47 protein-coding genes are annotated in these 57,671 nt (G+C 43.4%); 30 read left to right on the top strand and 17 right to left on the bottom strand.

Annotated elements, in window-relative coordinates; genetic code table 11:
* The first annotated feature begins 625 nt into the window (after window positions 1-625).
* From ACQKC9_RS12490 to ACQKC9_RS12505, 4 genes are all read left to right on the top strand, one after another.
* On the top strand, window positions 626-1,456 hold the full coding sequence (locus ACQKC9_RS12490; protein ID WP_427622051.1) for a p-hydroxycinnamoyl CoA hydratase/lyase: 831 nt from the start codon (window positions 626-628) through the stop codon (window positions 1,454-1,456).
* A gap of 158 nt (window positions 1,457-1,614) precedes the next feature.
* Window positions 1,615-3,063 carry an aldehyde dehydrogenase gene (locus ACQKC9_RS12495; RefSeq protein ID WP_427622052.1) on the top strand — a complete coding sequence of 483 codons (1,449 nt, stop codon included), beginning with the start codon at window positions 1,615-1,617 and terminating at the stop codon, window positions 3,061-3,063.
* A gap of 58 nt (window positions 3,064-3,121) precedes the next feature.
* Window positions 3,122-5,014 carry a feruloyl-CoA synthase gene (locus ACQKC9_RS12500; RefSeq protein ID WP_427622054.1) on the top strand — a complete coding sequence of 631 codons (1,893 nt, stop codon included), beginning with the start codon at window positions 3,122-3,124 and terminating at the stop codon, window positions 5,012-5,014.
* A 58-nt stretch (window positions 5,015-5,072) separates the two neighbouring features.
* A complete protein-coding gene (locus tag ACQKC9_RS12505; protein ID WP_427622055.1) occupies window positions 5,073-5,519 on the top strand; it encodes a MarR family winged helix-turn-helix transcriptional regulator in 447 nt (148 codons plus the stop codon).
* A gap of 278 nt (window positions 5,520-5,797) precedes the next feature.
* Here the strand turns inward: ACQKC9_RS12505 and ACQKC9_RS12510 are convergent, their stop codons facing one another.
* On the bottom strand, window positions 5,798-6,838 hold the full coding sequence (locus ACQKC9_RS12510; protein ID WP_427622056.1) for a hypothetical protein: 1,041 nt from the start codon (window positions 6,836-6,838) through the stop codon (window positions 5,798-5,800).
* A 493-nt stretch (window positions 6,839-7,331) separates the two neighbouring features.
* Between ACQKC9_RS12510 and ACQKC9_RS12515 the strand changes: the two genes are divergently transcribed.
* Window positions 7,332-8,417, top strand: coding sequence for a TRAP transporter substrate-binding protein (locus ACQKC9_RS12515; protein ID WP_427622057.1), 1,086 nt, complete (start codon window positions 7,332-7,334; stop codon window positions 8,415-8,417).
* A 302-nt stretch (window positions 8,418-8,719) separates the two neighbouring features.
* On the opposite strand, the gene ACQKC9_RS12520 is transcribed toward ACQKC9_RS12515, so the two are convergent.
* The 3 genes from ACQKC9_RS12520 to ACQKC9_RS12530 form a co-directional block, all read right to left on the bottom strand.
* On the bottom strand, window positions 8,720-9,565 hold the full coding sequence (locus ACQKC9_RS12520; protein WP_102090618.1) for an IclR family transcriptional regulator: 846 nt from the start codon (window positions 9,563-9,565) through the stop codon (window positions 8,720-8,722).
* 220 nt (window positions 9,566-9,785) lie between these two features.
* The gene (locus ACQKC9_RS12525) at window positions 9,786-11,018 is read right to left on the bottom strand and encodes an MFS transporter (protein ID WP_220455972.1); all 1,233 of its coding nucleotides are present in this window, start codon (window positions 11,016-11,018) and stop codon (window positions 9,786-9,788) included.
* A 161-nt stretch (window positions 11,019-11,179) separates the two neighbouring features.
* On the bottom strand, window positions 11,180-12,334 hold the full coding sequence (locus tag ACQKC9_RS12530) for an acyl-CoA dehydrogenase family protein (protein WP_427622059.1): 1,155 nt from the start codon (window positions 12,332-12,334) through the stop codon (window positions 11,180-11,182).
* Between the two features lie 329 nt (window positions 12,335-12,663).
* Here ACQKC9_RS12530 and ACQKC9_RS12535 point away from each other — a divergent pair, with 329 nt between their 5' ends.
* The 7 genes from ACQKC9_RS12535 (at window position 12,664) to ACQKC9_RS12565 (ending at window position 21,086) form a co-directional block, all read left to right on the top strand.
* Complete coding sequence (locus tag ACQKC9_RS12535; RefSeq protein WP_427622060.1) at window positions 12,664-13,440, top strand: enoyl-CoA hydratase; 777 nt, start codon at window positions 12,664-12,666, stop codon at window positions 13,438-13,440.
* Between the two features lie 131 nt (window positions 13,441-13,571).
* Window positions 13,572-15,137, top strand: a complete 1,566-nt coding sequence (locus tag ACQKC9_RS12540; protein ID WP_427622061.1) for a 3-hydroxyacyl-CoA dehydrogenase — start codon at window positions 13,572-13,574, stop codon at window positions 15,135-15,137.
* A 72-nt stretch (window positions 15,138-15,209) separates the two neighbouring features.
* Window positions 15,210-16,412, top strand: a complete 1,203-nt coding sequence (locus ACQKC9_RS12545) for a 3-oxoadipyl-CoA thiolase (RefSeq protein ID WP_427622062.1) — start codon at window positions 15,210-15,212, stop codon at window positions 16,410-16,412.
* A gap of 169 nt (window positions 16,413-16,581) precedes the next feature.
* Window positions 16,582-18,270 carry a fatty acid--CoA ligase gene (locus tag ACQKC9_RS12550; protein WP_427622063.1) on the top strand — a complete coding sequence of 563 codons (1,689 nt, stop codon included), beginning with the start codon at window positions 16,582-16,584 and terminating at the stop codon, window positions 18,268-18,270.
* Window positions 18,271-18,437: 167 nt separating this feature from the next.
* On the top strand, window positions 18,438-18,917 hold the full coding sequence (locus tag ACQKC9_RS12555) for an acyl-CoA thioesterase (protein WP_427622065.1): 480 nt from the start codon (window positions 18,438-18,440) through the stop codon (window positions 18,915-18,917).
* A 242-nt stretch (window positions 18,918-19,159) separates the two neighbouring features.
* Window positions 19,160-20,116 carry a hypothetical protein gene (locus ACQKC9_RS12560; RefSeq protein WP_427622066.1) on the top strand — a complete coding sequence of 319 codons (957 nt, stop codon included), beginning with the start codon at window positions 19,160-19,162 and terminating at the stop codon, window positions 20,114-20,116.
* 142 nt (window positions 20,117-20,258) lie between these two features.
* Window positions 20,259-21,086, top strand: a complete 828-nt coding sequence (locus ACQKC9_RS12565; protein ID WP_427622067.1) for a hypothetical protein — start codon at window positions 20,259-20,261, stop codon at window positions 21,084-21,086.
* Window positions 21,087-21,133: 47 nt separating this feature from the next.
* Here the strand turns inward: ACQKC9_RS12565 and ACQKC9_RS12570 are convergent, their stop codons facing one another.
* The 8 genes from ACQKC9_RS12570 to ACQKC9_RS12605 all read right to left on the bottom strand — a co-directional run bounded on the left by ACQKC9_RS12570 (window position 21,134) and on the right by ACQKC9_RS12605 (window position 32,151).
* Entirely contained in the window at window positions 21,134-22,129 is a 996-nt protein-coding gene (locus tag ACQKC9_RS12570; protein WP_427622068.1) for a glycosyltransferase family 2 protein, read from the bottom strand.
* A gap of 61 nt (window positions 22,130-22,190) precedes the next feature.
* Window positions 22,191-23,492: a hypothetical protein gene (locus tag ACQKC9_RS12575; protein WP_427622069.1), complete on the bottom strand. Its 1,302-nt coding sequence runs from the start codon at window positions 23,490-23,492 to the stop codon at window positions 22,191-22,193.
* Window positions 23,492-24,796 carry a glycosyltransferase gene (locus ACQKC9_RS12580; RefSeq protein ID WP_427622071.1) on the bottom strand — a complete coding sequence of 435 codons (1,305 nt, stop codon included), beginning with the start codon at window positions 24,794-24,796 and terminating at the stop codon, window positions 23,492-23,494. The genes ACQKC9_RS12575 and ACQKC9_RS12580 overlap by 1 nt, the downstream gene beginning before the upstream one ends.
* A 205-nt stretch (window positions 24,797-25,001) precedes the next feature.
* Window positions 25,002-26,513: a glycosyltransferase family 2 protein gene (locus ACQKC9_RS12585; protein ID WP_427622072.1), complete on the bottom strand. Its 1,512-nt coding sequence runs from the start codon at window positions 26,511-26,513 to the stop codon at window positions 25,002-25,004.
* A 974-nt stretch (window positions 26,514-27,487) separates the two neighbouring features.
* Window positions 27,488-28,813 (bottom strand): basic amino acid/polyamine antiporter, encoded by a 1,326-nt coding sequence (locus ACQKC9_RS12590; RefSeq protein ID WP_427622074.1) that lies wholly within the window; start codon window positions 28,811-28,813, stop codon window positions 27,488-27,490.
* Window positions 28,814-28,823: 10 nt separating this feature from the next.
* The gene (locus ACQKC9_RS12595) at window positions 28,824-29,780 is read right to left on the bottom strand and encodes a homocysteine S-methyltransferase family protein (RefSeq protein ID WP_427622208.1); all 957 of its coding nucleotides are present in this window, start codon (window positions 29,778-29,780) and stop codon (window positions 28,824-28,826) included.
* A 422-nt stretch (window positions 29,781-30,202) separates the two neighbouring features.
* Window positions 30,203-31,330, bottom strand: coding sequence for a zinc-binding dehydrogenase (locus tag ACQKC9_RS12600; RefSeq protein ID WP_427622075.1), 1,128 nt, complete (start codon window positions 31,328-31,330; stop codon window positions 30,203-30,205).
* Between the two features lie 143 nt (window positions 31,331-31,473).
* Complete coding sequence (locus tag ACQKC9_RS12605; RefSeq protein ID WP_427622077.1) at window positions 31,474-32,151, bottom strand: glutathione S-transferase family protein; 678 nt, start codon at window positions 32,149-32,151, stop codon at window positions 31,474-31,476.
* 431 nt (window positions 32,152-32,582) lie between these two features.
* Here ACQKC9_RS12605 and ACQKC9_RS12610 point away from each other — a divergent pair, with 431 nt between their 5' ends.
* On the top strand, window positions 32,583-33,527 hold the full coding sequence (locus tag ACQKC9_RS12610) for a LysR family transcriptional regulator (RefSeq protein ID WP_427622078.1): 945 nt from the start codon (window positions 32,583-32,585) through the stop codon (window positions 33,525-33,527).
* A gap of 109 nt (window positions 33,528-33,636) precedes the next feature.
* Here the strand turns inward: ACQKC9_RS12610 and ACQKC9_RS12615 are convergent, their stop codons facing one another.
* Window positions 33,637-34,410 (bottom strand): IclR family transcriptional regulator, encoded by a 774-nt coding sequence (locus ACQKC9_RS12615; RefSeq protein WP_427622079.1) that lies wholly within the window; start codon window positions 34,408-34,410, stop codon window positions 33,637-33,639.
* A 223-nt stretch (window positions 34,411-34,633) separates the two neighbouring features.
* Here ACQKC9_RS12615 and ACQKC9_RS12620 point away from each other — a divergent pair, with 223 nt between their 5' ends.
* The 8 genes from ACQKC9_RS12620 (at window position 34,634) to ACQKC9_RS12655 (ending at window position 41,794) form a co-directional block, all read left to right on the top strand.
* On the top strand, window positions 34,634-35,425 hold the full coding sequence (locus ACQKC9_RS12620; RefSeq protein ID WP_427622081.1) for a putative hydro-lyase: 792 nt from the start codon (window positions 34,634-34,636) through the stop codon (window positions 35,423-35,425).
* 181 nt (window positions 35,426-35,606) lie between these two features.
* Window positions 35,607-36,119 (top strand): acetyl-CoA carboxylase biotin carboxyl carrier protein, encoded by a 513-nt coding sequence (gene accB / locus ACQKC9_RS12625; protein ID WP_427622083.1) that lies wholly within the window; start codon window positions 35,607-35,609, stop codon window positions 36,117-36,119.
* Window positions 36,120-36,198: 79 nt separating this feature from the next.
* The gene (gene accC, locus ACQKC9_RS12630) at window positions 36,199-37,545 is read left to right on the top strand and encodes an acetyl-CoA carboxylase biotin carboxylase subunit (protein ID WP_427622084.1); all 1,347 of its coding nucleotides are present in this window, start codon (window positions 36,199-36,201) and stop codon (window positions 37,543-37,545) included.
* A gap of 204 nt (window positions 37,546-37,749) precedes the next feature.
* Window positions 37,750-38,403, top strand: coding sequence for a 5-oxoprolinase subunit PxpB (gene pxpB / locus ACQKC9_RS12635; protein WP_427622086.1), 654 nt, complete (start codon window positions 37,750-37,752; stop codon window positions 38,401-38,403).
* A 52-nt stretch (window positions 38,404-38,455) separates the two neighbouring features.
* On the top strand, window positions 38,456-39,379 hold the full coding sequence (locus ACQKC9_RS12640; protein ID WP_427622088.1) for a biotin-dependent carboxyltransferase family protein: 924 nt from the start codon (window positions 38,456-38,458) through the stop codon (window positions 39,377-39,379).
* The gene (pxpA, locus tag ACQKC9_RS12645; protein ID WP_427622090.1) at window positions 39,369-40,106 is read left to right on the top strand and encodes a 5-oxoprolinase subunit PxpA; all 738 of its coding nucleotides are present in this window, start codon (window positions 39,369-39,371) and stop codon (window positions 40,104-40,106) included. Before ACQKC9_RS12640 ends, pxpA begins: the two co-directional genes overlap by 11 nt.
* 54 nt (window positions 40,107-40,160) lie before the next feature.
* Entirely contained in the window at window positions 40,161-41,348 is a 1,188-nt protein-coding gene (locus ACQKC9_RS12650; protein ID WP_201572342.1) for an NRAMP family divalent metal transporter, read from the top strand.
* Between the two features lie 23 nt (window positions 41,349-41,371).
* Window positions 41,372-41,794, top strand: coding sequence for an acetyl-CoA carboxylase biotin carboxyl carrier protein (locus ACQKC9_RS12655; RefSeq protein ID WP_427622093.1), 423 nt, complete (start codon window positions 41,372-41,374; stop codon window positions 41,792-41,794).
* A gap of 113 nt (window positions 41,795-41,907) precedes the next feature.
* On the opposite strand, the gene cueR is transcribed toward ACQKC9_RS12655, so the two are convergent.
* Together cueR and ACQKC9_RS12665 are read right to left on the bottom strand one after the other, a co-directional pair.
* Window positions 41,908-42,300, bottom strand: a complete 393-nt coding sequence (cueR, locus tag ACQKC9_RS12660; protein WP_197101096.1) for a Cu(I)-responsive transcriptional regulator — start codon at window positions 42,298-42,300, stop codon at window positions 41,908-41,910.
* A gap of 51 nt (window positions 42,301-42,351) precedes the next feature.
* Window positions 42,352-44,871: a heavy metal translocating P-type ATPase gene (locus ACQKC9_RS12665; RefSeq protein ID WP_427622096.1), complete on the bottom strand. Its 2,520-nt coding sequence runs from the start codon at window positions 44,869-44,871 to the stop codon at window positions 42,352-42,354.
* Between the two features lie 422 nt (window positions 44,872-45,293).
* Between ACQKC9_RS12665 and ACQKC9_RS12670 the strand changes: the two genes are divergently transcribed.
* Complete coding sequence (locus ACQKC9_RS12670; protein WP_427622098.1) at window positions 45,294-46,007, top strand: DarT1-associated NADAR antitoxin family protein; 714 nt, start codon at window positions 45,294-45,296, stop codon at window positions 46,005-46,007.
* A 155-nt stretch (window positions 46,008-46,162) separates the two neighbouring features.
* Here the strand turns inward: ACQKC9_RS12670 and ACQKC9_RS12675 are convergent, their stop codons facing one another.
* The gene (locus tag ACQKC9_RS12675) at window positions 46,163-47,053 is read right to left on the bottom strand and encodes a LysR family transcriptional regulator (protein ID WP_427622100.1); all 891 of its coding nucleotides are present in this window, start codon (window positions 47,051-47,053) and stop codon (window positions 46,163-46,165) included.
* A gap of 192 nt (window positions 47,054-47,245) precedes the next feature.
* Between ACQKC9_RS12675 and ACQKC9_RS12680 the strand changes: the two genes are divergently transcribed.
* From ACQKC9_RS12680 to ACQKC9_RS12705, 6 genes are all read left to right on the top strand, one after another.
* Complete coding sequence (locus ACQKC9_RS12680) at window positions 47,246-47,632, top strand: RidA family protein (protein WP_427622102.1); 387 nt, start codon at window positions 47,246-47,248, stop codon at window positions 47,630-47,632.
* Between the two features lie 48 nt (window positions 47,633-47,680).
* Window positions 47,681-49,156 carry an aldehyde dehydrogenase family protein gene (locus ACQKC9_RS12685; RefSeq protein WP_427622104.1) on the top strand — a complete coding sequence of 492 codons (1,476 nt, stop codon included), beginning with the start codon at window positions 47,681-47,683 and terminating at the stop codon, window positions 49,154-49,156.
* Window positions 49,157-49,262: 106 nt separating this feature from the next.
* On the top strand, window positions 49,263-50,252 hold the full coding sequence (locus ACQKC9_RS12690; protein WP_427622106.1) for a membrane dipeptidase: 990 nt from the start codon (window positions 49,263-49,265) through the stop codon (window positions 50,250-50,252).
* Window positions 50,253-50,448: 196 nt separating this feature from the next.
* Window positions 50,449-52,143: a BCCT family transporter gene (locus ACQKC9_RS12695; RefSeq protein ID WP_427622108.1), complete on the top strand. Its 1,695-nt coding sequence runs from the start codon at window positions 50,449-50,451 to the stop codon at window positions 52,141-52,143.
* Between the two features lie 332 nt (window positions 52,144-52,475).
* Window positions 52,476-54,224, top strand: a complete 1,749-nt coding sequence (locus tag ACQKC9_RS12700) for a hypothetical protein (RefSeq protein ID WP_427622110.1) — start codon at window positions 52,476-52,478, stop codon at window positions 54,222-54,224.
* Window positions 54,208-54,933: a DUF3726 domain-containing protein gene (locus tag ACQKC9_RS12705; protein ID WP_427611228.1), complete on the top strand. Its 726-nt coding sequence runs from the start codon at window positions 54,208-54,210 to the stop codon at window positions 54,931-54,933. The genes ACQKC9_RS12700 and ACQKC9_RS12705 overlap by 17 nt, the downstream gene beginning before the upstream one ends.
* Before the next feature lie 50 nt (window positions 54,934-54,983).
* On the opposite strand, the gene ACQKC9_RS12710 is transcribed toward ACQKC9_RS12705, so the two are convergent.
* Complete coding sequence (locus tag ACQKC9_RS12710; protein WP_427622112.1) at window positions 54,984-55,910, bottom strand: LysR substrate-binding domain-containing protein; 927 nt, start codon at window positions 55,908-55,910, stop codon at window positions 54,984-54,986.
* Window positions 55,911-56,071: 161 nt separating this feature from the next.
* Between ACQKC9_RS12710 and ACQKC9_RS12715 the strand changes: the two genes are divergently transcribed.
* Together ACQKC9_RS12715 and ACQKC9_RS12720 are read left to right on the top strand one after the other, a co-directional pair.
* On the top strand, window positions 56,072-56,518 hold the full coding sequence (locus ACQKC9_RS12715) for a DoxX family protein (protein WP_427622114.1): 447 nt from the start codon (window positions 56,072-56,074) through the stop codon (window positions 56,516-56,518).
* 75 nt (window positions 56,519-56,593) lie between these two features.
* Window positions 56,594-57,421: a DODA-type extradiol aromatic ring-opening family dioxygenase gene (locus ACQKC9_RS12720; protein WP_427622116.1), complete on the top strand. Its 828-nt coding sequence runs from the start codon at window positions 56,594-56,596 to the stop codon at window positions 57,419-57,421.
* The last annotated feature ends 250 nt before the right edge of the window (window positions 57,422-57,671 follow it).

Genomic DNA, 57,671 nt, shown 5'->3' on the forward strand with positions numbered 1-57,671 from the left:
ATCTTGGTGATGTTCCCTGCCATCTCGCTTGTGCTATTGGGGTAGGCTGAACCTAAACCTTCATGTATAACGTTATTGTATGAAGCCATATTGCTAATAAAGCAGTGTGGCTTTTTTATAGAGAGAAGCATTTAAAGAAAAAGCACTTTTTGTAGAAAAGCGCCAGCATCATATGCGCTGAATGTATACCAGTATGTTCGTACTCGATTGAGTATGTTCTGATCAGAGAAGTTGTGTGATTCATACAATATATTGTCAACTAGATTTATAATATATATCTTTTTTTATATTGTGAGGTATGAGGTGTATAGTTTTATTTAGAATCCATATTTAATATAAAGTGTACATAAAGCCAGTTTTATCAATGTTTATAGCTGATTTATAAACATATACGCAAATTTTTGCTCGTGTATTTATGACGAATTTTCTAAAAACGTCTTTACATATTATAAAGTTTATTGATAATATAATCTAAGAATTGATATCAAGGTATTGATAAATAATTTCATAAATTATCAAGTTACTTATTTTTTAATTTACCTATCTTCCAATAGATATCATTACTTTAGATCACACTTACTTATACCGCCTAAGGAAAGTACAACAACAAACAATGGAGCACGTTATGTCAGATTACGAAAACCGCTGGACAACTGTCAAAGTAGAAGTAACAGATAGTATCGCTTGGGTGACTTTCAATCGTCCAGAACAACGCAATTGCATGAGTCCAACACTTAATCGAGAAATGATAGAAGTGTTAGAGACATTAGAACAAGATGCAAATGCAGGGGTCGTTGTCCTTACTGGTGAGGGAAGTGCATGGACAGCAGGAATGGATCTAAAAGAGTATTTCCGTGAGACGGATGGTCAACCTGAAATTGCCCAAGAAAAGACCCGCCGCGATGCTTGTAGATGGCAATGGCAGCTCCTGCGTATGTACAATAAACCAACTATTGCGATGGTCAACGGCTGGTGTTTCGGTGGCGGGTTTTCACCACTAGTGGCTTGTGATCTTGCCTATTGTGCTGATGAAGCGACTTTTGGATTATCAGAAATTAATTGGGGTATACCGCCTGGCAATCTGGTAAGTAAAGCCATGGCTGATACTGTCGGGCATCGTGAGTCTTTGTATTACATTATGACTGGTGAGCCATTCAAAGGTAAAAAAGCGGAACAGATGGGCTTGGTCAATAAGAGCGTGCCACTTGATGAGTTAAAAGCTGAGGTAGAAAAGGTCGCAAAAGTACTCTTGGAGAAAAACCCAGTGGTACTACGCTATGCAAAAAATGGTTTCAAACGTTGCCGAGAGTTGACTTGGGATCAAAATGAAGATTACCTCTATGCCAAACTTGATCAGTGTCTCATGAGAGATCCAGAAAATGGACGTGCCGAAGGTATGCGTCAATTTCTTGATGAGAAGAGCATCAAACCAGGCTTGCAAACCTATAAGCGGTAAACGATCTACAGCGATAGCTTTATAAAACAAACTATAAAAACGATGATAATGCTCTGTTGTAAAGCCCTTCTAGGAAAGGGCTTTCAATATTTTACTAAATCAAAAACGCATGAAAATTTTAAACAGCCTCTACTCTTATCTGGAAAAGGAACTCCAATATGCATCAAGTCCAAATGATTATTAACGGCAAATCGTGCCCCGCAACCAATAACAGTACTTTTGACCATATTGGTCCAACCACTGGTGAAGTAGTCACCAAAGCCGCTGCTGGAACGGCGGATGATGCAAATAAAGCGATTGAAGCTGCTGCCGCTGCTTTTCCAATTTGGTCAGCACTGCCACCGAGTGAAAAAAGGATACGTCTATTAAAAGCTGCCGACTTACTTGCCTCAAGAGCAGACAAGTTTATCGAGATTGGTATGACTGAAATGGGCTCAAGTGGTGCATGGTATGGCTTTAATGTACAGGTAGCGGCTAACATGCTACGCGACGCGGCAGGGATGGTCACTCAGATTCAAGGTGATATTATTCCAAGCGATGCAGAAGGTCGTATGGCGATGGCTTGGCGCGTGCCTTGCGGCGTAGTGGTAGGCATGGCACCGTGGAATGCTCCTATCATATTGGCGACGCGAGCGCTTGCCATGCCGTTGGCTTGTGGCAACACAGTGGTACTCAAAGCCTCTGAAAATTGTCCTGCCACTCATGAGCTGTTGATCCAAACCCTGAACGATGCAGGATTGGGCGAAGGTATCGTTAATCTGGTGACGCATAGTAGCGAAGATGCACCCGGTGTAGTAACGGCGCTAATCGCACATCCAGCTGTCAAACGTGTCAACTTCACAGGCTCTACGCATGTCGGAAAAATCATTGCCAAACAATGTGCCGAATACTTGAAACCTGTCATTCTAGAGTTGGGAGGAAAGGCACCCGTTATTGTCTGTGAAGACGCGGATCTCGAAGAAGCGGCCAGTGCAATCGCTTTTGGTGCTTTTTTCAATCAAGGTCAAATCTGTATGAGTACTGAGCGAGTTCTGGTCAATGAGAGAGTTGCGGACAAACTGATTGAGTATCTTAAATCAAAGATTGATGGTTTTGTCACTGGTTTGCCAACGGATCAAGTACATATCGCTCACGTGATAAGTCAGCAAGCCGCTGATCGTATAAGAGCTTTGGTGGAAGACGCAGAAAACAAAGGAGCTAAGGCCATTGCTGATTATGCTTTTAATGGTACAGCTGTTAGTCCAATTCTGTTAGAACATATCTCTCCTGAGATGCGGATTTATACAGAAGAGTCGTTTGGTCCTGTCTGTACTTTAGAGCGAGTAGCAGACGATGATGAAGCGATTCTAAAAGCCAATGCCTCAGAGTTTGGACTGTCTGCTGCTATCTTTAGCCAAGATATTGGACGAGCAATGAATCTTGCCAAACGTATCGAAAGCGGCATATGCCACATCAATTCTGCCACTGTAGACGATGAGGCACCTATGCCATTTGGCGGTGTCAAATCTAGTGGTTATGGTCGTTTTGGTAGCAAAGCCTCTATCAGCGAGTTCACTGAACTTCGCTGGGTCACTATGCGTAGTACTCCAAAACACTATCCAATCTGATGTAAGGAACATCGAGGAAGAAAAAGGAAGGAAGCAATTAGAAATAAAGGAATATTTTATGACCCAATTTACCTACCATAATTACCCAGAACGAGCGGTTGCTATTGGTGGACACGATGTCTTAGTCCGTCACAGCAATGACCAAAAAAATGACACCATTTATATCACTGCAGTTGAAAAAATACAGGATTATCCAGAGCGCTTGTTCGATAAGTTATATGAGTATGCAGAAAAATATCCAAACAGGCTGCTTATTGCACAACGCGAGTTAGATGAAATAACGGGTAAGCGTGGTGATTGGATAAAATTGACCTATAGTGAGGTGTTGCAAAAGGTTCGCAATATTGCTCAAGCATTATTGAAGTATGATCTGTCGGCCGATCGCCCCTTGATGATATTGTCTGAAAACTCACTGGAAGTGTTTCTACTGATGTTCGGTGCCATGCTTGCAAATGCACCGTTTACATTAGTAGCACCTGCTTACTCATTGGTTGCAAACACGCCTGATAAGCTAAAATATGTCATTGAAAAGCTCACACCAGCGCTCTTTTACGCAGGCGATGGCAACGGGTTTTTGCGTCAGCTTGAGGCGTGCGGTCAGTTGGACAAACCTATCATCACCTCGACAGGAAATATCGATGGTCAGTCATGTCTGCATTTTGATGACTTTCTTATGACGGCGGCTACTGACGAGGTCGAGCAAGGACATTATAAAATCACTGCCGATAGTATCGTGAAGTTTCTGTTTACTTCAGGATCCACAGGCGATCCTAAAGTGGTGCCTACGACTCATCGTATGCTCTGTAGTAATCAGCAAATGCTCAAGCAAACGCTATGCTTAGATGAAAATAATCCGCCTGTATTAGTCGACTGGCTCAGTTGGCATCATACTTTTGGCGGCAGTCATAATCTAGGCGTAGCTCTATATAACGGCGGTGCTTTTTATATTGATGATGGGCGTCCCGTGGCAGGTAAGTTTGACGAAACCATCCGAAACCTGAAAGAGATCTCTCCCAGTCAATATTTTAACGTGCCGATAGGGTGGGCGATGCTGGCAACTGCTTTGAAAAAAGACGACGTATTACGTGATAATTTCTTTAAACATACCAACTTGTTTTTTTTCGGTGGAGCAAGTTTATCGCAAGAGCTATGGCAAGAGCTTGGTGATATCAGCTACCAACACTGCGGTGAAAAAATTCGCATTATGGCAGGATTGGGCATGACTGAAACCTCACCGTCTTGCACCTTTACCACAGGGCCATCGAATGCAACGGCCAACTTTGTCGGTTTTCCTGCGCCTGGCGTAGAGGTCAAACTGGTTCGTCTACAGGACAAATTGGAGCTACGTATTAGAGGGCCACATGTTATGTCGGGTTATTGGCGACATAATGATATCGACTCACAAGTTTCTGACAGTTTTGATGAAGAAGGTTTTTACTGTACAGGAGATGGCGTTAAACCATACGAGCCTAATAGCTACGATAAAGGCTTAGTATATGATGGACGCATCTCCGAAGATTTTAAACTGATGACAGGTACTTTTGTCAATGTCGGCGAGCTGCGTAACCGTATCGTATTACAAGGTGAGCTGATTGATGACGTGGTTTTGACCGGTGAAGGCAAAAGTGAAATAGGGGCTTTGATTTTCGTCAAAGAAAAAATAGCGCGTGAGATTACAGGTCTGAGTGATACTGAACTGACCTGGGTGTTAGAACATGATGCTATACAAACCTATTTTGACGACTTTATAAACAAAATTAACGATGGCTATGACGCGAGCTCAAAACGTATCGCTCGTATCTATTTGATGGAAAATCCAGCGAGTATCATTGAAGGTGAAAAAACGGATAAAGGAACACTCAATCAACGCAAACTGCGTAATAATCGAGTTCAAGAAGCTACAGCACTATACGGTCATGAAGCAGACAAATTGAGGTTTGTAGCGAAATAGATTAAGATAATATCTTATAGCCCTACAATTATTAGTGCTGTCGAGTAAGGAAAACGCATTGAAAGACCTCCAATTAAATAAGCTCATCGACAATGCCACAACGGTCAGTTATAGCATAGGAAAGATAGATAAGCTTATCAGTCAACAGCTCAGCGAAGCACTGCTGGAGGTAGGCGTTAGCCTACCTCAGTTCACCATGCTATCAAACCTACATTTACATGGAGAAATGGCGAACGCCAAGCTTGCTTCAAGATCTTTTATTAGTCCTCAAGCATCCAATCAAATTGTCAAAACCATGGAAGAACGAGGGTGGATAAGTAAATCTGACGATCCCAATCATGGGCGTATCCTTCTGATTGCATTGACACCAGAAGGGCAAGAGGTTTACGAAAAATGCAAGATAAAATCCATGGGCTTTGAGAGCAGAATGTTAGCAGGGCTACCTGCCGAAAATGTTCTTATGCTAAAGGCTACCGTTCAACGGATGATATCGAATTTGAAGTAAATTCCGAGAGAGGTGGGGCATTATCCATTTGAACGAAGGACTGCTAATTTTATAAAGCCGTTACTGCCATGCCAAGTAATGAAGCAAAAACACTAAGTAGTAAGGAAAGTAGCAAAGAAAAAATACGTCGTTATCTATATATTGACTGTGTGTCTTGTTGAGTTTGATGATTGTTATAGCGAATGAGTGATTTGATATGTGAGCAGAAAGGTCGCTTATTGGCGTTACTCATTCGCTATTATTTAGTCATTTAGTCGTTGTCTCGTGTAGTCATTAACTTAGAATCTATATTGGGCCATGACCTCGACTTCTTGTCCTTGTACTCTCCATGGAAGGGTTGTTTCACTTCTATCGCGCCATTCGATACCGACATCGAGATCTGGTAGATACTTATAAATGAGGTTAGCGCTTTTTATATCGATAGAAGTATCTGCATCGTTATTGACCGTGACTTCACCATAGCGCATGTTACCGCGTAGCTTCGGCGTAAAGTTATGTCGATACCCCACACTAAAGCCAGTCTGCGAAACAAGCTCGCCGTCCTCGGCATCACAATTGACACTGAACCCTGTTAGCGCGCCTGTCGTACATACGCCTGAATAGACACCCATACCTTCACCAGTATAAACGCTTCCATGCAAGGATCCATTGCCTAGGGTCAACTTGCCAGCCAACGAAGCACCTATGCCTATGTCTGAGTCCGAACTGTTTTCTATGCCAGTGCCAGCTTCACGGCCAGTCACCGCAAATGTGTAACCCAAATTAGCAATATCATCACTATAGCTTACAACCATATCGGGTACATTGGCGTCATCATATACTGGGTCTTGAGCAGTGACCCGTAGCCCTTTATTGGCATAATGTACGGTTAAATCTGGACGAACATATAGTCCACTACCAGCAATTGTGCCAAAACCTGTACCCCAAAAATCAAGCTGCTCAGTCAAACGCGGAGCCACAGCAAAAAACTGGCCGTTCCAAGTCTTACCAACCGTAAATTTGTCATATTGCAAAAAAGCATGACGCAATCTTAGGTTGGATCCACCAGTGGCATAGTCGCCATAGAAATCCCCTTCAATAAACCCAGTTAATTTCTTGTCATCTATGGTTTTGGTGGTCTTAACGTTGATGCGAGTTTCACGCATGTTTCCTTCAAATTCAGAATCTCCATTGTCTGGAGAAATGAATCTACCTTCTGCTTTGACATAACCACCAATACTTAAAGTAGTGTCTCCCTCTGTGATCAGATCTATTGCTTGTACATTCGTACATACGACTAAAGTGGCTACAGCAAAAGACACTTTTTGTAGATTATGCATACCTTGTATACTCCGTGTTTTTTGAGACTAAAAACAACAGTGCTACCTCTAGGGCGCTGCTATGAATTTAGCCTATATAAAATAGTGCAGATAATCCTATCTAGCACTAACCAACTCCCTTTGGTGTTTAAAAGCACAACCTTCCTAAATAAAAAACTCAACATAGAATGATAATGAGTCACTCTGATGATAGTTATTTGGAAGAAAATACAAGATAGCAATGTGAACGAATTATTGTCAAGCTTATTGATTAAATTATTTGACATAAGCGCAGTTAAGATTCTATTATATGCCTAGTTAATAGGTTTTTTATGACGTTTTTATATATATCGTAATAGTTTAGAATAGGTTTTTATATAAAGTAACTTTATATTTTACATTTATGATTGGGAATATGCTTTCTCATTGAAAACAAGTATATGAGCCAGTAACTGTACGTTTTGGTTAACGTTGTCACCTTCAACTCTCAATATTCAATCAAAAGGATTTGATTATGTTTAGCAACTATTCTAGGGTCAAAGCTAGTCTCACTTTACGCAAGCTCCTGCCTACCATTGCCTTATCGTTTGCGCTTCCAATGACGCTAACAGCCTGTGATAGTGGTGCAAAAACAGAAAGTGCTAGCTCAGATGAAGTGGTTGTATTGCGTATGTCGCATTTTTTGCCTGCGCCATCAGCGATGAACACCCAAGCACTGGAACCTTGGATCAAAAAAATAGAAGAAGAGTCAGATGGCCGTATTAAGATTGAAAACTTTCCTGGATCAACGCTAAGCGAAGCGTCTGAGACTTACGATGCGGCAGTGAATGGAAAAATTGATATTGGTTTGCAGTTGCAGGGGTATAGCAGTGGTCGTTTCCCGCTGTCTCAAATTGCAGAATTACCTGGAATGTCAAACTCAGCCTCGCAGATGAGCTGTATTATGCAGAGCTTATATGATGATGGTACTATCTCAAGCGAGTATGAGGACTCCCATGTTTTGGCCTTGTATGGCTTAGGCCCTGGTGTCTTACATAGCTCTACAGTTATTGAAGAACCTGAAGATCTGAGAGGAATGCGTATTCGTCGGCCATCTGCAGTAGCTGGTGATATCTTAGAGAGTATGGGAGCGGCACCGATAGGAATACCTGCCAATGATATCTACACCTCTTTACAACGCGGTGTTATCGATGGTTTAAGTTTGCAGTGGGACGCAGTTCCGGTGTTTCGTGTGAATGAGTTGGTTAACAATCATACCAATATTCCATTGTACTCATCAGGCTTCGTGATGAATATGAACAAAGCCAAATACGACTCACTTCCTGATGACCTAAAAAAAGTATTGGATGATAACTCTGGTATGGTGTTTGCCAAAATGGTTGGTGAAGTTATTAGTAAAATGGATGTGGAAGCACTGCAAGATGCCAAAGATGCGGGCAGTAATATTATTGATATTGCCGATCCATTAAATGATCCTGCATGGTCAGGCCCGATGAAAAAAGGCACACAAAAATATCTTGCTTCTGTAAGTCAGAGTGGTGTGGATGCCGAATCGATATATCAAAAGGTACGAGAGACCAGTGAAACTTGTAAGGTCTAACATTCAATTCATTATATGCCTTGCAACTGAGCTGTTTGAGCACTGATTGTTTTTAGATAATCAATTACCAAATAAGTCCAAAAAACGATGGTTTTTTGGACTTATTTTTATTCAGTACAGCCGTTTTGAAAATTCACCGAGAACGATTTCAGCCATGCTGTTAGACATAACAGTAATTAGCTCATCTTCTTTTACCGTTGCAGTTACTCTAGATGATTATGAAATAAGATATCTTCATCGCCATCCTATTGCATTCATCAGTCTCAAAGCGGTTGAAAATCTTTTTTGAGCAACAGACCATGCTAGCTAATATACAAATTACTCTCAATCATATTTTTCATATGTAGTAGGCGAGGGGCAATGTCTTCTTCTAGTTTAGTACGACTAAGGATAAAACTTGGTGCGCCGCAGTTAAAAGTAAGCAAGCCTTCTGTTGGGTGCATCAGCGCAATGGCTACCGCGTTGACATCCTTTTGCCATTCACTAATTGAAAAACAATAACCGTAGTCTTCATAGTCTTGAAAGGCTTTATCTAATCCTCGTCTAATCTTTAGCCAATCATCTTTATACTTACTACGAATCGCATTAAGAATAAACTCTTGCTCAGCAGGTGGCATGCTTGCCAAGCAGGCTCTACCCATCGAACTTAAATGAATAGGCAAATAAGAGCCGACATTGCGTTGCATGGTCGTGGTCCCTTGGCCTTGCACAACGTTTAGATACACCATCATCAGTCGATCACGAGTAGCCATGGCAACGGCACTATTGGCATAGTCTGCTAGCTCTTCCATATAAGGAGTCGCAAGGTTATTGATAGAGATATTAGTCATCATCGTATAACCAAAGCTTAGTACCCCTGTTGAGAGCTGGTACTTACTGCTATTGGTCGATTGTTTTAAATATCCCAATTTGACCAATGTATAGGTCAGACGAGTGATGGTTCCTTTAGGAAGTCCTGTCAGTTGACTTAGGTCTTGGTTGCCTAGATAAGGCCGCTGCGGGGTAAAACAACGCAGCAGCTCTAACCCTCGAGCCAACGCTGTGACAAACTGTCTGTCGTTTTTATCTCTCATCTCTGCAATGGGTTCTAACAATTCAATATGCATCTCGTTGTTAGCGTCTTCATCGGCAAGGGTATCATTAGTCATATGTCGTCTATTATCCCCAATCAAATTCATACAAGCGTTATAAAATCACAAAACTTTATTATTCATAGCATTCTGTGAGCTAATATCAGCCCACAGTTACCCACTGTCTCTTTGATTATATTATATCAACTTACTTTCATATTCTCAGCATAGCATAACGAGAAACTATTGTTTCGCTATGCGGTATGAACGGTAGCGTTATACGTTATAAGAGGTATGGTTAGGCTTGTTGTGGATCATATTGCTTTTCTTTAATGAACAAAGTAGGGATAAGACCACATAAGAAGTATGCACCTGCCATAAGTAATAAACCTGCGCCGATAGAGTTATGCATGGCCATATAACCAATGGCAACAGGAGCAATCACAGAGCCAAGCCGTCCAATATTAAATGCACCACCGATAGCAGTACCTCGGATAGCAGTAGGGAAACTTTCGGTTAGATAGGTGGCATTAATGGCATAGGGGATACCATATAAGAAACCAAAGGTGATCATTAACCAACCGATATTTTCTGGAGTATGCATATACACTAGAATAGGAATAAACAATGCGGTGCCCATCGTACCAAAGGCAAATACTATCTTACGTCCGATTTTATCAGCCATGAATCCAGCCACGACTTTGGCAAACATCATAGTCAGGTACGTTCCCGCCATATACAGTGCCATTTCTTTGAACTTGATACCTAATTCAGTTTCTAGATAAGAAGGTAGCCAGTTACTGACACCAAAATAGCCAAATAACAAAAGTCCTGAGCTCATTGACCATAGGATAAACATGATACGGTGTTTCGGATTTTCCATTATCGCTTTGTATGGGTTCTCTGCTTTTTTGAGTGTGTCTAGTGCGCCGCTCAGTTTTAATGCACGAGCGTCTTTCCAAGACTGGGGTTCAGGTACTAAAAAGTACATAGATACTGCCAAAAGTATCGGCAAAAACGTTAGTAGATATAGTGTGCGCCAACCATAGCTAGGGATAATCCAAGCGGATACACTGGTGATAACCAATGAGCCTAAAGTAAATCCAGTCATTAATGCAGCAAGGACGGTGGTTCGATGCTTGGTAGGTACCATCTCTGACATAAGTGTATTGGTAGCGATATAAAGACTACCAAGCCCCAAGCAGGCAATAACCCGTAGCGTGACAAACTGCTCATAGCTCTGCACCAATCCACTAAAACCAGACAATATAGAGAACATGCCAGTCGCAAGAACGATGACACGTACTCGGCCAAAGCGATCGCAAGCCCAACCACCAAAAAACCCACCGATTGCCATCCCAAATAATGACCAACTGCCTAGTGCGCCAGCTTGTACATTGGTCAGTGCAAACTCTAGTTTTAGGCTGGATAAGGTAAAGGCAAGAATACCGATATCAGCCCCATCACATAGTAAAACTAAAAAACAAAAAACAAAGGCCAGTTTCCAAGGTTGTTTTTGGGTGGAGCTCATACTTGGATCTGCAGTTATAGCGACACTTTTCACAATTTATATCCTTAACGTTGTGAGAATGAAAAACTAATTTGATGCGTAGTGGTAAAAATAGAGGGGAACGGTATCAGCATCCTAGCAAATACCGCCGTGCATTTTAGTGGATGAAAAAGTGGTAGGGATTACTCGCTGGCTTCTTTAATCATATTGCGGGCAATGATGACTTGCTGAATTTGTGTGGTACCTTCATATAAACGATATAGACGTACATCACGATAAAAACGTTCAATACCGTAGTCTGCGATATAACCGGCACCGCCATGGATCTGTACCGCTCTATCAGCAACACGGCCACACATCTCAGTGGCAAACATTTTGGCGCATGAGGATTCAGTAACGACGTCTTTGCCTTCGTCACGCAGACGTGCAGCGTCTAACACCATGGATTTGGCAGCATAGATTTCTGCTTTTGAATCAGCGAGCATGCCCTGAATAAGCTGAAAGCTAGCAATCGGTTGACCAAATTGCTTACGCTCGACGGCATAGTTGAGTGCATCATTCAGCATGCGAGTGGCGGCTCCAGTACTGGCTGCTGCAATGTGCAAGCGCCCTTTATCAAGAACTTTCATGGCCGTTTTAAAGCCAACACCCTCAACGCCGCCGATGAGTGCATCCGCCGGTACGACACAATTATCAAAGATCACATCACAGGTATGCGCGCCTTTTTGACCCATTTTTTTGTCAATTTTGCCCAAAGTAATACCAAGCGTGTCGCTTTCGACAATAAATGCTGAAATACCGCCAGAGCGTTTGTTTTGTGGGTCAGTGCGTGCCATGACAGTGAATACACCAGCCTGCGGGGCATTGGTGATATAACGTTTGGTGCCATTGATGATATAAGTATCACCATCTTTAATAGCAGTTGTTTTCAATGAGGCGGCATCTGATCCTGACTCCGGCTCGGTCAAACAGAACGAACCGATGATTTCACCACTGGCCAACCGAGGTAGATACTTCTGTTTTTGTGCTTCAGTGCCATCAATCACTAGGCCAGATGAGCCAATACCATTATTTGTCCCTATTAATGAGCGAAACGCAGGGGAGGTACGTCCTAACTCAAATGCCAGCGTGACTTCTTCTTCCATAGTGACCCCAAGTCCGCCGTACTCTTCGGGTATGGTCAGTCCAAAAAGCCCTAATTCTCGCATTTGCTCAATGATCTCTTCTGGAAGGCGGTCATTTTCTGCAACCCAATGTTCCATAGGGATAAGTTGATCGTTAACGAAGTTACGAATGGTTTGGGTGATGTGGTCGAGGGTCTCTTTATCTCTAATCATATGAATCTTCCTTGTTTGATTGATGCCTGATATCAGTATCGGCTCTGTGACTGTATTAAATAATGTGACGTCCTTGGATAAACAGCATAATCGATGAATTATTAAATTACAATAGTTTTGGTTTAAAAAACCGCATTGCGGTATTTATATAATTGAATATAGCTTTTTAATTTACATTTATTCTAATTTATCAAATTTTTATGCTTCACAAACCAAAATAAACAGTATATATTGATATTAAATACCGCATAGCGATATTTAATATTCAAAATAAATGCTTTATTACGGTGTTTATACTTTATGCAAGAATGATGTTTAAGGAGTCGATCATGGAAGAGCCGCTCATTATTTGTGAGAAAAAAGGAGAGGGCGTGAGTGTCGTTAGACTTAATCGCCCCAAAGTGCGCAATGCACTAAACAGCGAGCTACGTCAACAAATGGCAGATTTGTTCATTCAACTAAATGATGACCCACAAACCAAAGCGATCGTCCTTACTGGTGGTGACAAGGTGTTTGCCGCTGGTGCGGATATCAACGATTTTTTGACTACTAGTACAGCGGATATGTACCTGCGTCATAGTGAGCGCTATTGGAATGCCATTACTAACTGCCGAAAACCCATTATTGCTGCCGTCAATGGTTATGCGCTAGGCGGTGGCTGCGAGTTGGCCATGCATGCTGACATCATCATCGCAGGCAAGTCTGCCAAATTTGGTCAACCCGAAATCAAGATAGGACTCATGCCAGGTGCTGGCGGAACGCAGCGTTTGTTTCGCGCGATTGGCAAACATAAGGCCATGAAAATGGTACTAACGGGCGATATGATCAGCGCTGATGAGGCGGACACAATGGGGCTGGTATCTGAAGTCGTTGAAGATGAGGCTACTATCACACGCGCCATTGAGATTGCTGAGCAGCTATCATATTACTCTCCCATTGCCTTAGCGCAAATCAAGGAAGTCGCAAATCTAGGCATTGATATGCCTTTAGAAGGTGCATTGGCTCTAGAGCGCAAGGCTTTCCAGATTTTGTTCAATACTCACGACCAAAAAGAAGGCGCTAAAGCTTTCTTGGAAAAGCGTCCTGCAGAGTACAAAGGGCATTAATTCCTAGCCGCGTTAATTCATTAGCATGTGAATTCATAAGCACGTTAATTCAAAGCCACATTGTGATTGCTTTTGCAGCAAGTTATCACCTTTGAACCAAAATTTTATAGCAAACTATGTAGAGAGTTATTATGACTGTGAACACAATTGCCATTATCGGCACTGGTATTATGGGCATGGGTATTGCTCAAATTGCTGCTCAAGCTGGTATCCAAGTACTTTTATATGACGCCAAGTCAGGCGCTGCTGAACAAGGACGACAATCCTTGCAAAGTACCCTCGAAAAACTCACTGCTAAAGGTAAGTTTACCGATGAGCAGTTACAGGATATTTTAAGTAATTTAACGGTGCTACAAGAGCTTAGCCAAATTGCGACTGCTGAGGTAGTGGTTGAAGCCATTATCGAAAATCTAGACATCAAAAAACAGCTTTTTGCCCAGTTAGAAGGTGTGGTCACTACCGATACTATTTTGGCGACCAATACCTCCTCCTTATCAGTGACCGCCATTGCTGCTGACTGTGATCATCCAGAGCGCGTGGCAGGATTTCACTTCTTTAATCCAGTCCCTTTAATGAAAATTGTAGAGGTCATTCCAGGTCTGTCTACTCAGCAATCCGTGATTGACGTTCTCTCCGATTTGGCCAAACGTATGGGTCATCTAGGTGTGGTAGCAAAAGACACACCGGGTTTTATCGTCAATCATGGCGGTAGAGCGTACGGCACAGAAGCGTTAAAAATATTGGGTGAGGGGGTAACAACGTTTGAGAATATTGATCAAATTTTGCGTGAAGGCGCAGGATTTCGTATGGGGCCGTTTGAGCTGTTAGACCTCACTGGTATCGATGTGTCGCACCCTGTGATGGAGTCGATTTACAATCAGTTCTATCACGAAGCGCGCTATCGTCCGCATCCATTGACCCGCCAAATGCTAGTAGGTAAAAAGCTTGGTCGTAAGGTTGGTGAAGGGTTTTATCACTATGAAAACGGTCAGAAGTTGTCAACGGTCACTGCTCAAGATCAGTCGTCCGAAGCACTCATATCTGATGCCGTTATTACCTCAGTTTGGGTTGGCGCTGATCTGGTAGAAGACAAAACTCAGCTGGTCGATTACCTAAAGTCTCAGGGTATCACTATCGATGACAACGACAAGCCAAACCCTGATAGTTTAGTTTTACTAGCACCCTATGGCGAAGATACGACCAATGCTGCCATTCGTTATCAAGTTAATCCCAAGCAAGCCGTTGCCATTGATATGCTCATTGGACTAGCAAAGCATCGTACTTTGATGCCAAGTCTCGTCACGCAGGAAACATTTATCGCACAAGCTTATACGTTATTTGGTAAAGGCTTGGATGACAGGGAAGCAACCACACAGCCTGTAGTCGGTGCCACGCTGATTGCCGAAAGCATCGGCTTTGTGGCACAACGTGTGGTCGCTATGGTGATCAATCTCGGTTGTGACATTGCTATGCAAGGGATTGCTTCACCTGAGGACATCGATAATGCCGTCAAGCTTGGGCTAGGTTATCCGCATGGTCCTATCTCTTGGGGCGATCATCTTGGCGCTTCGCGTGTGCTGCTTATTTTAGAGCGCATCTACGGGCTGACAGGCGATCCGCGTTATCGTCCAAGCCCTTGGCTGCAACGCCGCGCCAAGCTTGATATGTCATTGTTTACTCAGCAAAACACTTACTAATTTGAACAACACAGCAATATTGTTAAACCATAAAACCATTATTCAGAGTTAAAAATACGACAAGGAAACGTTATGTTAGATGCCTATATTTATGATGGATTAAGAAGTCCTTTTGGTCGCTATGTTGGCGCATTAGCAACCGTACGTGCTGATGATTTGGTTGCTACCGTGATGAAAGCATTGGTCGAAAAGCACCAGCTATCTGCTGATATCTTTGATGAAGTGTTGCTAGGCAGTGCCAACCAAGCAGGCGAGGACTCTCGCAATATAGCGCGTAACGCGGCTCTGTTAGCAGGGTTGGATGTAACAACTCCAGGTCAGACAGTAAACCGTTTATGTGCGTCAGGTCTGTCCACTGTTGTCGATGCTGCTCGCAGTATTACGTGCAATGAAGGGGATATTATTTTAGCAGGTGGGGTCGAGTCGATGACGCGTGCGCCGTTTGTATTTGCCAAGACAGAACAGCCTTTTAGCCGTGACTTTAAAGTATTTGATACGACTATCGGTAGCCGTTTTCCCAACCCAAAGATTATTGAGCAGTTCGGCAGTGATACCATGCCGCAGACGGGCGATAATGTCGCGCAGAAGTATGGTATTACGCGAGAGGAAGCCGATAAGTTTGCAGCCGCATCGCAAGCCAAGTACCAAGCTGCCAAGCAAGCAGGGTTTTTTGACGATGAAATAACACCTATTACTGTCTCCCAAGGTAAGAAATTGCCTGCAAAAGTAGTCATAGAGGATGAGCATCCGCGTGCCAGCTCTAATATTGAAGCACTACAAAAGCTCAAACCGTTAAACAAAGATGGAATCGTCACCGCAGGTAATGCGTCTGGCATCAATGATGGTGCTGCCGCGCTCATCATTGGCTCAAAGCAAGCAGAGAAAAAGCTAGGCTTTAAACCGATTGCCAAGATCCTATCATCAGGTGCAATGGGTGTTGAACCCAATATCATGGGCGTAGGTCCTGTTGAAGCGATTAAGCTTGCACTAAAGCGTGCTGGTTTGACCCTTGATGATATGTCTGTCATTGAGATTAATGAAGCATTTGCCTCACAGGTACTGGGTTGTCTAAAAGGGTTAGATATTGATTTTGATGATAAGCGTGTCAATCCCAATGGTGGCGCCATCGCTGTCGGTCATCCGCTTGGCGCATCAGGTGCAAGAATTGCCTTGAGTACCGCTCGAGAGCTACAGCGTACGGGCGGCAAATATGCCGTGGTCAGCTTGTGTATTGGTATTGGGCAAGGGCTTGCCATGGTCATAGAACGCGTTTGAGACTCAAAAGCACGCTCGCCCCATTACTGATTATAGTTGATTCAGTTTAGAAGAGAGATAAGGCAACCGAGCGCAGATGTAACTGTGATACTTCAAGTGAGGTTAACGCTGTCACTCTTTTATAGAGGGTTGACTATATCAAGGACAATTTATTATCAAGGAAGATACCATGACAACCATACTCAACGAACACGATAACTACCATCAAGCCGAAGACGCGTATGGGTTTCCGTTAATTATCAAACAGCTACTAAACCGGGCCAAGATTGCTTCCACCAACCAAACCATTAGCTATGCCGACAAAGTCACTTATACCTATGCTGAGTTTTTTAAACGTATTAATCGCTTGGCCAATGTATTAAAAAATATGGGCTTGCAGGCAGGTGATGTGGTCGCGGTCATGGACTGGGATAGTCATCGTTACCTTGAGGCATACTTTGCAGTACCAATGTCGGGCATGATTTTGCAAACCGTTAATGTCCGTCTGTCTGAAGAAAAAGTGCTATATACCGTCAATCATGCTGCGCCAAAAGCCTTATTGTTGAATGCTGAATTTGCGCCGATGATTAAAGACTATCGTGACGATGCGCCTTCTATCGAGCATGTAATGTGGGCTGATGATGCAGATGACAATAAAGCAGAAAGTGATAAAGCTGAGCTGCCAGACTATGTCGATGGCGAATATGAGGCGCTCTTAGCAGCTGCTAGTGACGAGTTTGACTTCCCAGACTTTGATGAAAACACTATTGCTACAACATTCTATACCAGTGGCACGACAGGTAATCCGAAAGGGGTTTTCTTTACTCATCGTCAGATCGTACTACAGACGATGGCAAGCACACTGGCATCAGCGCTCAATGCTGAAGGTCAAGGCGCGCGCTACAACGATGTCTATATGCCGATGACGCCTTTGTTCCATGTACATGCGTGGTGCTGGCCATATGGCGCAACCATGATAGGGCTCAAGCAAGTATATCCCGGGAGATATCTGGCACCAAAACTGGTCGATTTGATTGAGCAGCACAAAGTCACGCTGTCACATGGTGTCCCAGCAATATTGCAAATGCTCCTCAAAGAAATGGCAGAGCGTGGCCGAAAATTCGAAGATCTTAAACTGTTACTAGGTGGCTCAAAGCTTAACGAAGGCTTGGCCAAAGCGGCAATCGAATGTGGCATAGAGTTTATGTCAGGGTTTGGGATGTCAGAGTCTTGCCCTGTACTGTCTCGAGCAGTATTCGATGACAAAACAGAGTCAATGACGCTAGAGGATAACCTTAACTATCGTTGTCTGTCAGGCTCGCCAATTATGTTAGTGTCGATGGAAATTTGGGATGAAAATGGTAAACCACAACCCATGGATGGCAAATCGACAGGCGAGCTTGTGATACGCGCGCCATGGTTGACCCAAAGCTATTTTAAAAATCCTGACGCAGGTAATGAGTTATGGAAAGGCGGCTGGATGCATACTCAAGATATCGCCTGCATGACGGCTGATGGTACGCTAAGCATCACAGACAGGCTCAAAGATGTCATTAAATCTGGCGGCGAATGGGTATCCTCGCTTGAAGTCGAAACCATTTTGTCCTTTCATCCGAGTGTGGCTGATATCGCGGTGATTGGTGTGCCAGATGAGCGTTGGGGCGAGCGCCCCTTGGCATTGATAGTATTAAAACCGGACCATGTCGACACGAAAATGGAAGACATTTTGGCATTGGGTCATCAAGCAGTAGAGAGAGGTCATCTGCCAAAATACGGTGTGCCAAGCGAAGTGAGATTTCTATCAGACATGCCAAAAACCAGCGTCGGTAAACTCGATAAAAAACGCATGCGTTCGATGTACTCAGAAAATCTTATCTAGTCAAACAATCCGGTCACCATCAAATCGACTCTGACAAAAGTGAAAACTTGCATAAACCCTAGTGCTTGATTAAATGCTAGGGATAGGGGAGGTGTGTGAGTCACGAGCACCTTGAGTCACATTCATCCTCTATATAACAAAACCTGTCTAATAAAAAGAGAGAAACTATGGAAGCTGCGCCTACGTTCCCAGAAATACAAGAGATTGTCGCAAGTGATGATAATCACCCATTGCATGACTTTACCGTCGTTTATCCTCAGCAAGTGGAATGGGGTGATATGGACTCCTTTGGTCACGTTAACAACGTTGTCTATTACGAATACTCTCAAAACGCTCGTATCTACTACAACAGGCGGCTTGGTTTATTTAACGAACAGACGTCTTCGGTGATGGCAGCCTCGTCATGTCGATACCTCAAATCGGTTGCTTATCCTGATGAATTATGGATTGGCGTCAAGGTCAAAAAAATCGGTAATTCAAGTCTGATTCATGAATATACCTATTACAGTACGGTGCAGAAAACAGTCGTTGCAATCGGTGAGTCAGTGTTGGTATATCTCGATAAATTGAGTGGGCAAAAAAAACCGATCGATGAGTCACAAAAAGACGCGATTGCTGCGTTAGAGAATATTGACCAAGAAGCGTAACACCCAATATATCGGTCAAATTATGATTGGGGTTTTTAATTAGGAAGTACTTATTAATTAGAAGTTGGTTTTCATCTAAAAGGATTATTTATTTTTATGGATTAAAGAAAATGTAATAGCAATTGGATTGATAAGGATATCAACATAAAACAGGGAAGAAATGAATGATGCTTTATATAAAAAGGTTATCTGTAGGTTTTGCTACGGTTGTAACATGCGTATCTGCACAAGCAATAGATCTTGTGACAACAGGTGACACGACTTTGAGTATCGGTGGTTACATCAAAGCAGAAGGTGCTTTTAACTCTCCTGATGAAGGCGAGTCGGAATTTAAGGGTAATTTACGCCAGTCTCGTATCAATGTTAAGACGACCAAGTCGGTAGATGATAAAAAACTCACGGGGTTTATCGAAGGTGATTTTTATGGCGATTACGCCAAGGGCGGCTCAAATCTGCGTTTGCGTCATGCTTATGTTCAGGTTGATGATTTGACAGTGGGTAAGACTTGGAACGGTCAATTTTTGGCAGTGGCACCTCTGTCTACGGAGCAGCTTGACTTCTGGGGTACTGGTTTGGGCACGGCCTCTGGTGGTGGTTCTTATATTCGTCCAGATTTGACGTTGCACTATACTTATAAGGGGCTACGTTTTACGGCGCAAGACCCTGTTTACGATAATGCGAGCTTACCTGATATGGTGGTAAGCTACAAAGATAAGATATCTAACTTTGACTATAACGTGGCTGTCACGGCTCGTGATGCTGAGAACGGAGATGGTTCAGATGTGGGTATCGGTGTTTCTTTAGCTGGCAAGCTAACACTGGGTAAAGATTCGCTCCATGCTAGTATATATAATGGTAAAGGCATGGGTGCCTATTCTGCCATCTGTGTTGGAGGACCGCTAATTATGAATGGCGGCGTAGACTGTGATGCCGAGGACGGGAAACTTATCTCGCAAACTGGCTATAGCGTAGGATATAAGCATCAATTTACCCAAAAGCTGCGTGGCAACTTGCGCTATGGTGAGGTAAATGTAGACGATGCGGCAGACACTTCTGCCAATGTAAAAAGCGCGAACCTTATCTATGAGTATTTACCAGATCTAGATTTGGGTATTGAGTGGAGAAATCAGGACGTAACGACATTTCCATGGATGCCAACAGGTCAGCAAATTGAAATAATGGCAAAATATGATTTTTGAGTTGAATAAGTAAGAGGTAGGAAGTCGCAGACTTTTATTAAGATAAGGCTTTATCCGTGCACAATAGAGGTAAAGCTTTTTCTATAAAAATCGCTAATAATGCTAAAGTAGCAATCAAAAGTTCACATTAACTAAGGTTGCTATGTCTAATACAGAGTCCAATACAAAAAAACCAATACTTAAACAGAGTATCGCGCTGTCAGAGAATAGCGAATATATATCTAATGACATAAATACAGCGCAATCTGCTTTCTTAACACTACCAGTCGTTATACAGACTGCACTAGATCAAGCTAAACGAGTCATTCTAATTGCAAATAATCCTGCTGTGACCACGATGCAGCTTGAGATGTTGTTACAGCCCGATGATGTCTTGGTGTTATTTAATCACTTTATTCACGCTGATTTTTTTGCCAGCCATCAGTTAGCTAGTTTGTTACCTAAGCTGCTGTTTTTTCGTCAGATTGGTGACAGTAAACTGCATTTTGGCCTACCGCCTAGAAGCAATCATATATCAGTGGTGGAGCAAATGACAGAGACTGCCCCGCTAGGGATACTGATGAGCAACCAGCCTTATCAGTTTCCAACATTAGCTGATGACCCAAGCCCTAATGACGATCCTATCACTGCTCATCGCATCTTAGATATTCCTTCGAACATGCAAAAACTATTATCAAGCACCATTCATCACAGTGTGCTATCCGAGCATCATGAAGTTGTTGCTGACTATCCATGCTTTACCGATATTCATTCGTCAGCACCCTCGTCAGGTTTTCTATTGTATCGGCTGATGCTAGCAGCTCGAGCATACTTACACAGTATTCAAGACACGAAACTACCGTTAGAAATAGTAATGATCGGTTTCAATGACAATGATAAAACTGCTCATTTTTGGCATGGGCATAACTGGGATTTTGAACGTCAGGAAATGAGTCGACCACCTACAGGAGTAACTATTCATCGGTACTAGAATATTGATTAACTAAGCTATGTTTAGCTAGAAATTGCTAAAAGTAGTTAAACATAAGGAGCATCAGGACAATGAGCGTGCTTTATCTCATTGTCGCTAGGCTCTCGTCTTATAACTATCAATGATGATTGTTCTTCGGTCCAATCTATCAGATCCATATCGGAAAACTGTGACAACCATCCTGCCATGGGCCAACAGTGCCATTTTTGATAGAAGCGATTGGCATTGACAATGATACTGTCCAGATGATTGAGTGGTGGCCGGTAGACACTATGCTGCTGATGATAGGCGATATCAGCAGTAAAGGAAAAATCGATACCTAATCGACGAGCTGTAAAGGAAAAATCGGTATCCTCTGCACCATAACCTGTATATTGGGTGTCGAAACCGCCAATTTTATCAAAAGTCTGTCGATTGATAGCGAAGCACAGGCTCCAAAATGCACCATAATCATCAGTCTGTTTGATAGCTGTTTGCTCTGTTAGAGCTTGGTTTGAATCAGCTTCATCAAAATTATAACGATAAGGGTTATAGACAGACAGCTCGTCTAAAACAGAGAAAGGCAGATGGTTAATTTTTAATTGTGCATTTTCTTCTACTGATAAAGGTCGCGTTATATAGCGTGGTTGACCCATCAAAAGCGCATTAGGATATTGCAGAAGCTTCTTATACATTTGCTCAATAAACGTAGGCGCTACGATACAATCAACATCCAAAAAAATCAGCATATCGTGAGTTGCCTGCAGTGCCCCAAGATTACGGTTATGTCCGATATCAAACTCTGCAGTGTTAGTATCGCTACCGTCGTTCACAGCTGATTTGACCGTAGTCGGTAACTTCACGATATTCAATGAAAATTCGGCTAACCGATTGGGATCAGCGTCGTCGTTGACGATAATGACTTCGGCTGGCTTTACACTACTATTTTCTAGACTGCTGAGTAGGTTATAGAGATGACGATTACGACCATAGCAAGTCGTAATGACGGTCATCGATACAGTATCAGAATTCATGCTAGCGTTACTTGTTGGCTGAATGGTCATCGCTTGTCTTTACCTCGTTATCGTATTGCCTGTTACTTTTAATAAATCAGTATTTAATAAGTCAGTATTTAATTGTTGATTCGGGTGTTAAGTTGAGTCGAGGGAGTAACCAGTTTTCAAACCAAAGCTTAGTTGTAGGATAATCAGTGGTGCTATGCTTAAACGCTTGAGCAGCTGTTGGCGTAGCTGCGTTGGTTTCCTCGCTGTCATTTTCTTCACTGTTATTTTCTTCAATGCTATCAACCGAGGTAGCGGGGTGTGGTTTGCTTCGGCCATGGATGGTTTGAGCAATAGATTCAGGTTGACCGTCATTGATGCTCATTGAGGTTTTAAACTGCTGCCAATTTAGCGCTTTGTTTTGAGCGACTAACGCTTCAGCCATGACAGCTTGTTCATTATGAGGTCTGTCATCAGGCACTACTATGAGCGGCGTATCATAATGATATGCTTGCGCGACAGCGTTTAGGCCGCAGGCCATCATTAGATAATCGCTATGACAAATAAATGGTGTGACGTCATCTACCTCAGTTGAGATATCGACATAACATCGTTTGTCATCGTCTATAGGCCCGAGAGAGATGATTAATGCATTGGGTAGCAGTGAGCGCAACTCCGGTAGTTTTTCGTCAATCGCTTTGTGTCCACCGTAGCCTTTAATAACGGTGATAATAGGTCTTGTAGCTCCGGACTTGTATGTTAATTGAGCCCTGCTAGATAGTAGGCTTGTAGATTTAGGAGCAGAAATTTCGATACCAGCGCTTAATTTTGCCAAAATATTTATAAAGCTCTCATAAGTACATGACTCAGCTTTTTGAGAGTAGATAAAGTCAAGATAGAGCGTTTTATTACAGACCCACTCAGATGTCTGGGTAGACTCTAACGCTTTAGGATAAGGCGCCAGTAAGCCAAGCGCACCAGCAAATGCACCTGTATGTGGCGCATCGTCGCGAATGCCCGGAAGCCTAACGTAAAGGTAAGGAATACTTGCCGCACGGCAGAGCATCGCCACCTCGACGCTGACATCGATAATCATCAGATCGATCTTACGTTGAAAGATAGTGTCTAGTATTTGGTGACTGCGTTTTTGAATGTCACCATTGCCTACGGGCGAGTAGTGTAGACTGGCTGGTTGCCAATATTCTCCTGCACGACCTGCTAGTATGTCATCGGGGCGTTCATCTTCTGCATTTAAGCGTACGATTTGTTGTTCATCAATAGCAGTAAAACGATAGCTATCTATATCTAAACTCGTAAATACCGTTAATTGCGCTCTTGCATCATTAGGCAGCAATGCAGCCAGTTTATCTGCCTGTCGGCAATGTCCTGAGCCATGATGATGAGCATAATATCCGATACGCATCATTACGACCCCTCAGAAAAGCTAACAAGATTATTATCAGTTTCAACTGGCGCTTGAATGGCTTGATTAAAAAATTGCAGGGAGTCTTTTGTTAAATCAGACAGCTCATAGCTGTTGATACTGTTGATATAACTTTCTGAATTATCTTTTATCAACGCAGTTCTATTTTTTAACGCTGCTTGATATAGTGCCAGATAGCCGTCTACCATGGCTGACACTGAACAAAACTGTAAAGCACGGTCACGGCAAGCTTGACGTGATATGTTTTTAATCGTATTAAAGCCATTGATAAAAGCGGCTTTGTCTTTCTTAGGTACGATGACTCCTGTCTCTGGGGTAATAATTTCGGCACTGGCTCCAGCATCGAAACCAATCACTGGTGTGCCACATGCCAGACTCTCAGCCAAGGTCAATCCGTATGGCTCGTCCCAAGTGCTGGTAAATAGCATGGCAGTTGCTTGGCACAAGTAATTATTAATCTCGTCCTTGGTGACATGACCTACATAACTGAATAGTTTCTCATCGCCACTCTTACTGTCTTTAAACAACAAAGGGGCTACTTTTTGATTGAAGTAGTCTTCGTTGCTTTTAGGTCCTGCAATGATAAGTTTTTTTCCAGCTTCCATGCAGTACCGCATAGCTAAATGAGTGCCTTTTTCAGGGCAAATACGTCCATACCAAAAATATACCTCGTCATCGCTACCATTAGTATTGCCAAGCGATTCTGTATTGGCAATAAAGGATTCGACATCAATGCCGTTGTATACCACTTGTGAGGGAACAAACTCAGCAAACAACTGCTGTTGGTGCTTACTAATCGCTGTAAATTGAGTGGTTGTACCAGAGCGTAGCGTCAAAAGTGCCAAACGTAACTGTGGAAAAATAGGCGTATGAAAAGTAGTAAAAAACCTTTCGCCAAACGCTTGGCCTGTCATCATCGGAATATGATGCAAACTATGATTATGTACGATATCAACCTCACCGCGCTCATCACGTTCGATAATATCTCGTAAGGCTATCTGATACGTGAGATATTGGTACATCTCTTCACGGCCCATGGCGACCGTTTCGTGCTCATTATCATAGACCATCTTACTAAACTCATGACGCGTCAATAACGGTACCAACGTTGCTTTCGTCTCGCTATCTTTATGAGCGTAGAGCAATACCTCATGACCTTGCGCCACTAGCTCATCACAAATCAATTGGGTAATCATTTCTAGACCACCCGCGTAAGGCTGGGCAATGGGATACAGTGAATGCGCAATAATGGCAATACGTAGCGGTGAATTCGAAGACCTAATCATGTTTTTAAGACCTTTATAGTTATAAGCATCATGGCTATAAGCATCATGGCTATAAGCGTTATGGTTAGTAGAGTGGTGTATAGGGGACCTAGTATAGAAACGATAAAAGACAATAGAATGACCTTGGTTCAAAACTGGCTTATATAAATCGCAAATTTTTACGAATCGCTATCTTTATAAGTATTGTCTTTATAAGTACTGATTTTTACGAATCGATGGTTTTTTTATTTTTAAATAAAGACGTCGCATAAGATGTCGTGATAGTCGTCTTCTTTTCATGGGCTACTTTTAAAGTCTGCTTAAGAACCTTGCTCATACTTGGCATGTCTGCCTTCGCATCAGAGAAATTATCCATTGCTACTTTGGCGGCGCTTAGTTTGAGAATACAAACTGCCGCTGCACAGATAAATAGTACTGGTGAGTAGAGCGCTGAAAACGGTGCTACAACTAGAGCTGTAATGGTATTTAGTATCAGTAAAAGTTTTGGTAACGCCGCTATATTCTTAAGGAATAATGACTGACGATTTTGGATATAGTTCTGTTTTGGCGTACAGACAAAAGGTTTCTCTCGTCCCCACAGCACTGGCAGCCATGACAATGCACCAGTTTCCCAAAAATTCAAATGCATCAACCATGCTCGTACCTTTCTGCCAAAACGCGGCTGATGGTTTTCATCTACTTGTTTGTTAAGAGGCGATTGATCACGGAAATATGCCCACAATCGTCTAAGGATAAAAAATGCATAGCCTGCATAAACCACATATAGAGGGATAAGCATCGACACGTTAGCGTTATTTATTAAAAGCATATCAACCATCACCAGTAATGAGCAGATATGCAAAAGGATAAAGAACCCCGTGAAGTTTACCCAAGCACTCAGTTGAGACAGATGAGCGCGTATATATGCTAGGCGTTCACTCATACTTTTGGATTGCGAGATATACTGAACTGGAGAGTTGGTCGGGACTGACAGGTAATCCGTGAGCACTTGCATATTGCCGTAGATCCAGCGTCGGCGTTGACATATTAGGTCATCTAGGGTGTTAGGTAGTAAGCCTGTGGCAATGACTTCTGGCACAAACTGACTGCGAAAACCTTGTCGATGCATAAGCACGCCCATTTGAGCATCTTCAGTGATAGAAGCACCTGACCAACCTCCTATGCTCAAAAGATCTGAGCGTCGAATGACTGCGTAAGTACCCGTTGATAAGGCGCGATTGCGATTAAAAGAACGATATAGATGGTGATTAAAATAGTGATTCAACTCGCTATGGGCATCGAGCTGTCCTTCATTACGATAAAACTGCGGAAACTGCAGTAGGGTATGCTCAGGATATTGGGCGATAGCCTGTATAATGGAGGCTCTAGCATGTGGTAGTGCTTGGTAATCACTATCGACCACCACAATGTGAGTACAGTCTGGACTCATCAACCCAAGTGCTAAATTTAAAGCACCCGCTTTGAATCCTTCGACACGATCAATATGATAAAAATGGACATTCAATTTAGCGTCTAAGCTTTGGCAAAATGCTGCCAACGGCTCATATAATGACGTCTCTTTATTATTATTGTCGATAATCAATATCTCATCGCGTGCTTCTTTTACTGCTAATAACGACTTTATCGTGGCAATAACCAGCTCTGGAGGCTCAGCTCGCGTCATCAATTGAAAACTGAGTGCTGCGCTAGTCAAAGCTTCTTGTGTGTTAGCAGTCATGTCTGGTCCTTAGGCACATACAACAAATGAAATTTATATAAAAAGAATGGGCTTATAGACAATGTAAGTACTTGTATCCTCAGTCATTTAATGAATACCAATGCATACTAATACAAAATTAAGTAATAATTTAGCCGATAATTGTTTGTGATAAATTAACTGTGTAATTTGTACGTAATGTGACATAAAAACTTAGTATTTTAATCACGTAAAAATAGGGTGTTTTTTGATTGAGAAGGGGGTAGGTAACTGTGTTTTATTTTTGAGTTAGGGTAGGTAGTAAAAGGATAAAACGAGGAGAAAAAATGAGAAGCAAAAAAGTAGGCAAGCAAGTCTATATCAGTAGGTTGAAGCACGACTGTAGTAGGATAGAAAAACACGACTGAAATCGTAGTTAGTTTCAGAAGCTAATTACGTTAATCAATTGGAGATTAGATTATTTATATTGACGCTTAACTTAATGCTTAGCTAGCCCTAGCTAAATAAAGCCAGTGCTAAGTCTGTACTAAATGAGTGACACACCAGTTCCAGACAGCGTCGATAATTGGTGTTGATGACGAATTCTTTTTGCGAACGAGATAATAGTCTGGATCGACTGTTAGTGTTGACTCGCATAATAAATCAACTTTATCTATTCGGTCACGGTCACGGTCACGGTCACGGTCACGGTCACGGTCAAAGTCTACAATATATTAGATGGTTACCAGTATGCCAATGATTATCCTGAGACGATCATATTAAAGTATCGGCAATAAAATATATCTTTTTATAGGATTTTGAAGCGTTATTGACTAAGTTTTAGCTATGGCAAGAAGGCGATGAGGTTGTGGTTTTCCCTACTTAATACTTGATATTTGCGGTTGTTTCTTTGATTGCATATATTCTGAAGCCACTACCGCTACTAAAAAAGGTCCAAAAACCATCGTTTTTGGACCTTTTATATTGTCAGCATAGAGAGCTATCGATCAGCTAGATTATGTTAACTGCTGCCGTGCCTGATAGCGGCTGTAATAAAAAATCGCTAAGCCAGGTATATACAGCAGCAAGGACAACAGCAAGTTATCCACGCCAGCAGCATAAATTAGCCAGATACCATAGACACTCGCGCCCAGACCGATGGCTTTGATGCTCCAGCGTTCTGATTGTGCAAATGATACTTTGACCAAATACGCCCCGACCAAAAAGTAAGGAATCAAAATCATCGAGGTGGAGATAATCACCAAGGTGTTATAGCCCTTACCGGTCAAAAAGATCATCAGTAAGCACAGCTGCACGGTCAAACTGGTTAGTAGTAATGATGCCGTTGGCGTGCCTTGGGCGTTTTGCTTGGTAAATATACGTGGAAACGCATTGTACTTCGCCGCGGTAAACGGCACTTCAGCCGAGTAGAGAATCCAGCTCAGGTAAGATGCTAATACCGAGATGATAAGACCAATACTGATAACCCATTTACCCACGTCGCCCGTCATCTGCGCCATGATGCCAGCCATTGATGGGTTGCTAAGCGCTGCCACATCCACACGGCTCATGACCCCGAGAGAAAGCAGGGTAATGGCAACATACAGTACCAGTGCACACAACACCCCGATATAAGTAGCACGGCCGATATCAGCGCGCTTCTTCGCACGTTGCGATAAGACAATCGCGCCCTCGATACCCGTAAATACCCATAGGGTGATCAGCATTGTTCCTTTGACCTGCTCCATAAAGGGCACGTCCAAAGTCGTTCCCGCGCGGTCAGCGTTGAATGTCTGCATATCAAAGGCATAATAGGCAAACACAATAAAAGCAATGAGCGGTAAGCTTTTTGCCAAGGTCGCCAGCAAGTTGATAAAGGCGGCTTGCTTAACGCCGCGCAGTACCAAATAATGCACTAGCCATAAAATGATAGACTCACCGACTAGCGCCCACAGCGTGTTGCCTTCACCAAAAACAATACTGGTTGGTGTATCAATAAAGCTACCCAGTGCAGCAAACGCCACGACCAAGTAACCAACCACACCAATCGTCGCACACAGCCAGTAACCCCATGCTGAAAAGAAGCCTGCCAAATCGCCAAACCCTGTTTTGGCATAGGTATAAATACCGCCATCCAGTTCAGGCTTGAGGCGTGACAAATGCAAAAAGCAGCCCGCGAGGAACAAAATACCTACGCCAGTGATGATCCATGCGGTAATGATGGCATTCACGCCTGCCACTTCGGCCATGTTTTGCGGTAGGCTAAAAATACCCGCACCGACCATCGAGCTAAACACGATGGCAGTGAGCATGGTTAGCCCAATTTTTTGTCCATTTTGCATCGTGCGATCTCTATTTTGTTGAGGTGCCTGTCGTCAAAGTATCTGTTGTTAAAGTACCTGTTGTCAAAGTGCTTGTGAAATGCTGACTCAATGCCTGAATATGCTCTGGGCCAATACCGCAGCAACCGCCAATCAGTGATGCGCCTTGGGTTTGCCATTTTTTTGCCCAAACCAAGTATGCAGGCGGGGTTAGGTCATCGCGCACTTCATCGAGGCCATCGTTCGCTGTAGCGTCTTTTTGCTGCGGCGGGAAAGCGTTGGCATACGCGCCAAGTTTAATGTGTGCGGCATTCTTGTCTTGCAACACGCTTTGCGCTACATCAAGCGCTTGATCAATCACTTCTGGCTGACAGCAGTTAAACAAGATCGCTTCTACATTGATATCCGCCATTTTTGTAACGGCTTCTTCTACCGTCTCACCTGAACGCAAACGCGGCACATCGAGATGCTCGCTGTCTTCTAGGGTGAATGAGACCCATAACGGCTTATTGTCAGTATCGAGCGTGTCCAGTAGCTCGCGAACAGCGACAGATTCGGCGATTAGGCTTTGGGTTTCTGCGAGCCAAAAGTCCACATATTCGCTCAAACCTTCGATAAGTGGCGTGGCGATATCTTCTACATGATCGGCGTCAAACAAGTCGGCGCGATATGAGCCAAATAGCGGCGGGATGGAACCTGCAATCTTAGTATCGCGGCCTTCCATCTCGACCGCAGCGCGCGCCATCTCGCCTGCTGAGGTAGCCAACGCTTGCGCTTGATTGGCAAAACGCTCTGCGCCAATATGAAAGGGTACGAGCGCATAGCTGTTGGTGGTGATGACCGCTGCGCCGCTTTGGATAAAGGCGCGGTGCACGTCACGGACGATCTCAGGTGCTTCTATCATTGCCAGCGCCGACCACTCAGGCTGACGAAATGGTGCGCCACGTTTGGCTAGCTCTCGACCCAAGCCGCCGTCAATAATTGTGATTGCGTCAATTGACATAATAAGTCCCTCTTTATAGTGAATAGGTACATCTACTAAGACTCTATAGTCAATCCTCTATAAAAGAGTGACAGCGTTAACCTCACTTGAAGTATCACAGTTACATCTGCGCTCGGTTGCCTTGTCTCTCTTTCAAACTGAATCAGCTATATTTTGAGAAATAGAGTTATTTAAAGGGACGAAATACTAGGCGTAATAAGGAGTAGATGCAACCAAAAGTTTAGTAATAATGTTAATTTATTACTTTTGGCATCTGGTTGCCTTGTTTGAGTATAGGTATTGCATGGTTTTTCTGATGAAGTTTATGCAAATTGTGAGTAAATACGAAGTAGCGATGACTTTTAGTCAGACATAAAAAAGCAGACATCATAGATATCTGCTTTTTTTAACTGTTCTTTAACTTGCAATTAGACTTGAGGCTTGATCAAGTACTTCTCACCAGTCGCCTGTTTGCCATAAGCGGCGATTGATTTTAACTGTAGCGCTTCTTCTAGGGTCACTTCATGCGTATAGCTGCTCGCAAAGGTGGTGGTGATTTCTTCTGCCACGCGTTTGCGCATGGACTGAACCGTTTCATTACCAAGTTTGCCAAGTGCATTGAATAATAAGAAACCATTCACACCCCACGCGAAACCAAAGTTACGGTTTAAGGTGATCGGACCACGGTCTAAGGCGCCATAAATATAAGCTTGTTTAAAGGTATTTGAGCCATAGACGCTGTATTCTTCTACGTCACGAGTGATAGCTGCTTCCATACAGTTTAGAATATCGCTGGTGAGCTTACCGCCACCGATAGGGTCAAACGAAATCGTAGCGCCTGTTTCAGTAATCGCGGCGGTCAAATCAGCAAGGAATGTCTCACTGCTTGAGTTCACCACATACTTTGCGCCCATATCGCGCAATAGCTTTTCTTGCGAGTCTTTACGGACGATATTCACCAAATCAACACCGTCTGCCATACAGATACGGTTTAGCATTTGACCAAGGCTAGAAGCGGCTGCTGCATGTACGATGGCTTTATGGCCTTCAGCGCGCATGGTTTCGACCATTGCCAGTGAGGTGAGCGGGTTTACAAAAGACGATGCAGCCTCGGTAGCTGTCGTGCCGTCTTGCATTTCTATGCAGCTTCTTACATTGACACAGTGGTATTGACGATATGTACCGCCACCAATCACCGCAACCATTTTGCCCATGAGTGATTGTGCGGCTTCTGATGAGCCTGCTGCGACGACTGTACCAGCGCCTTCATTGCCGACAGGCGTGTCTTTATTTACCCGTGTTTTGAGTGATGGCATGAATTTCGCAGGCACATCAGCAGTAATGATCGGGCTGTCATCAGTGCCTGATTGTACAGCGGTTGACATATCAGCGGCGCTGAACATCACACCAAAATCAGAGGGGTTCAATGGCATGGCTTCCATGCGTACGACCACTTCGTCAGCACCGGGTTGCGGCATCTCGATGTCTTTTAAAGACAGGGTTAATTTGTTGTCATCACTGATGGTTGAAACCAGTTGTTTATTTTTATCAGTCATAAGATTTGCTCCTGCAAATAGTTGGATTTTTAGACCAATCTCTTTACGGCATTGGTCGTTCTTTAGGTTATTGAGCTTTAGTAATTTTCTTAATGTGGCTCATTTTTAGTGGTCACATTGCCACATTGCCACATTGCCACAGGTTATTTAGCGTTTGCGGCTTGGATTTGAGCTTTAACGTGTTGCATAAACTCAGGCATGTTTGCTTGACTGTCTGCCTGAACGCTTTTTGCAATGTCGGTTTCACTCATGGCTTTGTTCCATTCTTTCATGCCGTCCACTTCTGCCAGTACATCCCACTCAAGCTGAGTCGCGCCAAAAGCGTTGACAATAGTGTTGACGTGATGCACATAGATGTCAGCCATGGTGAATTGCTCGCCTGCAATCCAAGGCGAAAATTTACATAAGCGATTCATGGCAATAATACCGCGACCCAATACTTGACGGACTTCCTCTTTGATTGCGTTAGGTGCTTGAGTACCAGAAAACACATATGGAATCAGACGACGGCTTGGTAGCTCAAAATACAGCTCTGCTATTTTCATAATCTGACGTACAGTCGCGCGTTCTGCTGCATCGGCAGGATATAGCGGCTTTTCAGGATATGTTTCTTCCAAAAAGTCACAAATCACGTTAGATTCTGACAGGTTAAAACCGTCAGGCATGGTGATCGCAGGTACTTTACCCACTGGACTGACGGTCAGTAGATCATCACTACCAGCGTACAAAAGGTCCTCTTGAAATGGAACGCCCTTATATAAAAGAGCGTGTTTTACTATGTTGTAATAGTTGCTTGCAGCAAAGCCGTGCAAAGTAATCATAAGTCATTCTTCCATTGTTGACGTAAAAGTTATTTTTAATCGTGTTTTCATTGCAACGTTTAGGGCGTGTTTGATATTCACAAATAGGCACTGCTGATTGCTAAAACGGTTCCAGACAAGGCGTAAAACGACGGTAATGCTCGTGCCTTAACTAGATTTACAACACAGTATGGGGCAGTTTTAGCATCAGCTCCAATATAAACAGAAGGAGACAGGACTATTTTTTGCCACTTCATTGTTAAAATATAGACGCTTAGAATGACTAAACTTACTATTTTTAACGTCGAACTGTCTAAAAAATAGTCTCTGTCAGTGCCATGGTCGAATATCAAGCACGCCCTAAGTTAAACACATTATTACTGGTTTTAATGTGGTTATATATAAGGAATAACGTGAATCACTATTGCTTTTAAGACAATAATAAGGCGAGAATGCTCACATATTCATCTAAATGGAGAGGGCAGTTGGATCAATTACGTGCCATCAAGTATTTTAGCAAAGTCGTAGAAACGGGCAGTTTTACTAAGGCAGCAAATGCATTCAAAGTGCCGCCATCCTCACTATCAAGACGAGTATCTGATTTAGAAAAGAGCTTGGGCGCGACACTGTTAAAGCGTTCGACCCGAATTGTTAAATTGACCGAAGTAGGACAGGTCTACTATGACGATATGCAGCAAGTATTGGATCAGCTCGAGCAAAGTAGAGAAACAGTACGCAGTTATCAAACGACGCCGATGGGACGGTTACGCATCAGCTCTATGGTGGGTTTTGGTGAAAAAATACTGCTACCACTGTTGGATGAGTTTGGTGAATTGTATCCAGAGATTGTGCTAGATGTCAGTCTCAGTGATGAATTATCCGCATTAGGACGTGACGATGTCGATATTGCGATTCGCGGTGGTTATGCGCCAAATGAGCGAGTGCTTGCCATTAGGCTCATGGATAATGGCTTTATACCGGTTGCGTCGCCCAGTTATTTAGAGATGCATGGTGTACCTAGTCATGTGATGGAATTAAAGGAACATAAAGGCCTGTATTTTAAAGCGCCAAACGGGCCAACGCCTTGGCTCTGCTATGTGGACGATCAGTGGCATGATGTCTCAGGACCTGCAGTGGCAATTTCAAACAATGGACCATGGCTAGCAAAAAAGGCTTGTGATGGTGAAGGGATTTTGATGTCCACTCGATGGGCACTATCCTCATATCTTGAGTCAGGGGCATTGCAAGAGATTAAATTTGAGCATCCATTAGCAATCACGCAGCACGCTGATATGGCCGTGTATCTGCTGTATCAAAAGCAGCGCTATCTAGTGCCTAAGGTAAAAGCCGCCGTCGATTTCTTGGTTGGGAGGATAAAAGTAGGAAATGAGCGTTGATGTAAGGGAAGTGTGCTATCTACAACCTCATCTATAACCTCAATACATTCATATTCGTATCGACGCCTAAGAGGCTTGAGATACAATCGTTATAGCATGTTATGACAGGCTACTCATTATATTCCTGATTGAAAATAACAGATAGCTCATTGGCTGTCTCTTGCATGACAGGCACATAGCTCAGTAGCTCATCCAAAGATTTTCTGACAGTAGGACTATGAGTAAATACCGTAGCAAATGCGGGCTGGTCACCATTTGGAATCGGGACAGCACAGGCGACCATACCAGGAATAAACTCTTCATTATCTGTCCCTATCTGTGTCTTACGCACTTCAGAAATGGACGTCATGAGTTGTTTTTTGTCAGTCTGAGTATGGGTCGTGAGCGCCTGTAACGATAGTTTTTCTACAATACGCTCGCACTTATTATCTGCCAACTGTGTCAACAATAATTTGCCACTGGCACAGGCCCAGATAGGTATATTGGTTCCGGTAGGTAACTGTATTTGGACAGGCCAGTCAGATATCACACGATCGATATACACCACTTCTAAGTCTTGCAACACCGCAATCCCTACTGACTCACCAATTTTGGCTGAAAGCTGTTGTAATATCGCCAATCTTTCTGCTTTAAAAGGACTGTTTTTCCATAGGTCTAAAGCTAGGTCATGCGTTCTTTTTCCGCAGGTTACTTTTCCATGCAAATCTAATTGGACAAATTGAAGCGGTTGTAGCTGATTTAACAATCGGTACATACTAGGTACAGGAATGTCCAATGTTTCTGCTAAATCAATAACGCCCATAGGCTTAGCAGATTTGGCCAATACTTCTACGATTTGCAAAACTCGCTCGACGCTTGAGCCCTTTTTTTTAACATTACTCATAGTTCGATTTACATCCTTAACTGTGCGTTCAAGAAGATCACTCATTATGTTCATCACATATTTCTGCATTCATATCTTGTCATACCGAAGGTGTTCTGATAAGTTACATAACGATAATTATAGTTCTCGATATATGAAATAAAATTATAAATAGCCATACCAATATAAAATAAATCATAAACTTTTATCTGCTAAAAATAATAAAATGTAAGAGGTTGTAATAATGTTAGATTTAGCAAATATGACGCCGACAGAGGTCAGAGCGTTAATCAGTAAAAATGAACTTAACAAGCCGACTTCTGGCTTGTGCAAAGGCCACATACAAGCAAACCTAGTCATAGTGCCCAAAAATTTGGCCTATGATTTTTTATTGTTTGCACAAAGAAACCCAAAGTCTTGTCCTATTTTAGATGTAACAGATGTCGGTAGCGCAGAGCCACGTCTCATGGCAAAAGGCGCAGACTTGAGATCTGATGTCCCAAAGTATCGGATATACAAATTTGGCGAATTAGTGGCTGAGGTGTCAGATCTAAAAGACTACTGGAGAGAGGATTTGGTCTGCTTTCTTTTAGGATGCAGTTTTTCCTTTGAGTCTGCCATGCTAAATGCGTCTATTCCTATCAGACATATCGAAGACAATCACAATGTGCCAATGTATATCACAAACATAGAGACTGAGCCTGCAGGACAGTTTCATGGGAAAATGGTGGTTAGCATGCGGCCAATACCTTATCCATTAATCACCAGAGCCGTCCAAGCCACCTCTCGATTTCCGCAAGTCCACGGCGCGCCTATTCATATCGGAGACCCTAGTGTCATCGGTATAACCGACATTCATGCGCCTGATTTTGGTGATGCATCCATCATAAAAGAAGGCGAAGTCCCTGTATTTTGGGCTTGCGGTGTGACGCCGCAAAGTATCGCTATGACTAGTAAGCCAGAGCTGATGATAACGCATTCACCAGGACATATGTTTATCTGCGACCCAAGAGATGAAGACTTGGCAGTTCTATAATTTCTGATGACAAAAGTGCTTTTAAACGCATAAAAATAATCAATTTCAAACTACTATTTTAATAAGCCAATCAATAAATTGTCACATAACATTCAACAATCACACTCTACATACATCACTAGGTACGAATTTTTTATAAAAAATAATTGTTCACTTTCACTCTAACGGAATAGCCAATCATATGAATATCAATTTCACGGATCTTGAAAAACTGATCAAACTTGCAGAATGCGCCGATATAAAATCTTTAGAAGTCACTGATGGTGATGCACGTATTTCTATCGTTTGCCAGTCTGACGACAACCAAAGTAGTGGCAATCATATCGCTCATACTCCCAACCCAAGGGCGTCTCATTCAGAGTCTCAAACCGAAACCACTCAAAACAGTACGGATAATAATACCAATGTAGACAGTGATCGTAGTGATAAAACTGTGACTACAGAGGTGGAGAAATCCCAAGTAATAGCGCCTATGCTAGGTACGTTTTATCTTCGCTCTGAGCCGACAGCAGAAGTGTTTTTTCAGGTAGGAGATAAGGTGGAAGTAGGGCAGACACTATGCATCATTGAAGCCATGAAAATGATGTACGAGGTCAAAGCAGAAACTGCGTGTACGCTTCAAGAGATTTTGGTCGATGAAGGTGATGTCGTAGAGTATGCCCAGCCCTTATTTGTTATAGAGCCAAACAGTTAAAGCCACTCAATAGCCGCTCAATATTGTATAGACGCTGCACAAACACTGTATTTGACACTATATTTTTAAGGGAATAAACATGTTCACAAAAATTTTAATTGCCAATCGCGGCGAGATTGCTCTACGTATTATCCGAGCTTGTAAGCAGCTAGGTATTAAGTCAGTCATTGCCCATTCTGAATCAGACAAAGACTCGTTACCCGTGCGCCTAGCCGATGAAGCAGTATGCATCGGGCCTGCCAATGCCACACACAGTTATCTTAACCAACGAGCGATCGTGTCCGCTGCAAAGCTTACCAACGCACAAGCTATCCATCCAGGCTATGGCTTTTTGTCTGAAAACGCTGATTTTGCGGCCTTGATTGAAGATTCAGGTCTCACGTTTATTGGTCCAACGGCTGACAATATCAGAAACATGGGCGACAAAGTTGAAGCCAAAAAACAAATGACGATGGCTGGCGTGCCTTGTGTACCTGGATCGAATGGCGCATTGCCTGCTGATTCAGAGCAAGTTATCAAAATCGCCAATGAGGTCGGTTATCCAGTCATTATCAAGGCGGCAAGCGGCGGCGGCGGTCGTGGGATGCGTGTGGTCGAAAAAGAAGCCGACTTACTCTCCGCTATCTCTATGACACAGACAGAAGCCAAAGCCAATTTTGGTAGTTCCATTGTCTATCTTGAAAAATACCTACAAGCACCGCGTCATATCGAAGTGCAAGTCATGTCCGATACTCACGGTAATGCGATTTATTTAGGCGAGCGTGATTGCTCTATGCAGCGTCGTCATCAAAAAGTCATTGAAGAAGCGCCAGCACCTGGTATTACTGAAGAGCAGCGCCAGAAAATCGGTCAAGCATGTGTCACAGCTTGCGAGCAAATGCAGTATAGAGGCGCAGGCACGTTTGAGTTTTTATATGAAAACGGTGAATTCTTCTTTATCGAGATGAATACTCGTGTGCAAGTTGAGCACACCATCACTGAGATGGTGACGGGCGTCGATATTGTGCAAGAACAAATCAGAGTGGCGGCAGGGCTTCCACTGGCATATAAGCAAAGTGATATCGCCATTACCGGACACGCTTTTGAGTGCCGTATCAATGCTGAAAACGCGCAGACATTTTTACCAAATGCTGGACGCATAGACTACTGCCACATGCCAGCAGGGTTTGGCATCAGAGTAGATAGTCATGCTGAATCGAACTACACCGTGCCGCCATCTTATGACAGTTTGATTGCCAAGATATGTGTACAAGATCGTTCAAGAGAAAAAGCGATAGAAAAAATGCGTGCGGCATTATCAGAAGCGCAAATCACCGGTATTGATACCAATATTGGTCTGCATCAGCGACTCTTTGAAGATAAGGTGTTTTGTGAAGGTCAAATGAGCATTCATTATCTGGAACAGTGGATACAAGACAATATATAAATCAGGTCTTGCCCGCAAAAAAGAAAACCAAATCTGACATTAGTGTCAGAAGCGTCAGAATCAAGATATAGTCGGTTCAATATAATTTGGATACGAGGAAGGCGAGTGAAAGTACTACAAGTCGTAGACTCAGCGAGCCTGACACCGTATCCAATTTATAGAGGATTTGACTGTAGTAGATAAAAAATAATGGAGCACGTGCTAATGGAACTACAATGGCAACTATGCAGTGAAACCAATCTAGCGTTGTTTTTCCCTAAACCAACCACCTTAGAAAAACAACAAAAATGCTGGGCTTTATCAGACAGCATCCAGAAAATGCCAGAAGTCATCGAAGTAGTTATTGGCATGAATACGCTCAGTGTATTTATCGTTCCATTAACTTGGGCTGAGCTGAATACTTTCAAAGATAAGCTATCAGATCTACTCAATGATATCCCTTCAAAAACTATCCAAGGTAAGCACGTCGAGATACCAGTGCATTACGGTGGTAAATATGGCCCCGATCTAGCGGCCATGGCGAATGACCTAAATCTATCAGTTGAAGCCGTTGTCGATCTACATACTAAAGCCACTTATACCGTTTACTTTATCGGTTTTCAGCCAGGGTTTCCTTATCTTGGCGGCTTGTCTGAGTCTTTATACTTCCCAAGGCATGCTGTACCTAGAACCCAAGTGCCCGCAGGCTCAGTGGGTATCGGCGGTGAGCAGACAGGGGTTTATCCTTTTGATTCTCCAGGCGGTTGGCAGTTACTCGGCCAGACGGATACTGCTTTATTTGATTTAACCAAGACCTCTCCGACGTTGCTTAACGCAGGCGATACTTTGACATTTAAAGCGATTGATATTCATCAATAAGCGATAAATAAAAGATGCATGAATCAAAAAGACAAATAAACAGGTGGTATCAATGAAAGTTTTAACCGCAAGTGCCCTTGCCAGTATTCAAGATTCGGGACGACTGGGTTACCGCAGTATGGGTGTGGGGAGAAATGGCGTAATGGACAGTTGGGCGCTACAAGCTGGTAACGCTTTGATGAAAAATGAGGCAAACGAACCTGCTATTGAAATAGCGCTCGGTGAGTTAACCATACAGTTTGAAGAAAACGTCAGCTTTTGCTTAACAGGCGCTCTATACGAGGCTTATCTAGACGACAAGCGAGTTCCTTGTTATTGGCGTATCAATGCGACTGCTGGGCAGACGCTCAAACTTTTGCGTCCGCTACAAGGCATGTATACCTATTTATGTGTGCATGGTGGCTTTGATATTGAGCCAGTGTTGCAGTCAGTCAGCACCAATCTCAAAGCAGGGTTTGGCGGATTTGAAGGCAGATATTTAAAAGCCGATGACAGCTTAACGGTAAAAACCGAATCAAACCTGCCTGTCATTGGGGTAGCCCGTCTTGCACCAACCGAGGTTATTCGAGTGATAAAAAGCAGTGAATATGATTGCTTCACTGAGTCGTCTAAACAAGCGTTTGAGACCCAGCCATGGAAACTACAAAGCAGTAGCAACCGTATGGGTTACCGCCTTGAGGGAGCTACAGCGCTTGAGTTTAGTAAGCCAGTAGAAATGAGCTCACATGGTGTTGATATTGGAATGATTCAGGTGCCACCACAAGGACAACCGATTGTGTTAATGGCAGATGGGCAGACGACGGGTGGCTATCCTAAAATCGCAACCGTGATTCAAGCAGACATAGGTCTGATGGCACAGATTAGATTTGGCAAAACCTGTCAGTTCGTCGTTGTGTCATTAGAGCAAGCGTTAAAGGAACAGCAAAACAGACAACATTACATCGATCAAATAAAGGAGTATGCCAATGAAAATTGATTTAAATGCTGATGTGGCTGAAGGCTGCGGGCAAGACGATAAATTACTAACGATAGTCAGCTCAGCGAATGTCTGCTGCGGCTTGCACGCTGGGTCCTATAGCGAGATGCTAGCAACGTTGCAATTGGCAAAAGCAAACAACGTGAGCGTAGGCGCACATCCTGGTCTAAACGATAGAGAAAACTTTGGCCGTATCCATCAGCCGTTAAGTGAAGCCGACTATCGTGCTTTATTGGCATATCAGTTGGGTGCAACCAAAGCGCTCTGTGACTTGGTTGGTGTGTCATTAGACTACGTAAAACCGCATGGTGCATTGTACAACCAAGCGGCCATTGATGAAGACTTATCAGACATTTTGGTCAGTGAAATCAAACGATTTGATCCAAATCTAAAAGTCATGGGTCTGTCTGGTAGTTATCTGGTTAAATCAGCTAAGAAGCATGGTTTAGAAGCCATATCAGAAGTGTTTGCTGATAGAAACTATGAAAAAGACGGCTCATTGGTCTCTCGTAGCAAAGACAGTGCCCTGATAACCGATACGGATGATGCGGTTAAGCATGTATTGCAGATGATTACTGAAGGGACTGTCACCAGTGTCTGCGGTCAAACCGTACCCGTAGAAGCGCAAAGTATCTGCCTACATGGGGATGGCGAACACGCTATTTTATTTGCACAAGAAATAAAGAAACAACTAGAGCTCAAAGGTATCACTATATCTGCCCATTAAATATCCGTTTCCTAATCATTTGATTAAATAATCCCATATAGAACAAGGATGTTTATGAGCACCATAAAAAAACACAATACCGCCATTTTAGGCGCGGCCTTCCTGATGGCCACATCAGCAGTAGGACCAGGGTTTTTGACCCAAACGGCCACATTTACCGAAAGCCTAATGGCAAGTTTCGGCTTTGTTATCTTAATCTCTATTGTTATGGACATCGGCGTCCAGCTTAACGTTTGGCGAGTAGTCGCGGTCTCCAAAAAACGTGCACAAGAAATCGCCAACTTGGTGTTTCCTGGTGTCGGTTACTTGCTCGCTTTCTTAATCATTGCGGGTGGTCTGGCTTTCAATATTGGTAATATTGGCGGTGCCGGACTTGGCATGCAGTCCATGTTTAATATGTCACCCATTACAGGCGCCCTGATCAGTGGTGTGATTGCCGTCGCCATATTTCTAGGCCGAGAAACGGGGCCTATGATGGATAAGTTCGCTCAGTTAATGGGCTTTATCCTGATTGTATTGGTCATTTATGTGGTCTTTAAATCTGATCCACCATTAGCAGAAGCCGTCAGTAAAACGATCATGCCTGACAAAATTGATGCAGTGGCTATCGTGACGCTAGTCGGCGGTACGGTTGGTGGTTATATTACTTTCTCAGGTGCGCATCGCTTATTAGAGGCAGGCGTCAGCGGAGAAGAGAATTTAAAATCAGTAACCAGAAGCTCGGTCTCTGGTATTTTGATTGCCTCTGTGATTCGCGTATTTTTATTCCTTGCCGTATTAGGCGTGGTGTCTCAAGGCTTTGCATTGGATCCTGCCAACCCAGCCATGTCGCCGTTTCAGTACATTCTAGGAAATGCGGGTAAAGTTATTTTTGGTATGGTGATTTGGGCGGCGTCTGTGACCTCAGTGATTGGTGCTGCTTATACCTCTGTGTCTTTTATGACCAACTTTCATCCGTTCATTGAGACTTATAAACGCTACTTCATTATTGGTTTCATCGTTATCTCAACGTTGGTGTTTGCCACTATCGGTAAACCGGCTCAAGTATTGGTATTGGTTGGTACGTTAAATGGCTTAGTGCTACCTATCGCCATGGTCATTATCCTGATTGCCGCCTACAGAAAAAATATCGTTGGTAACTATAAGCATCCGATTTGGATTGCGGCATTTGGTTGGTTAATCGCTATCGTGATGAGTATTCTAAGTGTCATGACCATTGCTAAATATCTGGGCATGAGTTAAAAAATTAAGATAAGGAAAGTATTATGGATATAGAGCAAATAGCACGTGTGGTCAAACTGGTTGAAAGCAGTCAGCTGCACGAAGTCACGATTGCAGACAACGGGCAGTCTATTAAGGTGGTTAATAACTTAGGTGTGCAGAATAATGTGAGCGCTAGTCCTATAGAGGCCACGACTACTCATGAGCCTGAACAGACTGGAAGTGATGTCTTGCAAGTAGGTGCTACCTATGTAGGGCAGGTCTACTTAAGTGAAGATGATGCAACAAACAACTTGGTCAAAGAAGGCGACCACATTCAAAAAGGTCAAACCGTTTGCTTCATTAATGAGTTGACCCGTTTGCAGCCAGTGATTAGTAACAAAGAAGGTGTTGTCACGGCTGTCTTGGTTGAAAATGGCCAGAAAATTGAATACGGACAGCCTATTTTCGAGTTAGCTCGTAGTTAAAGACCGTTAATGTAGTGTTGGTTAAATCAAAATACAAACCCTTTGAGCGTCATCTGTCGCTTAAAGGGTTTTTTATGTGCTGGGTATTAGCTGCATCGTGTATTTTATATAAGCTATTTAGCTTGCCCAAGATCATCCAGAATAGCGCAATCTGCATTATCATCACCTGCGCAATGATCAAAAGAGTTCTGTAGCGAATTGACCATCTCCTGCAATTGGGCAATTTTTTGGTTTAACGTTTCGATATGCTCTTGTGTCAACTGCTTAACATCCGCGCTCTGACGGTTGGCATTTTTACGCAGATACAGTAACTCTTTCATTTGCTTGGATGAGAATCCCAAGTCACGAGAGTGTCTTAAAAAGCATAAGTCGTCTATATCGTCTTTAGAATACAAACGATACCCTGAGTTCGAACGATTGACTGTTTCTAGCAAGCCAATCTGTTCATAGTAGCGAATCATTTTGGTAGAAATACCTGATTGCTTTGATGCTTGACCAATATTCATATTTATCCTCCTAACTTAAAAAGGGACTCAAATAACAAAAGGGTTTAACCATTAAGGTTTAAACCCTATATGGATATCCTTTACGATTCTATATTCACTCTGTAATGACGGGGCCTTAAAGTACTTGAGGCGTAACGCATTACCTAATACGAAAACAGAAGATAGCGCCATTGCGCCTGCCGCAAAAATGGGTGAGAGCAGGATACCAAAGGCGGGATACAAGACACCTGCAGCAATCGGAATCAAAGCAACATTATAAATAAATGCCCAAGCCAGATTTTGTCTGATATTACTGATGGTGGCTTTACTCAAAGCAATCGCAGTAGGCACACCTTGCAGACTACCTGACATTAGCACCACTTCAGCCGCCTCAATCGCCACGTCTGTGCCTGTACCAATGGCCAACCCAACATCGGATTGAGCCAATGCAGGGGCATCATTAATACCATCACCAACAAATGCCACTCGGCCATATTGTTCTTGCAACTGGCGTATTGCATCTACCTTGCCTTCGGGCAACACTTCTGCCCCTACCTGATCGATATTTAATTTTGCGGCAATCGCTTGGGCTGTATGGCGATTATCGCCTGTAATCATGGCCACTTTTAAGCCTAACTGATGTAGTGCGGCGATGGCGGCATGAGTCGTCTCTTTAATAGGGTCGGCAACGGCAATGATAGCGGCCAATTGCTGATCAATAGATACATAGAGTGGGGTTTTACCTTCTTGCCCCAAAAGTAGCGCACCTTGTTCAAAAGACGCAACATCAAGCCCCAATTGCTGCATGTAACGATCTGCGCCAATATGAATCACTTGGCCTGCCACGTTTGCTTGGATACCCAAACCTGTCATCGCCTCAAAGTCAGTGATAGGGAGCAGTTGAATATTCTGTTGTTCTGCGGCTTGAACAATGGCTAAGGCAATTGGATGCTCAGATTTTGCTTCAACCGATGCCACCACACGTAAGACTTGTTCTTTCTCAAATCCTTGTTGGACTTGAAAGTCTGTCAAGGTAGGTTTGCCTTCAGTCAATGTACCTGTTTTATCAACGGCAACCACGCTCACATCCTGAAGCATTTGTAGCGCTTCACCTTTACGGAATAGCACACCCAATTCTGCACCGCGACCTGTACCGACCATAATAGAGGTGGGAGTGGCCAATCCCATTGCACAAGGGCAGGCTACAATGAGGACGGCAACCGCATTGATTAAACCAAAGGTTAAGGCAGGGTCAGGGCCAAAAATCAACCAAACTATAAAGGTCAATGCTGATAAAAACATCACCGCTGGTACAAACCACAGGGTGACTTTATCCACCAATGCTTGAATCGGTAATTTAGAGCCTTGGGCTTGTTCTACCATACGAATGATTTGCGCTAATACAGAATCTTCACCAATGGCCGTTGCCCGAATATTCACGGTGCCGTTTTGATTGATAGTACCGCCGACCACTTGATCGCCTGCTTGTTTTTTCACAGGGACAGGTTCACCCGTAATCATAGATTCATCAATATAACTGTGACCGTCGACGACTTCGCCATCGATAGGCACACGCTCGCCTGGACGAATCTCAACTATCATTTGTGCGGTGACGTTTTCTACAGGGACTTCAATGACTTTGCCATCTTGATGTACACGGGCGGTCTTTGCCTGCATGCCTACTAAATGCTGAATGGCCCCAGAAGTACGCCCCTTGGCTTTTGCTTCAAAATAACGACCTAATAATATCAAGCTCACAATCATAGCAGCGGCTTCGTAATAGACGTGCACCGTGCCTTCAGGTAACGCTTGCGGGATAAAGGTCGCTATGAGGGAAAAGCCATACGCTGCGATCGTACCAATCGCCACTAGCGAATTCATATCTGGCGCAAAACACAATAAGGCTGGCACGCCTTTTTGATAAAAGCGTCGGCCTGGAAAAAGCAGTACTAGTGTGGTCAGAACAAACTGTATCAGCCAACTTTGCTGTGTGCCGATGTTATTCACTACCCACATATGAAAGGCGGGAATCATATGCGAGCCCATTGCTAGAATGAATACGGGCAGTGACAACAGCGCAGAAAGGCCCAAATCTCGTTTAAGCTGATTTTGCTCCGATGCTTTCTTATCTTGTCGACCACTTTGGTCTTGTTCTACAAGCTTAGCCTCGTAGCCCGCTTTTTTAACCGCCTCAATCAATTCACTCGTTTTTATTTGAGCATCGCCTTTAATCCAAGCACGTTCCGTCGCAAGGTTGACCGTGGCTTGTTGCACGCCAGCGACTTTGGCCAAGGATTTTTCTACTCGCCCAACACACGAGGCACAGCTCATGCCTTCTATAGATAGCTCGATAGGCTTGGTTTCAGTTACCTTATAACCTGCGCGCTCTACCGCTTTGTTTAATTGGGTAACATCTAAAGGCTGAGATGAGTAAACAGTCGCCTGTTCAGTGGCAAGATTTACCTCGGCGTTTTCAACATGTTCGATATTTTTTAGTTGTTTTTCGATACGCCCAACACAAGAGGCACAACTCATGCCTTCAATGCTCAGCACTTCATGATAAGTAGGGGCTTTAGTATTTTCTGTTTTCATAACAACCTCTGTCGTTTTTAACTATATTTTTAATCTTATTTTCAAATCTATAGCGACAGCATATAGGTTGACATCATGGTAAGGTCAAGCGTATTTCTATAATACTTTTAAACCCGTTTATAGTAGCGTCTTATATTTATCTTTGAATATAAAATAGCTCGATTATGGTTTATTGTTGAAGGTATGGCGGCATTAATTCTAAAATAGGGCAGGATAAATGACTGATAATAAGATAAACTGCCCAGCGAGCGCTGATAGGGTTCGATAGCTCTCGATCAATTCACTGTATTTGGCTGCTAGCGAATAAAACACCAATAATAAACACGGCTAGCAATGACATAGTACACCGTCAACAGCAGGTGATATTAGCACCGTTAACACAAAACATTTATACAAGACCATTGATATTAAGGCACATCACTATGGAAGAAGTACCAAATACGATAGAACAAAGACCCGTATTCATGCCCAAAGTCAACAGTGACAATTTGGTAAAAACAGACATGGTTATGTTTGAGCGACATGTGGGATTTGCGACCAGACAAAAGAAAAAATCCATCAATGACTTACAACAAGTCATTCGCAAAAAGTATGGATTTAAGAATGTGTTAGAGCTATCTAGTAAATCTGGTAATAAGCTAAGTTTTCCGCTAAGCCCGTTTAGCTTAAAAATTACCGATGAGCATGATGGCAATCCATATAGTGTCGAAAATGCTTTTCAAGCCAGTATGGTTTTTGAAGATGGTGGTCCTTATACGGATTTGCTAACAGTAGCGCCAAGACAAGCCAGAAAGGATGAGCGATTGATGACCTCGGGCGAGCTCATTGGTTACAACTACTTTGGTATGGAGTGGGGCGTAGAGCCGTTAACAACATTTTATGATTGGCTTTACGTGAATGCGCTCAAACAAAACCCTCAGCTGCACGAAGAAGTGATTCAATATCAGGGGTTTACTGATATTACCTTTAATCCTAAAAAATCTATCCATAGTGCAGCGTATGCGTTGGCGCTGTTTGTGGCACTGCATAAACGAGAGTTGCTCGATAATGTTGAAGATCCGATGACATTTTATGATTTATGCAATAATTTTAAAATCAGTAATACTGAGCACCTACTAGAAGAAGGTTGGATCTGATTATTAAATCAGTGCTCGCGTAAGTTTGCTTGAACCAAAAGCTACGATACATGATGTATCGTGGCTTTTTTATGTCTCTATATTTAGCCATTTTTAGCCCATTTAGATGACTATCGAGTGAATTGAAGACACGCCCTAGTAAACATACTTAAACATTATAGCCAATAGTTCTCTTGGACATAGGCGATACAGAGATCATAAAATGCTTGAGCTGGGGGAGAGATAGATTTATCAGCAAGTTTAAAGATACCGATTTGCCGGTTTAAAGAAGGGTCAACTAAATCTATCCAAACGAGTTCCGGCTCATTCGCAGGGAAGGCAAGCTTGGGTAAAGTAGTGATACCTAGATTATTACGCAATAAAGAAAACAGCGATGTGATGTTTTCTACCGTGTACCTTGCCCTGCGATTGAGCGCTTCAGCTGGCGTGTTTTCGAGTAATCTGCAAGTGCCATTATAAATAAACGGCTGCGCCATGAGTTGCTGCCATGTTAGCCCGTGCGATTGATTTAACTGGTTGTTTAGCTCATTACTTTGCAGACAGACCACGCCAATTGGGTCTGATATGAGTAAAGTAAAATCTATATTCGTTTGATCAATACTGGTGCAATTGCCCAGTGCCAAATCAATTTCTCCGGCTAACAATCGATTGGCCACACCGACAGAGTTATCATCTATCAGTACAATCTCAATATCAGGATATTTTTTTGAGTATTCGACCAATACGCTAGGTAACAATTTAGTCACTAGCGACGGTACGCTTGCAATCCTAATCTTACCTTTTTCGCCGGACGCAGAGGCTTTTAAGTCATCTTCTAGCGCTTGATAAACGCTAATAAACTGCTCAATCTTTGGTAAGCAGGTTTCACCGAAAGGCGTGAGTAGAGCTTTGTTTCCTACTTCAAATAATCGCTGTCCTAAGGTTTTTTCCAATTCCTTTATTGAGGCTGACAAAGCAGCTTGCGAACGGTTAGCGCGATCAGCCGCCGCACGAAACCCTCCTTCTTCCACGACAAATAAGAAATGACGCAATTGCTGTAGCTTCATATTCAGACCATCCAAAACTATTCTTTAATAATCTATCTTAAATGATAGATTAAATCTATCAAAATTCAAATTTAATTAGTTAGATTTATCGTTGCTAATTGAGTAGGATAAGTCATGTAGCAATTAGCAGTGACTAAATAAATCTCAAATCGCTTACTGCTGAAACCACTTATCAAAGGACATGACAATATTATGACTCACTCAAACAAACAGGCCGTTAAAACCTCGCTTTATGCGTCTAAAGCACCTTTGGAGTGGGCCATCACTAATAATGGAACCTTATACACTGCCCAAATTCCTATCGATGAAAATGGTGATGTGGTTGCAGGTGGTATTGAAACGCAAACTCGCCAAACACTAGACAATCTTAAGCACACGCTAGAATGTGCCAATGTTGGCATGGATGCAGTTCTACAGGTAATGATCTACGTAACCGATCGCGACCATCTAAAAACTGTCAATCAAATTTATGCTGAATATTTTGAAGCACCTTATCCAAATCGGGCAGCATTGGTAATAGCTGGCTTGGCTCGTGAAGAGATGCTGGTTGAGCTGGTCGTATATGCCGCTGTGCCTTAAATCTAATTTTAATATTCCATCTTTTAATACTTTATCAAGGAAGCTCTTATGTCAGCCCAAACGACCCAAAAGATATTGCAACAAGACCCAACCAAATCACTTTACATCAACGGTGAATGGCAAGCAGGCGTAAATACCGTTGCCAATATCAACCCATCTGATATCACTGACACTATCGGTGAGTTCGCCCAAGCGAGTAGCGATCAAGTCAAAGACGCTATTGCTGCTGCCCGTCACGCTCAGCCAAAGTGGGAAGCGACTTCTTTAGAAAAGAAGCAGTCTATCCTACAAGCGATTGGCGATGAAATGATTGCTCGCTGTGATGAGTTAGGTACGCTGTTGTCTCTTGAAGAAGGTAAGCCATTCGCAGAGGGTCGGGGTGAAATTTATCGCGCAGGTCAGTTCTTTCATTACTATGCAGCCGAGGTACTGCGTCAAATGGGTGATACAGCTGATTCAGTGCGTCCTGGTGTCAAGGTCGAAGTCACCCGCGAAGCAGTCGGAGTGGTTGCCATTATTTCACCTTGGAACTTTCCAACGGCCACTGCTGTATGGAAAATCGCGCCAGCACTAGCATTTGGTAACAGTGTCATTTGGAAGCCTGCCAATTTAACGCCAGCTAGCGCGGTCGCATTGGCTGAAATCATTCATCGCCAAGGCCTGCCAGAAGGTACGTTTAACCTGCTATTGGGCGGCGGCTCGTCAGTCGGTGATGCGCTCATCAATTCTACAGACATTGATGCCGTTAGCTTTACCGGATCTGTACCAACAGGTCGAAAAGTCGCTGCTGCTACTGCACCAAACTTTATCCGTTGTCAGCTTGAGATGGGCAGCAAAAACGCTTTGGTTATCGCTGACGATGCCGACTTGCAAGTTGCTATTGATGCAGCGGTCGCTGGTGCGTTTGGTGGTTCAGGGCAGAAGTGTACGGCTTCTTCACGTCTTATCGTGATGGACGGTATTCACGATGCGTTTGTAGACGGTGTGATTGCCAAAATGAAAACCTTGAAGGTCGGTCATGCGCTTGAAGACGGCATCTTCATGGGGCCTGTCGTCGATGATAAGCAGCTGGCATCAAACATGGACTGGATCGAAAAAGCCAAGCAGTCTGGTGCTCATTTAGCGTTTGGCGGTGAGCGTTTAGAGATGTCGCATGACGGCTACTATATGTCGCCTACGTTGTTTACTGAGACGGATAACAGCTGGGATATCAACCAAGAAGAAGTGTTTGCCCCGCTGGCGTGTGTCTTGCGTGTCAAAAATCTAGAAGAGGCGATTGCGATGACCAATGATACGCGATTTGGTCTGACGGGCGGCATCATCACCCAGAGCTTACGCAGCAGTGCAATGTTCAAAGAGCAAGTACAAGCAGGCTGCGTCATGGTCAACCTGGCAACTGCGGGTACTGACTATCACGTGCCATTTGGTGGTCGTAAACAGTCAAGCTTTGGCCCGCGTGAGCAAGGTCAATATGCCAAAGAGTTCTATACCATCGTCAAGACCGCTTATCAAAAAGCGTACTAGGGATGTCTTAACAAGAATGCTCGTCGCTATCTGAACGATGCTGTACCAAAAGGTACTTACTTGCTAAAGATAGCGGCTATCGATAAAAGTACTAAAGGGAATTGATATGTACCAAGACCATATCGTCATTGACGGATTACAGTATAGCCATTGGGATCGCGACTACTTCAAGATGCTACAAGCCAGTGGTATCAATGCGGTACACGCGACCTTGGTCTATCACGAAGACGCTCGCCAAACCATGAGCCGCTTTAGCGAGTGGCACACACGCTTTGAGCAAAACTCAGATCTTATATTACCCGTGTACTCAGTGGCTGATATTAAAACGGCAAAAGAGCAGGGTAAAGTTGGCATCTTCTTTGGCGCGCAGAACTGCTCACCAATCGACGATGAAATTGGTTTGATTAGTGTGATGCGTCGTCTGGGTCTATTGATTATGCAGCTGACTTACAATAACCAGAGCTTACTAGCGACAGGTTGTTATGAGCAGAATGACAGCGGTATTACTCGTTTTGGTCAGCAAGCCATCGCTGAGATGAATCGTGTCGGTATGATTATTGATATGTCACACAGCGCTGAGCGTTCAACGCTTGAGGCGATAGAAGTGTCATCGCGTCCGATATGTATCAGCCATGCCAATCCAACCACGGCTCATGATGCGCTGCGTAATAAATCGGATACGGTCATTAGTGCCTTGACCCAAGCAGGCGGATTGTTAGGGTTTAGTTTATACCCGTTTCATTTGCCAAATGGCAGCGCATGTACGCTCGATGACTTCTGTACCATGATTACCAATTGCGCTGATAAGTATGGTGTGGAGCATTTGGCGATTGGCAGTGATTTATGTCTTAATCAACCGCAAGCTGTACTTGAGTGGATGCGTAATGGACGTTGGTCAAAAGCGATGGACTATGGCGAAGGCAATGCCAGTAATTCAGGTTGGCCAGATACCTTGCCATGGTTCGCTGGCAAAGACGGTATGGAAAACATCTATAACGGTCTGCTAAAGCACGGTTTTAATGAAAGCGATGCTGGAAAAGTCATCGGTCAAAACTGGTTCGATTTTTTAGAGCAAGGTTTAAAGCCTTTGGCTTAACTAGCTATTTAAAGAGTCATTTTAGTCAATGGTTGCTCGAAATCGCTATAAGACGACAGTCGTGTTATAGCGTATATCTGTTTGAAGTAGGTAATTTAAATTAGATAGGTATGTATAGTGAGGTTGTTTTATCGCACCCTCATTGCTACCACTCTGATCTAAAACGCAACGTTAGCATAGTATATGGAGCCACATCATGGCCGATTTAAAGGGATTTAATCAAAGTGAGCAAGGACGCTCAACTCCTGTTAATCAAGGAACAAGTGAGTCTGAAGCCGCCGCTATTTCTACCGATACGTTAGGCCTTAAAAATCCTGCATTTTGGTACAGTGGCGGATTCATTGTGGCCTTTGTTTTGATGGCGATTTTCGCAGAAGCGCGCTTAGCAAAAATAGTCGAAGTGGGCTTCTCGTGGTCCGTCAAAATATTTGGGCCTTTTTGGCAGATATTGCTATTAGCTACCTTTGTCATTGCTTTGGCCGTCGGTGCTGGTCGTACAGGACGTGTGATTTTAGGCAATTTACCCGTACCTGAAATAGACAGTTTTAAATGGATGGCCATTCTTTTCTGCACACTATTGGCTGGGGGCGGGGTTTTTTGGGCTGCCGCCGAGCCCATCGCGCATTTTGTGTCAGCACCGCCTTTATACGGTGAGTCAGCCGATCTACAGCAGCGCGCTTTTAACGCCTTATCTCAATCATTTATGCATTGGGGGTTTTTGGCGTGGGCGATTGTAGGTAGTTTAACCGCGATTGTGATTATGCATCTGCATTATGACAAGGGTTTGCCGTTGAAGCCGCGTACGTTGCTGTATCCAGTATTTGGTGAGCGTGTGCTGACGGGTCAGACGGGCGCAATTATTGATGCTTGCTGTATCGTGGCGGTTGCTGCCGGTACTATCGGTCCTATTGGTTTTTTAGGCTTGCAAACCAGCTATGCGCTGAATGAATTGTTCGGTATTCCCGATACGTTCACCACTCAGCTCATTATCATTGTCTTTGCTATCGCGTTCTATACGTTGTCTGCGATCAGTGGCCTGACACGCGGTATGCAGCTACTTAGCCGCTTTAACGTTATGTTGGCGTTTGCACTGATGGTCTTTATCTTACTCTTCGGACCGACCAATTTTATTGTCAATGGTTATATCCAAGGTGTGGGTACGATGATTGACAACTTCGTTCCAATGGCGACCTTTCGCGGTGATGAAGGTTGGCTGAGCTGGTGGACGGTATTCTTTTGGGGTTGGTTCTTGGGCTACGGTCCGATGATGGCGATATTTATCGCTCGCATCTCACGCGGGCGTACTATCCGCCAACTGATTACCACCGTCTGTATTATTGCACCGCTTGTCACCTGCTTTTGGTTCACCGTCGTTGGGGGCTCTGGTTTAGCGTTTGAGATTGCCAATCCAGGAAGTGTGAGTAGTGCCTTTGAGGGTTTTAACTTGCCAGGTGCGCTATTAGCCGTCACGCAGCAACTGCCGTTTCCTTTGATTACCTCGATATTGTTCTTAATTTTAACCACAGTGTTTATCGTTACCACGGGCGATTCGATGACTTATACCATCAGCGTGGTCATCAGTGGCGAGCGTGAACCAAACGCCATGATTCGTACCTTTTGGGGCATCATGATGGGTGTGACAGCGATTGTTTTAATCTCGCTTGGTTCAGGTGGCGTGACAGCATTGCAGTCCTTTATCGTCATTACGGCAGTGCCAGTTTCTTTTGTCCTGCTGCCTTCATTGTGGAATGGACCACAAATCGCACAAAAAATGGCACGAGAGCAAGACTTGTATCGTCCTAACAAAGTAGAGGTAAGACATAAAATCAGCGAAGAAAAACTTGCTAAAGCGTCTACAGAAAACAAAATCTCTGCAGAAAAAAGCTTATAAAAAAAGCATGACATAAAAAACTGTGTGATGTTCTAGGGCGTGTCCTCATTTTAAAAATGGTGATAAAAATGAGATAAATTGCCGTCAAACAAGGAAAATAGTGCAGATAATATCGAGATATTGACTAACTATTTGACGATGTTTGGCAAAGTTTAGCTGTTTTTAGCCCATTTAGAGGACACTCGTTTGAATTGAGGACACGTCCTAGATTATTAAACGGTAAATACTAAACTAGCCTCTATCTATACCGCTGATTTCTTATTTACCGATAGATATTATTAAGAGTATTAACGAAGCTGCTGGCTCGATATATTAGGTAAGGTAGTGAAATTATGAATATGGTTTATACAAATAATGCAAATAATAAAAGTATCGATGTCAAACCGCCTTCACTGGGTACAGGTTTTCGTACTCGTGATGTGATTATGGATGCCCAAAGATTGGGTGCGATGCATCAAACCCGTATTAGCTTTGTGCGTACATTACTACGCAAGATTGATAAAGAAAAATGGACGCTCAGTACTCATTTGTGGGATTTAGATGAGAATGGTTATGGCAAAGTTATCTATCGTCTACATACGCCAGAGCATCTATATCATCTGGTGGTGTTCTGCAACGAGCTAGCTGATGAAGAGCGTAACGATAGAGTCATTGCCCAAAAGTGGGATGTGACATTTGGTCTGGTGTTTGGCGAGATAAGCGGAGAGTTACTAGATAACTTACAAGCCAATGTGCCGTTGCAAGAAGCAGGTCGCAACTCTAATATGTTGATGGTGCTGGCACGTGCAAATAAGAGCGTACGAGTCTTTGATCATATTGTGAGCTCACTCGCTGCCGGTCAGCAACCAGATTTGGATGTGTTGGCGCAAGTGGGTTATATCTTGCGTACCACGGCGGTCTATGGCAATGGTAAATTTGGTATTTATGATTTTAAACCGTTAGACCATAGCGCAGACTTTGACCAATCGTTTCGCGCGCAGATGTGTGCCGTGTATTTGCTGCGTGAGTTTAGTCTAGACTGGGTCGATTATTTGGCGCAGAAAAAGGGCAGTAGTAAAGCGGTTGCACTGCATCCAGAGATTAAGCGTTATTTGGGGATTGGTAATGCCACTGGTTTGGGTATGGCGCCGTATTTGATTAATCATCCTTGCGTGGTTGATCAATGGCTGACCACCCGTGAGGAAGCACTGCAAGCGACATTGACTTGTCAGATTGAACCCAAAGAAACGGCGCATTTTGCCAGTTTAATCAAACGTGCTATTCAGCATTTTGGCGAGATTGTCACCATCAATGAGCAGCAAATAAAACTCAATGAAACGGTCGTCACAGAATTAATGGTACTACAAAACAATTTGATGACTACCATCAATCACTATGTGACATGGGCGGAGTTCTTGCAAGCGCACCATGATTTGAGTTTTGAGAGCCAAGAGGTCATCATTTCTTGCTTGATGGAGCTGTATCCTGAGCGTGTTGATGCGTTTCAAGAGAAAATAAATGCCGATGAAAGCTTGTCGCTACCGAAGGGTAAGGTAATTCAAGATTTGATTGATGTACTGGAGCGACACTATCAATGGGCGATTAATATTGATTTTAGCCAGCCTGAGAATAGTCATTGGTTTTGGTATCGTTCGGTGGATAAAGAAGAGCCACGCCTAGGTGTGCGCGGGCAAGAGGTAGGCGCAGATCGTGAGCTTGCCCTAGACATCGCAAGGCAAGCAAACAAGCTGTACTTCGCGCTCAAACAAGTCAACGCTCAACAACTGATATCTGAGTTTATTCTAAACCAACCAAAGTACCGCTCAATTGCGCGCCGTGTTTGGACAATGGGGCATAAACAGTTGGGTGATATTCAGATGAATGTCTTACACAAAGACGCGTTACCTATGCATCTGTTACGGTGTAAATTGTCTATGTTTGGTGCGACCAAGTTTGATCCGAGATCAGATCGCTGGGTACGAATCACCTTGTTCCAAGGTGCACCTTTATTTGCAGAAGTGCATAGTGATGAATGGCTGTTTCCTTTATTACCAGATTTGTCGACAGAGCAGGGAGGTTTGACTCATGATCGTATCGCATAATGAAATCGTAGCAATGGTGTATAAAGCCTTTACTGGGATGCATCGAGAAGTTGGGGAGGCTGATATAATCGCTACGATGGTTGCTGAATTACAGATGGCAGGCTTGGATGGCGTCAGACACTTTAACAATGCTAGCCCGTATATTCTAACTGAGAGCGATACGCCAATTGATATCGTCCATCAAGAGGATGGAGCTATGCGTTTAGATTTGCACGGTAGTAGCTTGGCGTGTCACTTACCGACGATCATCGATTACGCTCTTGAAAAAATGGCTGATTCAGCACACTTTCATATTTACTTGCAGAATTGTCATAACCGCTGGCTGGCTTATAGCGAGCTGGTAGGGCTGGCGGCCAAAGGCTATGCTTGTTTGGCCAAATGGGACAATGGCTCTGTGCCCAAACACACGTTATTTACATTGAATCAAGGGTTTGTCTATCCTGACCTTTACTTTTTTGACAAGGCACAATCAAATTACAATACCAATGATATGGTTATTGAGATTGCGACTCAAAACTTCGATATCGAACATGATATCCAGCATTTCGATCGTAAAATATCGACAGACGAGCTGTTTGAAACCCATCAGCGCGCATGGAAAGAAGGCATCTATGTCGATGATGAACAGTGGGCGATACTCAAAAAAACGGCAGCGGCTATATTGGTTGAAAATAGTGAAGCATCTAGTCGCGGCGCGGGCGGAGTATAAAACCAAACCTGTTAGTTATGCTACGAAACAGATTTTTGTATGGTGAGTAATTAGTTGTTTGGCACGTGCGCTATATTCTCATCCCAATATGGCGGTGTACCATAGTAGTTGGTCATAAAGTCGATAAAGCACCTGACTTTGTGAGGTAGTAGTTTTCTATGAGCATAGACTGCATACAACCCTAAAGGGTCAGGTTCATATTCTGGCAACACTACGACCAACTTGCCAGTACTTAATGCTTCGCTAGCAATGAAAGTCGGCTGTAATATCAATCCTCCGCCTGCAATAGCTGCTTCAACGAGTACGTCGCCATTATTGCTATGGAAAACGCTACGTTCTTTGAATTGTTTAGTCTTTAGGTATTTGTAGATTTGACCCTTAGTTTCGACATTCATATAGCTATAATGCAAATAGCGATGCGACTCTAAATCCTCAAGTTGTTTAGGGGTGCCATGAGATTTGAGGTACTCGGGCGAGGCGCATAACACCACGCGAATCGGAGCAATCTGCTTGGCGATAAGCGACGAGCTTTGGAGCTGTCCGATACGCAGGGCAATATCAAAGCCTTCTTCAACGATATCTACTTTTCGATCACTCAACTGCAGATCAACGGTAACTGAGGGGTAGCGCTCCTGAAAATCAGTGATGAGTTTTGCCATATGCTTTAAGGCAAAGGACACGGGAGCACTGATGCGCAGGACGCCTTTAGGATGCTGCTGTAAGCCGCCTAACTGCGATGCCATCTCATCAATACTCAATAAAATCTGCTGCGCGTGCGTAAAGTATTGACTGCCAGCTTCAGTTAGGCTGACTTTGCGCGTAGTGCGGTTGAGTAGGCGAGTATGCAGTTCCTCCTCTAGCTTTGCTACATACTTGCTTACTAGCTGCGGCGAGAGCTGCATCGTAATAGCCGCTTTACTAAAGCTGCCTTCTGTCACTACCGCGACAAAAGCGCGCATGGCATCGATTCTATCCATGTTTATTCCTATAATTCTCTCGATATCAAATCCATTATAAACAGTATGTTGGTAATTATTCAATATAACTGAGCTTACTCTTTTATAGCGTTGATAGTAAAGTGTGCCTATATTGTTTTCGACACTATTTATTCTAATCATACGTTATGGAGTGAGCATCAATGAAATCATCACTATTAAATACTATTTTGACATCAAAAGCTGGAGCAGCGGCCTTAGTGCTTCGTGTACCCGTTGGCCTGATTTTAGCAGCTCATGGCGCCCAAAAATTATTTGGTTGGTTCAGTGGTAATGGGCTAGCAGGTACGGCTCAATGGTTAAGCAGTATGGGTATGGATCCGGGTTACTTGATGGCGATACTAGCAGGCGGTGCTGAGTTCTTCGGTGGTCTAGCTCTGGTATTAGGTCTGCTAACCAGACCAGCTGCTTTAGCCGCAGCCTTTACCATGTTGGTGGCTATTTTTTCTGTCCATATTAGCAATGGGCTATTTGCTGATAATGGTGGTTATGAATACGCATTAACATTGATGGTGGCTACGCTTGCCCTAGCTATTCAAGGTGGCGGTTCCCTCAGTATGGATAAAGTATTATCAGAAAAATTAGGCTAGGTTTTATAATTGTAAATGGGATTATTCAATTATTAGTGAAAATAGCCATTTAAGACAAGCAACAAGGGGAAAGCCATGACAACACTTTTATCTAATGAGCCAGTCAGCCAGCCTGTACTGTTTATACCGCATGGTGCAGGGCCTTGTTTTTTTATGGATTGGCAACCAGCGGATACGTGGCATGAGATGGCAACTTTTTTAAAGGGCATTTCTGCTCGTTTGCCTGAGCGACCAAAGGCTATCTTAATCATTAGTGCCCATTGGCAGACGGCTGAATTTAGTATCACCGCTGGCAAGCAACCTGATCTCATTTATGATTATTATGGCTTTCCTGAGCATACTTATAATTTGACTTATCCAGCCTCAGGCGCGCCAGCATTGGCGGAGCAAGTCAGTAGGCTACTGACAGAGACCGGGGTAGGTAATAAACAAGATGCGGAGCGCGGTTTTGATCATGGGGTATTTATACCGCTTAAGCTAATGTTCCCTGAGGCAGATATTCCAGTGGTGCAGCTATCTTTGCGTCATGATTTAGACCCACAAGCGCATATAGCTGCTGGTCAAGCACTGGCATCATTACGTACAGAGGGTGTGCTAATCGTCGGTAGCGGCATGAGCTTTCATAATATGCGCGGTTATGGCGATACCAGTTTTACTGAACCATCAGAGCGTTTTGATGAATGGCTAACGAATACTGTGGAATCAGCAGATTCGGATAAACGACTCACGGCATTGGTCAATTGGAAAAATGCTCCTCACGCGCTTGACTCACATCCATTAGGGGCAGAGGAGCATTTGTTACCGCTTATGATAGCGGTGGGTGCAGCAGGATATGACAAGGGCCAAAAGATTTACTCCCAGCAAGTGCTAAAAACAAAGTTGTCTGCTTTTCAGTTTGGCTAGATATTACTTTTTAATTTCATCTCAAATCGTTAGTCTGAATTTTCTAGTCGTATATGAGCTCACCATCACGTTATCAAACCCTTACGTTTATCTTATAAAAATTTTGATCAGAGCACGGTATTATTCTAAGGAACAGTAAGCTTCAGGTTGGGTATCCATTTTTACCACTCTCATAAGAAAGACAAGTAAACAAAAAAAGGAATCATAATGATGGCTTTGAACCATATGGTAAAAAGGTTTTGCAAAGCGA

The sequence above is a fragment of the Psychrobacter sp. NPDC078409 genome (assembly GCF_050268505.1).
Lineage (GTDB): Bacteria > Pseudomonadota > Gammaproteobacteria > Pseudomonadales > Moraxellaceae > Psychrobacter.

Bases quoted from the DNA above. Each gene is read 5' to 3' on its own strand.
- ACQKC9_RS12580 (WP_427622071.1), bottom strand. From the start codon at position 24,796: ATGATTAGGTCTTCGAATTCACCGCTACGTATTGCCATTATTGCGCAT.
- ACQKC9_RS12525 (WP_220455972.1), bottom strand. From the start codon at position 11,018: ATGAGCTCCACCCAAAAACAACCTTGGAAACTGGCCTTTGTTTTTTGT.
- ACQKC9_RS12620 (WP_427622081.1), top strand. From the start codon at position 34,634: ATGTTAGATTTAGCAAATATGACGCCGACAGAGGTCAGAGCGTTAATC.
- ACQKC9_RS12665 (WP_427622096.1), bottom strand. From the start codon at position 44,871: ATGAAAACAGAAAATACTAAAGCCCCTACTTATCATGAAGTGCTGAGC.
- ACQKC9_RS12495 (WP_427622052.1), top strand. From the start codon at position 1,615: ATGCATCAAGTCCAAATGATTATTAACGGCAAATCGTGCCCCGCAACC.
- ACQKC9_RS12545 (WP_427622062.1), top strand. From the start codon at position 15,210: ATGTTAGATGCCTATATTTATGATGGATTAAGAAGTCCTTTTGGTCGC.
- accB (WP_427622083.1), top strand. From the start codon at position 35,607: ATGAATATCAATTTCACGGATCTTGAAAAACTGATCAAACTTGCAGAA.
- ACQKC9_RS12605 (WP_427622077.1), bottom strand. From the start codon at position 32,151: ATGATTACTTTGCACGGCTTTGCTGCAAGCAACTATTACAACATAGTA.
- ACQKC9_RS12490 (WP_427622051.1), top strand. From the start codon at position 626: ATGTCAGATTACGAAAACCGCTGGACAACTGTCAAAGTAGAAGTAACA.
- ACQKC9_RS12565 (WP_427622067.1), top strand. From the start codon at position 20,259: ATGTCTAATACAGAGTCCAATACAAAAAAACCAATACTTAAACAGAGT.
- ACQKC9_RS12570 (WP_427622068.1), bottom strand. From the start codon at position 22,129: ATGACCATTCAGCCAACAAGTAACGCTAGCATGAATTCTGATACTGTA.
- ACQKC9_RS12705 (WP_427611228.1), top strand. From the start codon at position 54,208: ATGATCGTATCGCATAATGAAATCGTAGCAATGGTGTATAAAGCCTTT.
- ACQKC9_RS12585 (WP_427622072.1), bottom strand. From the start codon at position 26,513: ATGACTGCTAACACACAAGAAGCTTTGACTAGCGCAGCACTCAGTTTT.
- ACQKC9_RS12720 (WP_427622116.1), top strand. From the start codon at position 56,594: ATGACAACACTTTTATCTAATGAGCCAGTCAGCCAGCCTGTACTGTTT.
- pxpB (WP_427622086.1), top strand. From the start codon at position 37,750: ATGGAACTACAATGGCAACTATGCAGTGAAACCAATCTAGCGTTGTTT.
- ACQKC9_RS12575 (WP_427622069.1), bottom strand. From the start codon at position 23,492: ATGATGCGTATCGGATATTATGCTCATCATCATGGCTCAGGACATTGC.
- ACQKC9_RS12555 (WP_427622065.1), top strand. From the start codon at position 18,438: ATGGAAGCTGCGCCTACGTTCCCAGAAATACAAGAGATTGTCGCAAGT.
- pxpA (WP_427622090.1), top strand. From the start codon at position 39,369: ATGAAAATTGATTTAAATGCTGATGTGGCTGAAGGCTGCGGGCAAGAC.
- ACQKC9_RS12540 (WP_427622061.1), top strand. From the start codon at position 13,572: ATGACTGTGAACACAATTGCCATTATCGGCACTGGTATTATGGGCATG.
- ACQKC9_RS12510 (WP_427622056.1), bottom strand. From the start codon at position 6,838: ATGCATAATCTACAAAAAGTGTCTTTTGCTGTAGCCACTTTAGTCGTA.
- accC (WP_427622084.1), top strand. From the start codon at position 36,199: ATGTTCACAAAAATTTTAATTGCCAATCGCGGCGAGATTGCTCTACGT.
- ACQKC9_RS12700 (WP_427622110.1), top strand. From the start codon at position 52,476: ATGAATATGGTTTATACAAATAATGCAAATAATAAAAGTATCGATGTC.
- ACQKC9_RS12610 (WP_427622078.1), top strand. From the start codon at position 32,583: ATGCTCACATATTCATCTAAATGGAGAGGGCAGTTGGATCAATTACGT.
- ACQKC9_RS12675 (WP_427622100.1), bottom strand. From the start codon at position 47,053: ATGAAGCTACAGCAATTGCGTCATTTCTTATTTGTCGTGGAAGAAGGA.
- ACQKC9_RS12550 (WP_427622063.1), top strand. From the start codon at position 16,582: ATGACAACCATACTCAACGAACACGATAACTACCATCAAGCCGAAGAC.
- ACQKC9_RS12615 (WP_427622079.1), bottom strand. From the start codon at position 34,410: ATGAGTAATGTTAAAAAAAAGGGCTCAAGCGTCGAGCGAGTTTTGCAA.
- ACQKC9_RS12695 (WP_427622108.1), top strand. From the start codon at position 50,449: ATGGCCGATTTAAAGGGATTTAATCAAAGTGAGCAAGGACGCTCAACT.
- ACQKC9_RS12640 (WP_427622088.1), top strand. From the start codon at position 38,456: ATGAAAGTTTTAACCGCAAGTGCCCTTGCCAGTATTCAAGATTCGGGA.
- ACQKC9_RS12520 (WP_102090618.1), bottom strand. From the start codon at position 9,565: ATGACTAATGATACCCTTGCCGATGAAGACGCTAACAACGAGATGCAT.
- ACQKC9_RS12515 (WP_427622057.1), top strand. From the start codon at position 7,332: ATGTTTAGCAACTATTCTAGGGTCAAAGCTAGTCTCACTTTACGCAAG.
- ACQKC9_RS12690 (WP_427622106.1), top strand. From the start codon at position 49,263: ATGTACCAAGACCATATCGTCATTGACGGATTACAGTATAGCCATTGG.
- ACQKC9_RS12590 (WP_427622074.1), bottom strand. From the start codon at position 28,813: ATGCAAAATGGACAAAAAATTGGGCTAACCATGCTCACTGCCATCGTG.
- ACQKC9_RS12710 (WP_427622112.1), bottom strand. From the start codon at position 55,910: ATGGATAGAATCGATGCCATGCGCGCTTTTGTCGCGGTAGTGACAGAA.
- ACQKC9_RS12600 (WP_427622075.1), bottom strand. From the start codon at position 31,330: ATGACTGATAAAAATAAACAACTGGTTTCAACCATCAGTGATGACAAC.
- ACQKC9_RS12530 (WP_427622059.1), bottom strand. From the start codon at position 12,334: ATGATTAGAGATAAAGAGACCCTCGACCACATCACCCAAACCATTCGT.
- ACQKC9_RS12670 (WP_427622098.1), top strand. From the start codon at position 45,294: ATGGAAGAAGTACCAAATACGATAGAACAAAGACCCGTATTCATGCCC.
- cueR (WP_197101096.1), bottom strand. From the start codon at position 42,300: ATGAATATTGGTCAAGCATCAAAGCAATCAGGTATTTCTACCAAAATG.
- ACQKC9_RS12685 (WP_427622104.1), top strand. From the start codon at position 47,681: ATGTCAGCCCAAACGACCCAAAAGATATTGCAACAAGACCCAACCAAA.
- ACQKC9_RS12500 (WP_427622054.1), top strand. From the start codon at position 3,122: ATGACCCAATTTACCTACCATAATTACCCAGAACGAGCGGTTGCTATT.
- ACQKC9_RS12655 (WP_427622093.1), top strand. From the start codon at position 41,372: ATGGATATAGAGCAAATAGCACGTGTGGTCAAACTGGTTGAAAGCAGT.
- ACQKC9_RS12535 (WP_427622060.1), top strand. From the start codon at position 12,664: ATGGAAGAGCCGCTCATTATTTGTGAGAAAAAAGGAGAGGGCGTGAGT.
- ACQKC9_RS12715 (WP_427622114.1), top strand. From the start codon at position 56,072: ATGAAATCATCACTATTAAATACTATTTTGACATCAAAAGCTGGAGCA.
- ACQKC9_RS12680 (WP_427622102.1), top strand. From the start codon at position 47,246: ATGACTCACTCAAACAAACAGGCCGTTAAAACCTCGCTTTATGCGTCT.
- ACQKC9_RS12650 (WP_201572342.1), top strand. From the start codon at position 40,161: ATGAGCACCATAAAAAAACACAATACCGCCATTTTAGGCGCGGCCTTC.